Source organism: Gordonia sp. DT30, assembly GCF_049844915.1.
GTDB lineage: Bacteria > Actinomycetota > Actinomycetes > Mycobacteriales > Mycobacteriaceae > Gordonia.
This window is the reverse complement of record NZ_JBNCLY010000010.1, coordinates 32,831-90,501: the sequence shown is the minus strand read 5'-3', so window position 1 is coordinate 90,501 and position 57,671 is coordinate 32,831. Positions and strand designations below refer to the sequence as shown.

Genomic DNA, 57,671 nt, shown 5'->3' with positions numbered 1-57,671 from the left:
AGCGATGCGATGGCAGACCTGCGCACACGGCTGCGTGCCGTCGCCCGGGATCAGGTGCTCGTCGGTGGCGGCGCCGGAGCCGTCGGCGAGATGCAGGTGGGTCAGGTTCTCGCCCATCCGCTCATAGAGCGCGACGGCGTCGGTGCCCGCGGTGGCGGTGTGCGAGAGGTCGAGGGTGTAGTGGCCGTAGCCGTTGTCGGTGGGATCGATCGACTTGCCGAACGCCGAGACCGCCCGTCCCGGTGTTCCGCCGCGCCGGGTCAGACGCCGCGCGGACCGCTCGCCGGTACCGAACACGCGGTCGGCGCGCATCGGGAACATGTTCTCCACCGCGACGGCGACGTCGGATTCGGAGAGTTCGCCGACCAGGTCGTCGAATCCCTCGACGTAGAGCCGCTGCCAGCGGAACGGCGGATGTACGACGACGGTGCCCGCCCCGAGGTTCTCGGCGGCCTCGGCGGCCCGTGCCAGTTTGCGCAGCGGGTCGCGGCCCCAGACGCGCTGGGTGATGAGCAGGCACGGCGCGTGGATCGACAACACCGGCACCTGATAGCGCTCGGACAGCCGCTCGACCTGCCCGATGTCCTGGCTGACCGGATCGCCCCACACCATCAGCTCCACCCCGTCGAAGCCGAGGTCGGCGGCGTAGGCGAAGGCGGCTTCGGTGTTCTGCGGGTAGACCGACGCAGTGGACAGGCCGATCGGGATCTCCGCGGCCACCGGCATCGGGCCGAACGAGCGGGACAGGTCCGTCACGTCGACAGCAACACCAGCGGCCCGATCGTGACGATCAGCCCGACCGCGAGCGCGAGCAACGTGGTGATCAGGTCGGAGGTACGCCGCACCAGGTGGGTGAAGGTGACGATGCCGAAGACGACCAGCACGGCGAGTACCAGCGCGAAGTACGGATTCCACTTCCACAGTTCGGTGAAGCCCCAGAAGAGGCCGACGCCGATCGCCAGCCCGGCCAGCACCTCGAGGATCACCGCGGCCCAGGCCAGCACCGGTGACCGGTCGGCCCAGGACCCGCGCCCCTTGTCCTTTGCCGGCTTGTCCGTTGCCGGCTCGTCCTCCGACTTCTTGGCCTTCGACGGCTTGCCCTTTGCCGGCTTCGCGGCCTCGGCTTGGGTCTTCTTGTCGGGCCCGGAGCGCTTGTCGCGCTTGGTTTTTGCGGTCTCCGCGATCGCGGCGGTACCGGCGGCGCCCGACTGCCCGGCGTCCCCGTCATACCGCGAGTCCTCGTCATACCGCGAATCCGCGCCGAGCGCGTCATCGTCGAGGTCGTCGTCGTCGAGCATGGGGGCCGCGACGGTCTCGGCGGGCTCGTCGTATCCGTATCGGGGGCCGTGTGTGTTCGCGTAGGTATCGAGGTCGTCCGCCGGATCGAGGACGTTCGCCGCGACGGTGTCGGCCGGTTCGTCGGTGCCGGTGCTACGGAAGGAGCCGCTCGGGGCGGCCAGGTCGGCGCCCTCGACGTCGTCGGGATCGAGCACGTGGACGTCGTCGCCGACCTCGTCGTAGTCGACGATGGGAATGATCCCGGTGATCGCGTCGGCGGCCACGTCGTCGGGCTGATCGACCTCGGTGGCCGCGGGCGCAGTGCGGGCTCCGGTGGCACCGGTGGTGGCGGTGAATTCGCCGCGGGCGTCGTCATCGGCGGTGCGGGCTCCGCGCGCCTTCGTCGCGCCCGCGGCCACAGCTCCGGCGGCTGCCGCGCCGGCAGCTGCCTTCTTGCCGCGGCCGAACCAGCGCCGTTTCTTCTTCGGCTCGTCGCCCTCGTGCTCGACGTCGGCAAAAGATCGGTAGGCGGCAAAGTCGTCGTCGACGGCCTTTCCGGACCGGTTGCTGCCCGACGGGATGGCGGTCGTCGGGGCGGGCTCTGACGCGGTGGGCGCTGACACCTGCGCGTCGGAGTCGTCGGGGCCGTCGTCGACGAGGGGAATGATCCCGGTCACCGCGTCGGAGGACTCGGGTTGCGTTGTGTCCGGGCCGGACTGCTCCGACAGCCGCCGGGACACGTCGCCTGCGGTGAAGTCGCGGGTCGGCGGGGGCGTGAAGCCGGGCATTCCGCTTGCGGTCCGCGAGAGCGGTGCGGCGGTACGCGGCGCCGTGTCGGCGATGGGCGCCCGGTCTGCGCCACGCGGCGCAATCGGATTCTGCGAACGCGGGAACGGGCCCGAAGCCGGTTCGGGCGCCCACCGTTCGGTCTGGGGCGCCGGGGCGGTGGTGTCGTGACTCGCGGTGTCGCGGTCGGCGGTGTCGTCACTCGCGGTGCCGCGGTCGGCGGAATCGTCAGGTCCGAAGCCGTGGCCTGCGGTGTCCCGGCCTGCGGTGTCCCGGCCTGCGGTGTCCGGGCCACTCGGCCCGTCGACCCGAGGGATCTCACCGGTCAGCTCCGACACCGAGACGGCGCCGGTGCGTCCGGCCCGCCGACGGCCGTGCCCGTCACGTCGCCGGGCGGGCGCATCGTCGGCACCGCCGGCCGCCTGACTGCGGGCCAGCAGCTCCGAGACCGAGATCGGCCGGGAGTCGGTCGCCTCGTCACGCCGTGACGAGTCGTCGGACCCGGGTTCATTCGTCCCGATGTGATCCACCATCGAAGTGCGCTCTCCGTCCTTGAAGATCCATCGCCGAGGCCGCGTGGCCCTCGGCGACTCGCGTCGCTCGCGTGTCAGTGGACGTCGCGCACACCGATCCCTGATGCGGAGATATCCGACGCATCGGCCGGCTCCGCATCGAGGCGGCGAAGGATGACCCCCTCCCGCAACGCCCACGGGCAGATCTCCAGTGTATCGACACCGAGGCTGCGCATTGCCGCCTCGGCCACCAGAGCACCGGCGACGAGCTGACCTGCGCGGTCTGCGCTGACACCCTCGAGTTCGGCACGGTCGTCGCGTGTCATGCGGGAGATGAACGCGATGAGCTGGCGCAGACCGCTGGAGGTGAGGGTGCGTTTGACGCGCGGTCCGGCGCCCGAGGGCGCCGCGCCGGTCAGCCGGGCGAGGCTGCGGAAGGTCTTCGAGGTGCCGGCCGCGACGTCGGGTGTACCCGGGGCGAGGAGCTCTTTGGCGGCCGGCCGCATCTCGGCGTCGAGCCAGTCGCGCAGTACCCCGATCCGGCGCCGGTCGGGCGGATCGTCGGGCAGCCACTCGCGGGTGACCCGCCCGGCACCCAGCGGCAGCGACAGGGCGACGTCGGGTTCCTCGTCGACGCCGTTGGACATCTCCAGCGAGCCGCCGCCGATGTCGAGCGCCAGGATTCGCCCGGCGCTCCAGCCGTACCAGCGGCGTACGGCCAGCGACGTCAGCCGGGCCTCGTCACGCCCGGCGAGCACCTCGACCTCCACCCCGGTCCGGGCCGCGACGCGGGCGAGCACGGCGTCGGAGTTGGTGGCGTCGCGCACGGCCGACGTCGCGAATGCCATCATCTGCTCGCAGCCCGAGCTCTGCGCGATGAGGGTGAATTCGGCAATGGCATCGACGAGGCGGCCGGCCGCACGGTCGGTGAGGTTTCCGTCGTTGTCGATGTGTTCGGCGAGCCGCAGTACCGCCTTCGTCGAACTCATCGGTGTCGGGTGCCCTCCCCGATGGGCGTCGACCACCAGCAGATGAACGGTGTTGCTGCCCACGTCGAGGACTCCTAAACGCACGCACACACGGTAGTGCGTGCCGTATTCGGCTGTCTGCGGCGGGTATACCTCGCGCGCGGCGTTCGGGCGGCCCGGTGCGATCGCCACCGCTGCGATGACCGATTTGCCGACCGCGGTTACCGTTGTGGAGTGCCCGAATCCAGCTCCACCGCGCCGCCCGGTTCCACCGCGCCGATGACCCCCACACCCGAGGTCGATCTCGACTTTCCGCGCGAATGGTACGAATTCGCCGATCCCGACGACCCCGAACATCTCATCAGCGCCGATCTCACGTGGTTGTGCTCGCACTGGACATGCGTTTTCGGCACCCCGGCCTGTCAGGGCATCGTCGACGGCCGCGAGTCCGACGGATGCTGCACGCACGGGGCCTATCTGTCGGACAAGGCCGACCGCAAACGGCTGGCCCGGGGGGTGTCGATGCTGACCGCCGACGACTGGCAGTTCCACAAGAAGGGCTCCGGCACCGATCCGCTGGGTCCGCGGGGCTACCTCGTCGAGGACGAGATCGACGGCGAGCCGGCACTGAAGACCCGCCGGCACAAGGGGGCGTGCATCTTCTTGAACCGGCCCGGCTTCGAGCGCGGCCCGGGCTGCGCGCTGCATGCGATGGCGCTACGGCGTGGCCTGGAGCCGTTGACGGTGAAACCCGATGTGTGCTGGCAACTTCCGGTGCGCCGCGAGCAGGACTGGGTGGAGCGCCCGGACGGCACGCAGATCCTCAAGACCACCATCACCGAATACGACCGGCGCGGATGGGGCGAGGGCGGCCACGACCTGAAGTGGTACTGCTCGGGCTCCCCCGACGCACATGTCGGCGCGACCGCGGTCTGGCAGTCCTACGAGCCCGAACTCGTCGAGCTGATCGGCCGGGCCGCCTACGACGTGCTCGCCGACACGTGCCGGCGTCGAAGCATGCTGGGGCTGGTGGCAATTCATCCGGCGACCGCCGCCGCGACCTCCCGTCGCGAGACCGACATCAAATACGAGCGCCTCGACGCCGACGCCCCCGATTCACCTCACGACTCGAACTTGTAACCCAATCCACGCACCGTCACCAGGTGTTTCGGCACCGCCGGATCGGGTTCGATCTTCGAACGCAACCGCTTCACGTGTACGTCAAGGGTTTTGGTGTCGCCGACGTAGTCGGCACCCCAGACGCGGTCGATGAGCTGACCGCGCGTCAGCACCCGGCCGGAGTTGCGAAGCAGATACTCCAGAAGGTCGAACTCCTTGAGCGGCAAGGTGATCGGCGCTCCGCTCACCGACACGGTATGCCGTTCGATGTCCATCCGAACCGGCCCGGACTCGAGAACCGCCAACACGAGGTCATCGTCGCCGACGTCGCCGCCGCGCCGCAGCACCGCCCGGATCCGCGCGATCAGTTCCCGCGCCGAATACGGTTTGGTGACATAGTCATCGGCCCCGAGTTCGAGACCGACGACCTTGTCGATCTCACTGTCGCGTGCGGTCACCATGATCACCGGCACGCTCGACCGCGCGCGCAGCGACTTGCAGATCTCGGTTCCCGACACCCCGGGCAACATGAGGTCGAGCAGGACGATGTCGGGGCTGACGCGCTCGAACACCGAGAGCGCCTGGGCGCCATCGTTGACGATGCTGGCCTCGAAGCCCTCTTTGCGGAGCAGAAAGGCCAACGGATCGGCCAACGACTCCTCGTCCTCCACGATCAGTACATGCGTCACCTGCGAAACTCCTTGCTGGTCATACGTTCTGGCCGGTTTGTGATCATGCGATCTGAGTTGCGGTCCGTCGTCGCCGCGTCGATTCGCCGGAGTCGCCCGTCTGCTGCGCGTCGAGGTCCTGCGGGAGCGACAGCGTGAAGGTCGAGCCGGTGCCGGGCTGGCTCCACAGATTGATGGTGCCGTCGTGGGTGGCGGCGACGTGCTTGACGATCGCCAGGCCCAGGCCGGTGCCGCCGGTCAGCCGCGAACGCGCCTTGTCGACGCGGAAGAACCGTTCGAAGACGCGTTGCTGATCGGCGGGCTGGATCCCGATGCCACGGTCGGTGACCGCGATCGACACCATGCGCACGCCGTCGGAGGTGATCACCCGCCGGCTCACCGACACGGTCGTGTTCTCCGGCGAGTAGACGATGGCGTTGACGATCAGGTTGCTCAGCGCCGTCAACAGCAGCATTCGGTCCCCGCGCACCCAGGTGTGGATGGGCCGGTCGGCACGCAGCGAGATGCCGGCCGCCTCGGCGCTGACGGCGGCACCGTCGATGGCGTTGTCGATGAGTTCGTCCACGTCGACCGCGGTGAATTCCGGCTTCTCCCCACCCTCGAGCCGCGACAGTGCGATGAGTTCGGAGACCATGTTGCCCATCCGGGTCGACTCGGCCGCCACCCGGCGACCGAAGTGCTCGACGGACTCGGCGTCGTCCGATGATTCCAGCAGCGCCTCGGCCAGCAGGCCGATCGCCCCGACCGGCGTCTTCAGTTCATGGGAGACATTGGCGACGAAGTCGCGGCGGGTGGCCTCCACCCGCAGGTTCTCGGTGTCGTCGGTGCCGTAGATCATGGCGTACCGCTCGTCGCCGTGAAAACCCAGCCGGGCCAGGCAACGCACCGATTCGGCGGTGCGTTTGGTGGTGCGTCCGGTCGAGAGGAAGCCCAGGGTCGAGGTCGGCGGCGCGAAATCGAACCGCGTCTGTTCCCCCGTCTCGAGGACCTTCAGTGAGGCCGCCCAGACCGTTTCGGCGAGCAGGTGCTCGGAGACCAGTCCGAGCTCGACGGCCCGGTGGTTGTAGAGGACGACGTCGCGGAACTCGTCGACGACGGCGACGGCCACCTCGGAGTTGCGCACGATGAGACTGAGCAGGCCGGCCTTGGTCAACTGACCGGACGGGGTGACCACGGGGTGATCGGATTCGCGCAGCGCCGCCGACTCGGGCACCTCACGGGGGCGGTCGGCGACGACGGGTGCGCCGCTGGGAACGGCGTCGGCGTCCGAGTGCTCGGCGGAGTGGGTCGCGGCGTCGGCTGAACCTGCTCGCGCATCGGTCTGGGCCGCTGCGCGGATCCGCCGACCCCAGCGCCCGAGCCCGTAGCCGAGGAACAACGCGAGCACAATCGCCACGATGGCCCCGGCAATCAATGCAGCGGTCACACTCGCAGCTTACGGTCCCGGAAACTCCACGAACATTCCCGGCGACACAATTCGGCTGCCGTTCACGCGGTGTTCCACCGGAACGTGACCTGCGGCACCGAAATCTCGTTTCCGGAGTCTCGGCCGGCCGAGACCGATGCGCGTCGGCCGACCGATGTCCCGCCGCGGTCCGGTGGGAGATCATTGCGGAACCGGCACCGCCATGTCGGCGTATTCCGGATTCTGTTCGATGAAGTGCTGCACGTACGAACAGACGGGAACAATCCGTTTGCCGGTTCCCCGGATGTCGTCGAGTACGGCCCGTACGAGCCGGCCCGCATACCCGCGGCCCGAATATGCCTCCGGGATCACGGTGTGGGTGAGTACGACCTGATACGGCTCGGACACGTAGTCGACGTAGCCGACCACGATCTCGTCGGCGTCGACGACATCGGTGCTGTCGGTGGTCAGTATTGCTTCGTACCGCTCGAGCGCAGCGGAATGAACGATGCGCAGGTGCCCCGGATCTGCCATGTACCCAATGTAGCGCCGATCACACAACCGCCGCCACGACGATTGTGTTACAGATCATGCTACCGAATCACTTCTGTCCCTGGGCCGCGACGGCCGCCGCGCCGGCGGCAGCGGCCTCCGGGTCGAGGTAGGTGCCGCCGGGGTTGCGCGGTTTGAGGTTGTCGTCGAGGTCATACCGCAGCGGGTTGCCGGTCGGGATGTTGAGTCCGGCGATGTCGGCGTCGGAGATGCCGTCGAGATATTTGACCAGCGCGCGCAGCGAGTTGCCATGCGCGGCGACCAGCACGGTCTTGCCCGCGGCGAGGTCGGCGGCGATCGTCTCGGTGAAGTAAGGGATGAGCCGCTCGACGACGTCCTTGAGGCACTCGGTCAGCGGGACCTCGGCCAGATCGGCGTACCGCGGATCGTGCGTCTGGCTGTAGGGCGCGTCGGGGTCGATCGCCGGCGGCGGGGTGTCGTAGCTACGGCGCCACAACATGAACTGCTCGTTGCCGTACTTCTCGAGGGTGTCGGCCTTGTTGAGGCCTTGCAGCGCGCCGTAATGACGCTCGTTGAGCCGCCAGTCGCGGACCACTGGAATCCACAACCGGTCCGCCTTGTCGAGGGCGATGTGCGCGGTCGAGATGGCCCGGCGCAGCACCGAGGTGTAGACCACGTCGGGCAGCACATCATGCTCGACGAGGAGCTCGCCGCCGCGACGCGCCTCGGTCTCGCCCTTGTCCGTGAGTGCGACGTCGACCCAGCCGGTGAACTGGTTGGACGCGTTCCACTCGCTCTCGCCGTGCCGCATCAGGATGAGGGTGCCGTTGCTCATGGACGATAGTTTGTCACATGCACTGCGCCCGCTCAGCGCACGCTCATTGCGTCGATCGGGCTCGCGCGGTCCGAATGTGCTCACGCGGGCCGCCGACGAACCGCGCGAGCACACTGGGCCCGCGTAAATGCTACTTGCGCAAGTCTTTTCGCAGGATCTTGCCCGACGCCGACTTCGGGATCGCGTCGATGAACTCGACGGCGCGCACCTTCTTGTGCGGGGCGACGCGGGCGGCGACGAACTCCATCACCTCGGCCTCGTCGAGGTCGGCGTCGGCCTGTTTGACGACGAACGCCTTCGGGATCTCCTCGCCGTCGGCGTCGTTGACGCCGATGACCGCGGTGTCGGCGATCTTCGGGTGCGTCAGCAGCAGTGCCTCGAGCTCGGCCGGCGGCACCTGATAGCCCTTGTACTTGATGAGTTCCTTGAGCCGGTCGACGATGTAGACACAGCCGTTCGGGTCGACCTGCGCCATGTCGCCGGTGTGCAGGTAACCGTCGGCGTCGAGGGTGTCGGCGGTGGCCTGCTCGTTGTTCAGGTAACCGAGCATCACGTTGGGGCCCTTGACCCACAGCTCGCCGGGCGCGGAGAGACCCTCCGACGGCAGCTTGATCTCTTCCCCGGTGCCCGGGTCGACGATCTTGTTCTCGGTGTTGGGGATCGCCCATCCGGTCGACGACAGCGGTGGCTCGTCGAAGCCGAGCACCGCCTTGGTGTCGAGCGGGATGAGATGGCTGACCGGGGACAGTTCGCTCATCCCGTAGCCCTGCAGCATGTGCAGGTCGAGGCGTTTGGCGACGGCCTTGCCCAGCTCGTCGTCGAGCGGCGCCGCACCCGACATCATCACCTTCAGCGACGAGAGGTCGTAGTTGTCGACGACGGGGTGCTTGGCCAGCGCCACCGCGACCGGTGGCGCGATGTAGGCGCTGGTCACCTGGTAGTTCTGGATGTTCTCCAGGAATTCGACGAGGTCGAAGCGCGGCATGATGACGAGGCGGCCGCGGTTGTAGAGCGCCGCGTTGAGCAGCACCGTCATGCCGTAGATGTGGAAAAACGGCAGCACCGCGATGACCACGTCGTCGGGCGTCATGCCCTGCAGCGGCTTGATCTGCGCGACGTTGGCGACGAGGTTGCGGTGACTCAGCGCCACGCCCTTGGGGTTGCCGGTGGTGCCCGAGCTGTACGGCAGCGCCGCCACGTGCGTCGCCGGGTCGAAGCTCACTTCGGGTGCGGGCAGACCGGCCGAGAGCAGATCGACCGCATTGGGATGCCCGGAGCGTTCCTGCCCCTCACCGTCGAGGACGATCAGGTTCTCGTCGGCGATGCCCACCTCCTTGGCCGCCTCGGCGGCCTGGGTGAACATCGGCGAGATGGTGATGAGCATCTTGGCGCCGGCGTCCTTGAGTTGCTTGGCGATCTCGGGCGCGGTGAACAGCGCGTTGATCGTCGTCGCGGTGCCGCCGGCACGCAGGATGCCGTGGAAGACGGTGGCGAAGGCGGGGATGTTCGGCGAGAGCACGCCGACCACGTCGCCGACCCCGATTCCGCGCGCCGCGAGCGATCCGGCCGCCGCGTCGATCTGCCCGATCAGCTGCCGGTAGGTGGTCTCGGCACCCGATTTCGGGTCGACGAGGGCCACCCGGTCGAGATCGGCGTCGGCGACCGAGCCGAACAGGAACTCGTAGAGGCTCACGTCGGGGATCTCGACGGCGGGGAAAGGACTGGCGAAGCTCATGGCACCTCCGTTGGCGACAGGATGGTCGGGGCAAGCGTATCAACAGCGATTGCCACGATGTGACGCAAGCCTCTGTCCGTTATGGCCGGTCTCCGGGCTCACCCGCGTCGTCGGCGACCGACGGTTCCGCGCCGGTGACCCCGGGTTCGTATCGGCCCGCCAGGGGCTCCCCCGGCTCGGGCAACGAGTCCTTGTCGATGAGGTGCTCGAAGGCCAGCAGATTGCGCAGGGACTCGCCGCGCGAGACGCGCCACGCCCATTCGCGCCGGATCGAGGTGATGAACCCGATCTCGAGCAACGTGTTGAAGTCACCGTCGGCAGCCTCGAGGACCTGGCCGAGGACGCGATCCACCTCGTCGGCGGTCAGTGCGTCGCCGGAGAGCCGGCCGACGAGGTAGATGTCGCCGATGTTGTCGATGGTGTAGGCCACCCCGTAGAGCCGGCGGTTACGTTTGAGCAGGTACCGGAAGACCTCTTCGTGGTTCTCGTCGGGATGACGGCAGACGAAGGCCTCCAGCCGCACCCCGTAGGTGCCCGCGGTCAGCAGGACCGTCGTCTTGAGTTTGCGTTCGCCGGGCAGCTCGAGCACGATGTGCTCGGCCTGCGCACCGCCGGAACTCTTGCGGCTGAACGTGATATCCCGCTCGGTGAGGACCTTTTCGAGCAGTTCGATGTGGTCGGTGTGACTCATCGTCTTCCCTTCCGATTCGCCGTCGGTGACGAACACGATCGATCAGATGGTCATGCGGGTCCGGCGCCGGCGCCACCGGCGGGTCGCCCGCACCAGCGGCGCCACCCCGACTGCCGGAATGCGCTCGCGCGCAAAGGATTCCATCGCACGCGTATAGCTCGCCAGCAGGGCGTCTGTGGTGTGCTCCCAGGAGAACCGCTCGGCGTGTTCGCGGGCGGCGCGGCCCATCACGGTGAGTTGTTCGGGGCTGCTGAGCATCTTCTCCAGCGCGGTGGTCCAGTCCCCGATGTGGTGCCCGTCGACGAGCATCCCGGTTCGGCCGTCGGCGACAGCGACCCCGAGCCCACCGACATCGGCGGCCAGCACCGGCACGCCGCATGCCTGCGCCTCGATCGCGACGAGCCCGAAACTCTCCGAATAGCTCGGCACCGCAACGAGATCCGACGCCCGATATACCTGCGCCAGCCGCGGCGCGGGCTGGGGCGGCAAGAACGTGACGTCGTCGCCGATACCCAGTTCGGCGGCGAGATCGATGAGCGCGGTAGGGCGGTCGAGTCCGCTGCCGGACGGTCCGCCGACGATCAGCACATGCACCGGGCGGCGCCCGGTGGCGCGGCAGCGTTCGATCAACGGCGCCGCCGCCGCGAGCAGCACGTCGGGGGCCTTGAGGGGCTGGATGCGTCCGACGAAGGTGACGATGTTCGCGTCGTCCGGCAGTCCCAGCTCCGCGCGCGCATCCGCTTGGCGGCCCGGGGTGTAGCAGTCGAGGTCGGCGCCGGGCAGGACGACATCGACGCGGGCGGGGTCGGCGTCGTACATGGTGATCAGTTCGTGGCGTTCGGTCTCGGTGTTGGCGACGAGCCGGTCGGCCTCGGCGATCACCTGCTGCTCGCCGATCACGCGCAGCCGCGGCTCGGCGGCGTCGCCGGCGGCCAGCGCGGCGTTCTTCACCGCGGCCAGGGTGTGCGCGGTGTGCACCAGCGGCACCCCCCAGCGCTCGCGGGCGAGCCAGCCCACCTGTCCGGACAGCCAGTAATGCGAGTGGATCAGGTCGTAATAGCCGGGCCGCTGCATCGCCTCGGCACGCAACACCCCGGCGGTGAACGCGCACAGCTGGGCCGGCAGGTCGCGTTTGTCCAGTCCCTCGAACGGTCCGGCGACGATGTGCCGCACGATGATCCCGTCGGCGGCGTGTACGACGGGCGCATCGGCCGACGACGTCGCGCGGGTGAATATCTCCACCTTGATCCCGCGCCGGGCCAGCCGCCGTGCGGTCTGCCAGACGTAGACGTTCATGCCGCCGGCGTCACCGGTGCCGGGCTGCGCCAGCGGCGAGGTGTGCACCGAGATCAGTGCGATGCGCCGCGGCCGGGACGAGGTCATTGTTTCAGCTTAGAGAAGCCGCGGCAGGCGGTTCGGTTCAGCGCCCCTGGGCGGTCGTCGCCGCACGGACGCAATTGGCGCCCATTGACACTTTGACAAATGTGTCTCACTATCAGAACATGATCGATGTGGCGTCTCATAGTCCGCTTTTCCGGCTTCGTTCGGGGGCGCAGTGGCGTGACCCGTTCGGGATGTATGCCCGATTGCGCACCGAATCGCCGGTGCATCACGTCGTCGACGACGAGTCCGGCTCCGACTTCTGGGTGTTGAGTCGGCACGCGGACGTGATGGCCGCGGCGACCGATCCGGCGACCTTTTCCTCGGCGGCCGGGCTCACCGTCGTCGACGGTGAGATCGAGGCCATCGGGATGGCCGACAATCCGCCGATGGTGATGCAGGATCCGCCCGGCCACACCACTTTTCGGGCCCTGGTGGCCCGCGGCTTCACACCGCGGCAGGTGCGTGCCGTGGAGCCGCGCGTGCGCGAGTTCGTCACCGCCCGGCTCGACGAGATCGCCCACGATGCCGCCGATGATCCGGTCGACATCGCCGAGCGGCTCCTCAAACCGCTGCCGAGCATGCTCGTCGCCCATTATCTCGGTGTGCCCGAACCAGATTGGCCGCGTTTCGACGAGTGGACCGACGCGATCGTCGGCGCGGTGGCCGGCGCCGGTGGCACGGACTCGCCACCCGCCGCAACCGCCGGCGCGGCCACCACAGAGTTGCTGGGCTACTTCGCCGATCTCATCGCCACCCGCCGCCGCGAGGGTGCGCCGGGCCCCGACACCGTCTCGGCGCTCGTCGCCGCCGGGACGGCCGACGACGACGCCGGTCTGGTCTCGATCCTCGCGTTCGTGTTCACGATGATCGCCGGCGGCAACGACACCACGACGGGTCTGCTCGGCGGGTCGCTGGCGTTGCTGGCCCAGCATCCCGAGCAGCGCGCCCGGCTCGTCGCCGACCCCGATCTCATCCCCGACGCCGTCGAGGAACTGTTGCGCCTGACCTCACCGGTACAGGGCCTGTGCCGGCGCACCACCCGCCCGGTCCGTTATGACGACACCCCGGCGGGCCCGGTCGAGATCCCGGCGGGCCGCAAGGTGCTGCTCTGTTATGCCGCGGCCAACCGGGACCCGGCGGTCTTCGGCTCCGACGCCGACACGCTCGACATCTTCCGGGCGCCGCGCGGGATTCTCACGTTCAGCCACGGCGATCACCACTGCCTCGGCGCCGCGGCGGCCCGCATGGCCGCGCACGTCACCATCGCCGAACTCCTCGCCCGCTTCCCCGAGTTCGAAGTCGACGTCGACGGAATCGAATGGGCCGCAGGCAATTACGTGCGACGCCCGACGCATGTCCCGTTCCGGCCCGGACACCTTCCCGTCGACGCGGCCGGCCGATGACCGCGCCCTCGGACTGGCTGGCCGCCGACCGCACCGATCTGGCCACCGGGCGCATCCTCGACACCGCCGAGGCGCTGTTCGTCGCACACGGGGTGTCCGCGGTGACCATGCGTGACGTCGCCGCCGCGGTCGGCTGCTCGCGCGCCACGCTCTACCGCTATTTCCCCGGCCGCGACCGGCTGCTCGCGGCGTATGTCGAGCGCACCGCGCGCAACATCGGGGTCGCCGTCGCCGCGACGCTCACCGACGCCGGCTCGCCCGCCGATCGGTTGGTGCGCGCCGTCGAGACGGCCCTGTCGGGGGTGCGTGGCAGTCCGGCGCTCTCGCAGTGGTTCGACGCCGACATGGCCGGCACGGCGAGCAACCTCGCCCTGCTGTCGCCGGCGATCGATGCGCTGGCCACCGACATCCTGACCCGGCTCGCACCGGCCGGGGACGCCGGGACCGACCCGGCCGGGCCGATCGCCGCGCGCGCGGGCTGGCTGGTGCGGGTGCTGGTGTCGCTGTTGGCCGCGCCGGCGCCCGACACCGCGACCGAACACGATTTGCTGCTGCGCTTCGTCGTGCCGGTGGTACTCCCCGAGCCGATCCGATAACCGGCCGAACGCAGCCGGATCGGCGGCCGCGGCGCCTGCGTCCGGGCCCGATTCGCCGCCGCGCGGCGCCTCCCCTACACTTCAGTCGGTAACGGTTGTCATTTGCGTAAGGGGTTCGAAAAGATGAAGCGTGTGCGTATGAGAAGCGCTGTGGTCGCCACCACCGGTCTGCTGAGCGCGGCGGCCCTGGTGCTGTCCGGTTGCTCGGGTGACACTGGCCCGAACGCCGACGGCAGGCCGACCGTGGTCACCTCGACCAACGTCTGGGGATCGGTGGCGTCGGCGGTCGCAGGCGATGACGCCCAGGTCACCGCACTGTTCACCAACTCCGCGGAGGATCCACACGAATACAATCCGTCGGCCTCCGATACCGCCAAGGTCGCCGACGCCTCGGTCATCGTGATGAACGGCGGCCACTACGACGAGTACATGGAGCGGGCGGCGGGCCAGAGCGCAGGCACCGTCGTCAACGCCTTCGACACCATGACCGGCGGTCACTCCGACTCCGAGCTCAACGAGCACGTCTTCTACAACCTGGCCGTCGTGGGGCAGGTCGCCACCAAGATCGGTGACGCGCTCGCCAAAAAGGATGCCGCACACGCCGACACCTACCGGGCCAATGCGCAGCGCTTCAACACCGAACTCGGTGGCGTGCGCGAGCAGGTCGGTCAGATCAAGACCGCTCACAACGGAACCAAGGTCGCCCAGACCGAACCGCTGGCCGCCTACCTGCTCTCCGACGCCGGACTCGTCGACGTCGCTCCGGCCGGATTCACCGCCGCCGTCGAGGAGGGTCAGTCACCCTCGGCCGCCGACCGCGCCACGCTGCAGGATCTGCTCACCTCCCACACCGCGAAGACCCTGATCTACAACGTCCAGGCGGTCGACCCGGTCACCGAGGCGTTGCTCACCGTTGCCCAACGTGCGAATGTTCCGGTCGTGCGGTTCACCGAAACCCTGCCCGATGGCGTCAGCGACTACGTCGTCTGGCAGCGTGATCAGGTCGCGGCTCTCGCCAAGGCGTTGAACGCAGCCCCGGCCTGAGGCGAATATCCTGATCGTCCGAGACCCCTGACCGCCCGAGACCATGACCGCCCGAGATCACTGAACCGGTGTATCGCCCGACACCGGCACGCCCTGCTGACGAACGAGACTCATCGATGACCCCTACGCCCGTCGCGTCGTTCGACCACGCCACCCTCGCCTTCGGCGAGCGGGTGCTCTGGAATGACCTGGACCTGGCGATCGACTCCGGCGAGTTCGTCGCCGTCCTCGGTCCCAACGGTTCGGGCAAGACCTCGTTCCTGCGGACGCTGCTCGGGCAGTATCGCCTCACCGCGGGCCGGCTGACGGTCACCGACGCCGTCGGCTACATCCCGCAGCAGCACGCCGACGACGCCGACACCATGGCGCTGCGCGGACGCGATCTGGTGGGTTTCGGTGTCGACGGCGCGCGGTGGGGTATCGGACTGCGTGGATATCGCGAACGCCGTCGCAAGGTCGACGCGGCGCTGGCCGAGGTCGGTGCCCGCGCCTATGCCGACGCACCGGTCGGGGTGCTCTCCGGCGGCGAGCAACAGCGGCTGCGGGTGGCCCAAGCACTGACCACCGACCCCGAGTTGTTGCTCTGCGACGAACCGCTGGCCAGCCTCGACCCGGCCAGCCAGGAGCGCGTCGTCGAGCTCATCGATCAGCGGCGCCGCACCGCGGGCACCGCGGTCGTGCTGGTGACGCATGAGATCAACCCGGTGATGCCCTACGTCGACCGCGTGCTGTACCTGGCGGGCGGAAGGTTCCTGGCCGGTCCGCCCGATGAGGTGATGACGACGGCGACACTCTCCGAGCTGTACGGCAGCCACGTGGAGGTGGTGCACGTCAACGGCCGCATCCTGGTTGTCGGCGGCGAAGAGGGCACCGCGCACTGCGATGTGCACCCGGAGATCGAGCGCCGGTGAGCACCACATCGACCGTCCTGGCCGCCAACGTCGACTTACGCGACTTCTGGAACTTCGGCGAGACCGCGCGCCTGCTGCACTACGACTTCGTCTGGCAGGCGCTCATCGCACTAGCCCTGCTCGGCGTGCTGGGCGGAATCCTCGCCCCGCTGATCGTCTCCCGGCAGATGTCGTTCGCGGTGCACGGCGCCAGCGAGCTCTCGGTGACCGGCGCGGCGGCCGCCCTGCTCGCCGGCGTGAGCGTGAACGTGGGTGGTGTGATCGGCGCGGTCATCGCCGCCGCCGTCTTCGGGATCATGGGAAGCCGCGCGCGCGAACGTGATTCGGTCATCGGCGTGGTGATGGCGTTCGGCCTGGGGCTCGGCGTGTTGTTCCTCGCCCTCTATGGCCGGATCGGGGCCGGTTTCGCGTTGCTGACCGGGCAGGTGGTCAGCGTCGGCATCCACGGCCTGACGGCCATCGCGATCACCACCGCGGTCGTCGTGGTGGTGCTCGCCGTGATCTACCGGCCGGTGCTGTTCGCCTCACTCGATCCGCGCGTCGCCCAGGCGCGCGGGGTGCCGATGCGGACGTTGTCGGTGGTGTTCGCGATCCTGGTCGGCCTCGCAGCCGCGCAGGGCGTGCAGATCATCGGGGCGTTGCTGGTGATGTCGCTGATGATCACGCCCGGTGCGGCGGCGGCCCGCCTGAGCTCCAATCCCACTGTCGTCCTTGGACTGTCGGTGCTGTTCGCCGAGATCGCCGCGGTCGGCGGGCTGCTGCTGTCGTTGGCGCCGGAGCTGCCGGTGTCGGTGTTCGTCACCACGATCTCGTTCGTGATCTACGTGGTCTGCCGCATCGTCGGATCACGGCGCAGGCACTCGACCCGAAGCTGACGACGGCAGCAACCGAGCGACTTCGTGATGGCATAGTTCAGTTCTGACTCCGCGAAAATGGTCTTCGGAGTAGCCTGCGAAGTGTGGTGAATGCCCGCACACGCGTACGAACCACGGTGATCAGCATGGTGCTGGCCCTGGTCGTCTGCGGACTCGGCGCTTGCACCCATCTGAACTCGGTTCCCGAATCCGCGCCCGGGAACACCCATTTCGCCGCAAGAGTCGAGACCACGAGCACGGGTCTGAGTCTCAACGGAAACCCTTGGTGGCCTTCCGGATTCAACGCTTATCAGCTCGGCACCGACTGGGCGGTGAACACCGGCTGCGGGGCGGAGGTGGATCTCGACGACTATTTCGCCAAGCTGCCTCCGCGCGCACTCACCCGTTTCAACCTGTATGCGTCATTCGCGGTCAACAAGCACACCGGCGGACTGGATTTCGGGCCCCTCGATGCCGTGTTCGCCGCGGCCAAACGCCACGGCCAGATGGTACTGCCGGTCTTGACCGGCTCATCAGGCGATTGTGAGAACGGCGTGTTCAAGGATCGTTCGTGGTATGCCGGTGGCTGGCTCACCACGCGCGCGATCGGCGGGATGACCTATGCGGACTGGATGTCGATCGCGGTGCGGCGCTGGGCTGCCGAAACCTCGGTCGCCGGTTGGGAACTCGTCGGCGAACCGGAGACCAGCACGTGCAGCGCGAGCGGTTGCGACCTGTCTGGACGCACCTGCGGATCCGGTGCCGCCCAGGTATTGCGCGACTTTCTCGACTCCGCGGGTCGCCGATTGCGCGACATCGATCGGGGCCACCCTGTGTTCGCCGGTTTCACCGGTGGCGACCAATGTGGCACAGCCGGTACCGACATGGATCTCGTCGCGCAGTCCCCACAGATCGACGTGCTCGATTACCACGACTATCGCAACGACGAGGGCGTCCCACCCGCGGGCAGCGACTTGAGTGCGCGAATCGCACTGGCGCACAGACTAGGTAAGCCGATCGTCGTCAACGAACTCGGCATCAGGGCCGGAGCGTGCCGGTCGACGGCGGCCCGTGCCACCGAACTCCGAATCCGGTTCTCCGACATCCGCCGAGCGGGTGTCGCGGGGGCATTGTTATGGGCCTTCGTCCCCGATCCCCGAAATGACCAATGCACCTACGACATCGGGTACGACGATCCCGCGTGGCGGGTCGTCGCCGGAGCGATCGTCTGAGCGCAGGCCCCCCGAGCTGTCGCCTCTCAGCCCGCGCTGCTGCCGGTCACCCGGTATACCCGCCAATCCGGGAGATCAGCACCTTGGTTGCGGACGTCGAGCACCCGAACTGCGACCTGTGCGCCGTTGTCATACAGCGTCGGATACCGCTGGTTGAGTGCGTCGGAGACTCCACGCCCCTCGTCGGGGACTGCCAGCATGTACTGCACTCCCGCCGATTTGGGGCTGTTGAGGATCTCGGTGAAGTCGGGATCCGATGGGATCACGAACTGTTTGGGCCGTACCGATTGCACGACGACCGCGAATCCATAGACGGTGTCGGTGAGCACGCTGCCATCGGGCAGATCGAGCGAGTCCAGGTAGTGCGCGAGGGCGGCTTCGGTGGAGAAGCTACGCACGATCCGCCGCTCGTCGAGGTATCGCTGCGACACCGAGTCCGGGCGCGGCCACACGACCGACGCCAGCGCGTACTCCTGCGGTGCGTACTTCTGCGAGCTCATACCGAAGACCGTGGTGGGCAACGACACCAGCATCACGAGGACGGCGACGGCACCGGACAACACGTATCGTCGGGTCGGCCCGCCGGTCCAGTCGGGCCGAAGGGCCGAGCGCGGCCCCAGCCGCCGAAAGGGCGCCTGCTGTCGCGCCGGGACCGCAAGCAGCGCGACCAGCGCCGCCAGCAGGATCACGGTGATGTAGAACCGCAGGAATCCGAACGTCGAACCCTGTGTGTAGGTGTAGATCTGGAACAGCAGCACGGCGCCGATCACGGCCAGCGGAACCAGCACGGCGTACAGGCGGTGATGTCTGGCACGCAGGACGAGGACGATGACGGCCAGCAGCGGAAGCAACGGTGCGAGGATCGCGAGCTCGGTCATCGAGAACCGCAGCGCCTCGGCCACACCATCGGACCCGCTGCCACCGGACTCTTCGATGATCGAGGCGTTGCCGTACTCGGAGGAGAACTGCGCGAACGCATTTCCGGTGATGAGCCACCCGGCGAATGCCCAGCCGATGAACGCCAGGGCCGACGGCGACTCGACGAGCACCACATCGAGCACGGTACGGCTGAAGCGTTTTTCTCGGTCTGCCCGGCGGAAACTGACCCAGGCCACCACGAGTGCGGCCACCGACGCCGCCGCTCCGCCGTCGTAGCGCGTGAGGTAGCCGAGAGCCAATGCGATTCCGGCAACGGCCAATTCGTGGACGTCGTCGGTGTCGACCCAGCGCATGAGCCGACGCGCCGCCCACGCCAGGAAGAACAGGTACGGTGCCTCACTCATACCGTTGGCGCCGTACAGGATGATCATGGGGTTCAGCGCATAACACGCGGTGACCAACGTGGCGACCACCGGATCGATGCCCCGGTCGCGTGCCACCCCGGACACCTGGACCACCGATCCGGCCATGAACGCCGCCGACATGATCACCGCCGACACCGCGTCGGTGGTCATCTGCGGAATCCACGGGGTCACCGCGGTCAGCGGTAGCTGTGCGATCGCCGTCAACGGCGTGAACACGAATCCGATGGCCGCCAGATGCGGACTGCGACTGAACAACACGGCCTGCGCGGACTGCACCCGCGACAGCGCATCACCGAAGTACAGGTGCACACCGACTGCCAGATACAGCCCCACACCGAGATACGTCGCGAAGACCGCGACGAAAAGCCAGACCACCCGGCTGCGCGTCACGTATCGGGATCTTTGCGCTCGGTGCCGGACCCGACCGAACCGGCGTCGCGGGCGCCACCGGTGTCCGGCGGTCCCCCACCGCCGGTGAGACCGTGCGCGGTCTTCTCCCAGTACGACGGATTGACCAAGATCTGCCACATGCCCTTGATCGCAGCAATGCTCATCAGCATCCAATACATCGGAACCAGCAGCGCGGAGACCACCAGTTCGCTGCGGTCGTCCTCGCGGATCGCCATCAGGTTCATGTACAGCGCCGCGCCGTTGCCGAAGATCAACGACAGCAACGACAGGTAGTAGATCGGCCCCCAGAACAGGTCGGCGACCACGGGCGGTTTGCCGGCGATCCACAGGACCAGGATCAGCCAGAAGACCATGTTCATACACGCGATCAGCGGGGTTCCCGCGATGAGGAACGTGAATCGGACCCACGCGACCGGACCGAGGATGCGCCACAACGCGATCGGGTGCCGCATGTGCACCAGCCACGTCTGCATGTAGCCCTTGTACCACCGTGACCTCTGCCGAACCCAGTTGATGGCATCGACATTGGCCTCTTCGAGGGTGACCGAGTCCAGGACAGCGGTACGGTATCCGCTGTCGGCGATGCGCACCCCGAGGTCGGCGTCCTCGGTGACGTTGAACGGGTCCCACGCCCCGATGTCGTCGAGTACGTCGCGCAGGAAGTGATTGGACGTGCCGCCCAACGGAATCGGGGCACGGCTGACCATCATTCCCGGCAGCAGGAACCCGAACCAGACGCCGTAGTCGGCGGTGAACCAGCGGGTCAACAGGTTGTCGGTGGCGTTGTGAAAGCTGAGTTTGCCCTGCACGCACACCACCGACTCGTCCCCGATGTTCTGGAAAACCCATACCGCCCTGCGCAATTGGAGCTTGTCAGGTTTGTCCTCGGCGTCGAAGATGGTGACGATGTCGCCGGTGGCGAAGTGCAGGCCGTAGTTGCACGCCTTGGGTTTGGTGCGCGGCTGCGCCGGCGGGGTGAGCACCACCGTGACCACCCCGCCTTCGTCCTCCATCGCGCGTGCCGCCCGGATGGTCGGTTCGTCGTCCTCCTCGAGCAACAGCAGCACCTGCAGCTTGTCGGGTGGGTACTCGATCGATTCGACCGCCTTGATCAGGTCGCCGACCACCTCCGGTTCTCCGTAGGCCGGCACCAGGACCGTATAGGGAGGGAGGTCGTCGTCGGCGAGGGCGCGGGCCATCTCGTCGGAGACGGCGATCGCACCGTTGACCAGTCCACGCCGGAAGATGATCAACCGGTCGATCAGGGTGACCACGTAGGCGATCGTCGCAATGCCGACCAGCGTCGCGACGGTGGTCACCGGAAAGAAGGCCAGCGACACGATCACGACGAGGAGCAGGGCGAGCCCACCAAATTTCTGTGGCCGCGAGAACGCGGTCGACGCCGACGCGTCGGCGTCGGCCTCGCGTAGACGTTCCACCGCGTCGTAGAGGGCCTGTTGTCGATAGTCCTCGTCGACGAGCAGGTCGGCAACAGCGCGGGTCGGCCTGGTGCACCGGCTCCGCGGGTCGCGGTCGGCGTCGTCACGCCCGGGCGTGCTGCGCGGCCCGACGTCGTCGATGCTCATCGGCCACCCTCCCGGCCGGCGAGGGCCACTTGGGCGTCGACGAGCCCACCGGCCAAGCCCACCAACAGATCTCGGTCCTTGTAGGTGTGCGTGCTGTCCTGGATCGCCGCATTGCCGCGAAAGAGAACGGTGAACATGGTGTTGAGATTCTGGGTCACCGTGAACGCCGGTTGCGGGAAGTAGGCGTCGGTCTCATGGTTGTCGACCGCCCAGAGCATCACCTGTTGGGTCTTGCTCCCGTTGTCCCACCACCACGACACCACCGTGTAGGTGAGGTAACGCGCGTCGTCGACAACCGTCGTCATCCGCGCGCGCACGCCGTGCGGCATGGGGACCTCCACCGTCGTGGCGAAACGGTAACCGACCATGTTGTAGCGGAAAATATAGAAGTACGTCTGCAGCGAGAGCGGGTGCGCGGAGTCGACGGAGTCGACGGCCACTCGCCGCGGATGCGACTGCTTGTCGAATTGCGGACTGCCCTGCTTCTGCACCACCATCTGCCGGTTCATCACCGATCCGGAGCCGTACAACCGGTCCGCCCAGTCGTAGCTGCTGACCGATTCCTGCCGCCAGTCGTCGGGCAGGACGAGCGGAACCCCGACCGGCATGCCGCCGATGGTGGTACTCGGCTCGTTCGTCCCGGTCACCGGCACCGGGACGAATGCGATGCCGATCGCCGCCAGGACCAGCAACAGTCCGGGCCGACGTACCCGGGCCGATGTGGGTGGTGCCACGTTGCGGCCCAACGGGGACCACCCGAGACGATGTCTCCTGCGATAGTCGAAGTACATCGCACACGACGCCACCAGTGCGGCGGCGATGGCGGGCACGACGACGATCAGGATCTCGTGGTTGCCGCCGCCGACGGCGTCGAACGCGATCAATATCGCAAGGCCGGTGACCGCCGACAGCGTCGCACCGATGATTCCGCGACGTCGGGTGCGACCGACGGCGATCAGCGTCGCACCGGCACCGACGACGACCATCACCGCACCGGCCGCGACCGGGCTGCCCCCGGCCGCGAGGATCGCCACCTGCATCGGAACCGGCCAGATCAGCAACGCCAGCAGCCAGATCCAGCGATATCGCGCCACCGGCCGCAGGCCGAACAGGATGATCGCGCCGCCGAGTACGAACAACCAGAGCGCCAGCAGGTCCACGTGGATCGCGAGGTAGGCCCGCGCATAGCGTGGATCGACCATGGCCTGCATCGACACCGCGAGCAGAAGGATGATCGAGCCCACGATCACATCGGTCTGCCGGTCGTAGATCGGCGGTTCGGAGCTGGGCCGCCACGATTTTCCGATGGCCGCGATGAGGACCAGCACCAGCAGGACCGGGAGGTAGACGATGACCGTCAACGCCTTGATCTCCAGGATCACCGAGTCGATGGTCCGCCGGAAGGCGATCACGGTGAGCGCCGCGAGCACCAGCCACCGCAGTGTGATCACCATCGACGGTGACCGCACCATCTGCACCCAACCGCTGGGTCGTCCCGGCGGTCGGGCCCGCGCGATCGTGGCGTCTCCGGGCGCGAGTGTCATCGACCGTCCCGGTCGTTCTCACCCGGCCTGCGGCGCCGGCGGATCACGAAGATCACCCCACCGGCCACAATCGCCACGGCGGCGACCACGCCGACGATGATCCCGACCGTCGCAGCCGTTCCGGAGTCCGACGACGATGCCTCGGGCTGCGGGGCGTCCGCGGCAGCGTCGACGTAGATCGGCTGCTGGTCACGAACCTTGACCAGGGCATCACCGGTGAGCGACGTCCAGCGGTTGTCGTCGCCGAGCCACCGGAGCAGGTCGTCGAGATCAGACGCGTCGCCGGTGGAGGACGCCACCAAGACGGTGCGGCCACCGGCTTGGGTGGTCTGCAGGGAGCCGTACCGCAGCGCCGGGTTCAGCGTCACCTGAGCCGACGATCCGGATGCCGCACGAACGGTGACAGTGCCGCCCGCGGAGCCCACCGGCAACGACAGAGCCGGCAGGCCCTTTCCGTCAGCGGAGATCAACACGGCGGGCTGATCGGACGACGCAGCGTCGGCCATCGACACCACGTCGAACCCCAGCGGGATCACCGAGAGCCGCTGTAGGCCGGCCGCGATGCCGACGGCGCGAGTGACATCGCCGACATCGCCCTTGGTCCACGCCAGCTTCGTCCACGGCATCAGCGATTCGGGCACCGACCCCAGCCCGGCGGGTTGCGGCGGGTCGGCGACATCGCTGGTGATCTCTCCGGCCGAACTCAGGGACAGACTCGAGCGGTTACCGCTGCCGCAGCCCCCGCTCACCCCGCCACGCTCGAGGGTCAGCGTCAGCTCGGTGTTGCGGGTCACCGCGTCGTCGGGCAGATCGACCCAACTGTTGAAGCTGCCCGAGGAGTCGGTCGGCAGGGTGGCGATCACGCGTTGGCCGATGCGCACAGATATCACCGCGTTGTCGCCCCCGGCGGGAGCATACGACCCGATGAGCTGGACCCGGATGTTCTTGGACGGGCGGCCCAGCCGGGTGTGGTCGATGCCGATCGAGATCGACGGCCAGTCGTTGGAGGTGACCTCCTGATCCCCGATCCCCAGGTCGGCGAGCGTCGTCACGTCCGGGGCGAGTTGGGGTGCGTCGTAGAGCGGGCCGGCGACCGCCGACGAGCTCAAGGCGATCGACGCGAGGTTGCTCGTCAGGAATCGCGCCTGCGCGACAAGCTGATCGGCGGGACCACCGAGAGCGAGGTACGCCGATCCCTGTGACCCGGTCCGCAGGCTGAGGCCGGGCGGCGCCGACGAATCGATCACGATCTGACGTTCGAGAGGACCGGGTGCGCTCGGTGGTGACATGTCCGAACGGGGTCGCCCCAGCGTCGTCACCCCGACCGAGGCTGAACCGTAGTGCGCGGTGACAGCAGCCGCGAGATCGACAGCCGCAGCGCCCTCGGCCTGTTGTACATCGTCCGGGATGACCAGGGTGAGTTGCCGAAGAATCGGTGGCAAGAACTGCGCGACGGTCTGCGGAATCGATTCGCGGCCGGTGAATGTCACCGTCGCATCCCCGATGGTGAATGCGTTGTCGGGATCGAATTGGCAGGTGCCCTGGACGGTCAGGTAGTCACGCAACGTGATGTCCGCGGCATTGCCGTTCGTGGTCACGCCCCGCAGCGGCAGTGCGATAGGGGCATTCGGAATGTTCGGGATCTGCGTTCGCGAAATGAGTCGCGTGCCCTGCAATACGTCGACCGTGCCGCCAGTGACGAAGGACGGCAGCGTCACCACACCGCGCAGGACATCTGGGGACAGGTTGTCGGGCACCGGAATCGACAGCGGCACCTCACCCTGCTGGCCGGGAAACGTGATCGTCGGCGACGCACCGATCTGTTTCAGGGACAACGGGGCCGGCGGATCGCCCGGCGCCGCGTCGGCGATACTCCCGGGCCCGGCCCCGAGCCCGAGGACGAGCAGGCTCACCGCAATGGTGCGGATGGTCACGGCGATACATGTACGCGCGGTCATGAATTCCTTCACGGTCGGCGTTCGTCCCGATGGGCGCGATCGCTCGTCGTTCTCACGATGGTCGATTCTTACGAGAGCCGACACTATCGGCAAATCGTCGGTTGCACGGATTGGGCCCGCGCCTATGCGCACTCACCATCTCGCTCGGTTCCCCGATTACCCTGCGCAACGTCCTGCCGCCAGCGCTTGCGCTATTTCGCCGACAGCGACAGATCTCGCCGCGAGGCGAAACGATTTACCGCCGGCGCGGCTACTCCTCCGGGCCGCCCGGATTGCAGCGCGTGGCCACCATCTCCTGCTGGGACACGACCGGCCGATCGGGCTCGATGTTCCAGCTCGGCTTGTCCGGATCGACGAGGCGTGCGTAGGTCCAATGACAGTCGAATTGCGCTCGCATGCCGGGAGTATCGGCGTTGCGCGCGAACGCCAGCACCTCCGACCATGCGACGTCGGCACCGTCGGTGGAGGTGGTCTTGCGGCCCGAGGGGGTCGGGTAGATCTGCAGACTCGGCCCCACCTGCGTCTGCACCCACTCGACGTGATCGACATACGGCGGCCGGTACACCGGATCGGTCGTGGGGCTGGCCGCACCCGATTCGTCCCCGGACGACGTCGGTGTCGTGTCCACAGATGTGGTGGCGGGGGCCGACGTCGGCGCAGGCGCCGAATCGTCCCCGCAGGCCGACAGTCCCGCGGCCAAGGTGGCCGCCACGGCGACACCGACGACAGCGACGGGCACCCTGTTCCAGGGACGACGATTCATTCTGACGAGCATAGGCGCGGATGCGCGATGCTCGTCTACCAGGAACCTCACGTTCACGCTGGCCCCGCAGCCTTGATCGCAACGATCTGATCAGCCACTTCGGCGCCATTTGCGAGAATGCGATAGTAAGAATCTCAGTCCGACAGCCACCCGCGCGCGACAAAGTTAACCAAACCTCCCGACACCAGAAGCCAGATCTCCTGCCATTCTTGCCGGCGATTGATAGCCAGGCAATCCTGGCTGGCGCCGCCAGTGGAGAGCTCGGCAGTCAGTGTCCATTCACGCTGAAGTGCCACCATCGACGGCACTTCCTCCTCGCAAGCTTTTGCGATTCGCCGACTCGACCAGGTTACGGCCAGACGACACTGATCAGACCATGCCAAGGCCAAACGCACCTGAACCGTCGACATAGCTGCCTGCTATGTTGGATGTCTTGACAGATATGGGGGATTATTTTGCTGGTAGATCCAGACGTCCTGAGGTTGTTCGCGTCTCAAACAGTCAACGCTGCCGCGACGATCAAGTCCAATAGTCCGCGCGGGTCCATCGCTGGTGCGTGCGCTGGCATGCCGGGGTCCTCAGCACTGTGGGCTGCGCGGATGGTCGACCCATTCGCGGGTGACGTGAGTGACCGAATGGCGGGGGATTACAGCACGTTAGCCGACAAAGCACGGGTTCTGCAAACTCGTATCAAGTTGCCGACGACGAGTTCGCCGACGTGCTCAGGAAGACGTTCCCCTCATGATCCCTTCCCGTCCCCGCCTCATGTCATGGAATTTCGACGCGCTCATCACCACGCCAATCGCTCTGCGGATACAGGGTGTGGCAAGTGAGCAGGCTGCGGTCGATATCTCGAAGAATTGCGATGCCCTACCGACTCTGCGGGCGTGGGAGGGCACCGCGCATACGGCCGCCGTCGAAGCATTCGGGCGAGCGAGACGTGAAGGGGCCGAGGTCTGCGACCTCGCAGACGGCCTCGCCGGCGCGTTGGAGACAGGCTATCACGCTCTCACCACCGCTAAACGGAACCTTCTCGACAAAGTCGCCGACATCGAGGCTGGCCAGTTCCACGTAACTGACGGTTGGGTCGTTCTGCTGAATCCGGTGGAGATGTCGTCGGACGAACTCCGCGAAAATATGGAGCTACGCAACGACTTCCAGATTCAACTCAACTCTGACGTCATTACCATGGGCGCGGCGGACCACAGTTTAGCCACCGGCTTGCAGACTGCAGCGAAGAAGGCCGGGTATGTTCAACATGATCCGAACTTGATGGAGCTTGTAACCGGTTCAGCAACACCAGAACCCCAGTCCGACGTCCCGAATCCATTGAGTCTTCCAGGCCAGATGTATCAACAGCATATTCGTGATGAAGATGCGGCAATAACAATCACTGGCACCGAAACGGGCACCAATGCCGAGGGTGAACCTACCAAGACGTTGCACATGCAGGACGGCAGCAAAAAGGTATTCACAGAAACCATAACATATGCCGGCTCAAGCACTAAACGACCGATGTACGTCGAGGAAGATTTCGACCCAAGTGGCAAACTTGTTGCCACAACCAGGGTATACAAAACCGACTTCAATGCCGACGTCACTTCGATTACATACGCGGACGGAACCCTGGTTCAAACAATGAAGTATCCAGATGGAACCCAGTCGGGCATGGTATTCCCGTCGGAAAGGATCCCAAACCCATTCCGGCGGACAGCAATTTCTTCTCGCACCCTGCGTTGACAACTGCGGGCGGAGTAATATCTGGCGTCGAAACAGGAACCGGCGATGCTCTGAAAAAGGGCTTACCTACGCTGACGAAGGCGACCGTCGAAGACCTCCACTATGGCGCGAAGTTCGGTGGTCCCGCTCTTGCGGTCGGGACAGCCCTGTACGACGTGACTGTTGCCGAAACACCCGAAGCAAAATGCCAGGCAGGCATATCCGGGGCCGCTAGCGTCGCGGGCGGCTGGGGGCTCGGCGCACTGGGGGCGATGGTTCCGGTCCCCTATTTGGATGTCGCCACCGCGGCCGGCGGTGCAGCGGTCGGTTCATGGGGCTTCGGCTGGCTAGGATCCGAACTCGGAAAGGCGGTCTGTTACTGATGCAAGAACTCGAACCGATCCCTGAGGGCTGGAATGCGCTCCGGGGTCAGTCGAGAGCCATCGCGGCCTTGGTCGCAGTTTTTGGGACCATTGCTCTGTATTGGACTTATCACGGAATTCGGGCGGTAACAGAAGGGCGATTCCTATACTGTACGTTCTACCTTTGCGCCGCAGCAGCATTCGCATCAGTATCCGCGCTGTCGTTGCTGGTCGTTTTGCAACGTCATCGCACCGATATTCGCGCCGGATCGTTGACTCAGGGACCCACCGGAGCACTCACGATCGGCACGTCGACGAGTTTTCGATCGGGATACATGGCGATAGTCGTTTTCGGTGCATCCAGCTGCGGGGTGTTCGCCTATGGTGTTCCATCGCATGCGCTGTCTTTTCCCATGACCAAGGGTCAAGGTTTGGTGTTCCCCTTTGTGGTCGGCGCGATCGGCCTCTTTCTCCTAGTACTAGGTGCCCTATTTGCGAACCGCAGATTACAATTCCCCCGTATTATCTGCACCCCCAAGCAAATCGGCGTCGTCAGTTTCAAGAACTCTGCTATCGCCTCCTGGGACGACATCGCCTCAATCGAGGCGGTAGCCGGACAGAAGAACGCGGATCTCTCGATCACGTCAACTGGCGCCGCGGAACCACTCCGTGTGAATGCGGACCTGCTGGCTGTCGGCGCTGTTCCCCTGTACTCCATCCTCAGGCACTACCTGCGACATCCGGAAGAGCGGGGTGAACTCGGCGATGGCCGTGCACGGGATCGATTCACCGGCGCGTCCGCCATAGCGGAGTAGTGCGAGAGTCCGGCCTCACGCATCCACGGTCTTCTTGAGAGGCTCCATATCGTTCGGCAACTCGCGCGCCGGACAGTGGTCGGGGGGACGACGCCGGCGAGCGCCATCGGCGCCCATCCGGGCACCGATGCCGTTTTGAATCCCGAACGTTCTCCCTCGGCCGTGGCGATTCTGGAAGCATGGGGCCCATGTCCCCCACGTCCCACCCGCACCACGCCGCGGCATGCCGTCTCCGACCGGTCCGATGACCGCCGCGACGATCCACGCCGGAGATCAGGTCGGGGCCGGGACGTACGTCGACATCGGCGGCGACCTGATCTGGCATTTCGTGGGTGGGGACCCGGCAGGCACACCGACGGTGCTGCTGCACGGCGCATTCGCGTCGGCATCGACGTGGGGTCCGCAGATCGCCGGGTTCATCGACGCCGGGCTGCACGTGTTCGTCCCCGAACGCAGCGGTCACGGCCACAGCCCGGATGTGGCGGGCCCCTGGGCCATCGACGCGATGGCCGCGCAGATCGTCGGCTACCTCGAGACCGTGGTGGGCCAACCCGCCAATCTCGTCGGCTGGGCCGACGGTTCGGTGCTGGCGCTGCTCATCGCGCGCGATCGCCCCGATCTGGTGTCCCGAGTGGTCATGACCTGCAACTACCTCAACGCCGAGGGTCGCGACGCGCCGGAGTTCTTCGCCGCGCTGACCGGACGGGAGGCGGGCCTCGTCGAGTTCCTGCGCGGGGCCTACGACACGGAGAGTCCGGACGGTCCCGAACATTTCGACGCGATCTACGCCAAGACCGAACAGTTCCTGCTGAACGGCCCGGATTTCGCGGTCGCCGAGTTCGCATCGGTGCAGGCGCCGGTTCTCGTCGTCGCCGCCGACCGCGGCGTCGTCCGCCTGGAACAGAGCCTGGCCCTTGCGCGCACCCTGCCGCGGGGCCGGCTGGCGGTGCTGCCGGGCACGCACATCCTGCCGGTCGAGTCGCCGGAGTTGTTCAATCCGCTCGTGTTGTCGTTCCTGATGTCGGACCCGCCGACCCAGTGGGTGCTGTGAGGGGTTGCGAGGCCACTACCCCGCACTGGTGACGAGGATCTGACGGCCGCGGTCCCACGCCTGCCGCCGGTGAGTGTCCGGGTCTTCCTCGACATGGCTGACGCGGTCGAGGACGAGCACCGGGCGGCGATCACCGTCGTAGCGCGGCCAATCGGCCCCGGGTGGCCGACCGCGGGCGAAATCGCCCCAGCGCGACTGCATTTCGTCGACCATCGCGCTCGCGGCACGCCAGTCACCGGCGGCCAGCGCGGCGAACAGCGGCATCCGGTAGGCACCGAACACCGCGAACAGTTCGGTGGCGTGGGTGGCGCCGAGGCCGACGCCGGCCAGCAGCCGGGTGTGGAAGTCGTAGCGGTAGACGTAGGTGGGTGCGACAGCGCGGTGCGCGTCGGCGAAGCCGGTGACCGGTGCCCAGAAGACCCCGTCGGCGGCCAGGCGAACCGTGTCGGCGGCGCCCCCGCTGTACTGGTTCACGATCTCGTCGCGGGCGGCCTCGTCCTCCACGCGCAGCAGCGTGCGTTGCGGGTCGGGTAGGACGTTCCAGAACTTGCGGAAGAGTTCGCCCTCGTCGCGGTTGGTGCCGATGATCAGCGGCACCGGCACCGTGTTGCCGCCGCGGGCCGCGTCCTGCGGGGCCTGCGGCAACAGCTCGCCGCCGTAGACGGGACCGAACGGGATGGGATCAGGGGTGTCGGCGTGGCGGGCGAAGCCCATCAGCCGTTGTCCGGCCCGGTGGATGTCGTCGGGTGAGGCGGCGTCGAGCAGACGGGCCGCCTCGTGCGGGTCGATCGGTTCGCGCGGGCTCGTCGCGTCGGTGTTGCGGCGGGTCGGGTCGGCGAGGATGCGCAGGAACTCGTCGGCGAACAGGGCCGCGCTCTGTTTGCCGACCACGAGGTCGGCGGCCGGGCTCTCGGCGATGGCCCGCACGAACAGATCGCGTGCGGCGGGCGCGGCGAGCAGCAACAGCACCGACGAGCCGCCGGCACTCTCCCCGAAGATCGTGACGTTGGCCGGGTCGCCACCGAAGGCCGCGATGTTGCGCTGCACCCATTGCAGCGCCGCGATGTGGTCCTTGGCGCCCGGGTTCTCGTCGAAGCGCCGCTCGGGGGTGGAGTACGCGCTGAAGTCGAGCATCCCGAACGGCCCGAACCGGTACTGGATGGTGACGACGACGACGTCCTGCGAACGCGCCAGGTGCGCGGCGTCGTAGAGCGGGGTGGCGGCGGTACCGAGGATGTAGGCACCGCCATGGATGAAGACCATGACCGGGCGGGGTGCAGTCGATTCGGTGTCGGGGGCGAAGACGTTGAGGGTGAGGCAGTCCTCGCTCATCGTCTGGAACCGGCCGAGGCCGACGGCGGTGAGCAACTTGTCCTGGACCGCGGCGTGCCCGTAGGCCTCGCAGCGCCGCACCCCCGGCCACGGATGCACCGGTTGCGGGGCGTCGAAGCGTCCGCCGCCGACCGGGGGCGCGGCATACGGGATGCCCAGCCAGCTGACGGTGCCGCGGCGGGCGCGCCGCCCCCGGACTCCCGACACGATCCCCTCGGCGGTCCTCACCCTGGTGTCCATGCGTGTGCCCCGTGATCCCATGACTGACGAATCTACCGCGCGGTCGCGACGTCGCCACCTCCGCGGGATCGGTCAGACTTCACTCACGGTTTCCGGGGAAGATGTCTACCGATCCGGGAAGCGTCGCCGGTCTGCGACTACCCGACGCGGCGCTGGCGGGAGAACTCGGCGAGCACGACGCCCGCCGCCACCGAGGCGTTGAGACTCTCGACGTCGCCGGCCATCGGGATGGACAGGATCGAGTCGCAGTTCTCGCGGACCAGCCGCGAGAGTCCCTTGCCCTCGGAGCCGACGACGATGACGGTGGGCCCGCTGCCGTCATAGTCGTCGAGGGTGACGTCGCCCTCGGCGTCCAGTCCGACCAGCTGCGCGCCGGTGGCGGCCCAATCCTTGAGGGTGCGAGTGAGATTCGGGGCCTGCGCGACCGGCAGCCGGGCCGCCGCACCGGCCGAGGTGCGCCACGCGACGGCGGTGACCGATGCGCTGCGGCGCGCCGGGATGAGCACCCCGTGGCCACCGAAGGCCGCCACCGAGCGGATGACCGCACCGAGGTTGCGCGGGTCGGTGATGTTGTCGAGGGCGACGAGCAACGGTGGGGTGCCGCTGTCGAGGGCATCGCGCATCAGGTCGTCGGGGTGCGCATACCGGTATTCGGGCACCTGCAACGCGATTCCCTGGTGCATGCCGTTCGATGACAACCGGTCCAGCTCGCCCTTGCCCACCTCGAGGATCGAGATGCCGTGGTCGCCGGCCAGCTTGACCGCCTCGGCGACCCGTTCGTCGGGGTCGCTGCCGGTGACGACGTACAACGCGGTCGCCGGGACGTCGGCGCGCAGGCATTCGACGACCGGGTTGCGGCCCAGCACATATTCGGGTCCGTCGTCCTTGGCCCGCGACTTGCCGCGTCCGGTCGACGTCGTCGCGGCCTTGGCCCGCTTGTGGGCGGGATGATACGAACGGTCGACGGCCTTGGGGGTGGCGCCGCGCGCTTCGAGTCCGCGGCGACGCTGCCCACCCGAACCTACGGTCTGCCCCTTCTTGCTGCCGGACTTACGTACGGCGCCTTTGCGTTTCGAGTTTCCGGCCATTATTCCCGACCTTTCAAGCTCCATTGTGCCCCGTCCGGGGTGTCGGTGACCTCGACGCCTGCCTCGGCCAGCCGGTCGCGCACGGCATCGGCGGTCGCCCAGTCCTTCTCGGTGCGGGCCCGGGCCCGGCGGGCCAGTTCGGCACGCACCAGTACATCGAGTGCCGAGGTCACGGCCGAGTCGTCCACCGCATCGGAACGCCAATGCGGGTCAAGGGGATCGACGCCGAGGATCGCAAGCATCGCCCGCACCGACGACGCCGCTTTCAGCGCAGCCGGCCCGTCGCCACCCTCGAGTGCGGTATTGCCGTGACGCACCGTGTTGTGCACGACCGCAAGCGCCGCGGGCACCCCCAGGTCGTCGTCGAGTGCGGCGGCGAATTCCGCAGGCAGCTCCCCGACACCGACCTCGGCGACTCGCGAATGCACCCGCTCCACAAAGGATTCGACGCGGCGATAGCCGGCAGCGGCCTCGGTCAGGGCGCCCTCGGAGTACTCCAGCATCGACCGGTAGTGGGCGCTGCCGAGGTAGTAGCGCAGCTCCACCGGCCGCATCCGGGCGAGCATCGCGGGAATGGACACCACGTTACCCAGCGACTTGCTCATCTTCTCCCCACCCATGGTCACCCAGCCGTTGTGCAGCCAGTACCGGGCGAACCGGTCGCCGGCGCCATGGGCCTGCGCGATCTCGTTCTCATGGTGCGGGAAGATGAGATCCATACCGCCGCAATGGATGTCGAACTCGGCACCGAGTAGCGACGTCGCCATCGCCGAGCATTCCAGGTGCCAGCCGGGGCGGCCGGCGCCCCACGGCGTCGGCCACGACGGTTCGCCGGGTTTGGCCGCCTTCCACAGGGTGAAGTCGCGCGGATCGCGTTTACCGGTGCCCGCACTCTCACCCTGGTGGACGTCGTCGAGCTTGTGCCCGGAGAGCGCACCGTAGTCGGGCTGACTGGCCACGTCGAAGTAGACGTTCCCGTCGGAAGCGTAGGCGTGTCCGCGCTCGACGAGGCGCTCCATGTAGGTGACCATCTGGGTGATGAAGCCGGTGGCGCGCGGCTCCCCCGACGGCGCAAGCACCCCGAGTGCGTCGTAGGCCGCGGAGAACTCACGCTCGTGCGTCGCCGCCCACTCCCACCAGGGCCGGCCGGCCTCGGCGGCCTTGCGCAGGATCTTGTCCTCGATGTCGGTGATGTTGCGGACGAACAGGACGTCGTTGCCGCGGTGGAGCAGCCACCGGCGCAGGATGTCGAAGGCGATGCCGCTGCGCACGTGACCGATGTGCGGAACCCCCTGCACGGTGGCGCCGCAGAGGTAGATCGACACATGCCCATCACGAAGGGGCACGAAGTCGCGCACCTCCCGGGCGGCGGTGTCATATAGGCGCAGGGTCACGACGTGCGATTCTACCCGGCGCCACCGGGGGAATCGTCGCCGACCAACGCCGTCGCCACCGCCGCGATCCCCTCGCCCCGCCCGGTCATGCCCAGCCCGTCGGTCGTTGTCGCCGATACCGACACCGGCGCCCGCAGTGCCGCTGAGAGCACCCGTTGCGCTTCGTCACGCCGCGGCCCGATCTTGGGACGGTTACCGATCACCTGCACCGAGCCGTTGAGGACGCGCAGTCCGGCGTGGCCGACCAGATCGGCGACGTGCGCGAGCATCTGCACGCCGGACACACCCGCCCACTCGGGACGGCCGGTGCCGAACACCGACCCGACGTCGCCGAGCCCGGCCGCCGAGAGCACCGCGTCGCACAGCGCGTGCGCGCCGACGTCGCCGTCGGAATGACCTTCGCAGCCTGCGTCATCGGGAAAGTGCAGGCCGACCATCCAGCACGGCGCGCCGGGCGCGATGCGATGGGCGTCGGAGCCGATACCGACCCTCATGAACCGACCTCTCCGGAGTGCAGGACGCGGCGCAGGACCGAGAGGTCCCACGGGGTGGTGATCTTCATGGCCATCGGATGTCCGGACACCACGTGGACGGGGATACCGACCCGCTCGGCGAGTCCGGCGTCGTCGGTGGCCAGTCCGGCGTCGTCGGCGTGTGCGGCGACGAACGCCTCGCGCGTGAAGCCCTGAGGTGTCTGGATGGCACGGAGTGGTTCGCGGTCGACGGTGCGGGTCACGAGCGCGAGATTGTCACCGATCGGCTCGACGGCCTTGAGCGTGTCGGCCACGGGCAGACCGGGAACGACCGCCCGGTGGCCCGCTCTGATGGCGTCGATGACGCGGTGGAAGACGCTCGCCGGGGTGAGTGGCCGGGCGGCGTCGTGGACGAGGATGATCTGCGCGTCGCCGGCCGCGGCGAGTCCGGCGCGCACCGATTCGGAGCGATGGGCACCGCCGGCCACGACGCGGATCTGCGGTGGCAGCAGCGAGCGTGCCTCGCCGACGAGATCGGCGGGTGCGACGACGACGACGGCCGCGTCGAGTCCGGAGATCTGATCGACGCAGCGTTCGAGAATGGTTCGTCCGTGGAGTTCGACGAACGCCTTGGGCGACTGCTCACCGAGCCGTACTCCCGAGCCTGCGGCCGGAATGATGACACAGACATCCGGCCGCGGCCCGGGAGCAGCGGATTCAGGTGGTTCCGTCACAGGGTGGCGGTGACGTCTCAGGACGCCGCGGCGAGCACCTCGTCGAGAATGATGGAAGCCTTCTCGTCGTCGGTGTTCTGCGCGAGCGAGAGCTCGTCGACGAGGACGCGACGGGCGCGGGTCAGCATGCGCTTCTCACCCGCCGACAGGCCACGGTCCTGCTCGCGACGCCAGAGGTCGCGAACGATTTCGGCGACCTTGATGATGTCGCCGGAGATCAGCTTTTCCTGGTTGGCCTTGAACCGGCGGGCCCAGTTCGTGGGCTCCTCGGTGTGTGGGGCGCGGAGAACCTGGAAAACCTGGTCGAGACCCTCTTGACCCACGACGTCACGAACCCCGACGTACTCGAGCTTGGATGAGGGAATCTGGACGGTCATGTCACCGTCGGCGACTTTGAGAACCAGGTATTCGATCTGTTCGCCCTTGATGGTACGAATCACGATGTCTTCGACCAGAGCAGCACCGTGATGGGGATAGACAACGGTGTCGCCAACTTTGAAATTCAATGTTCCGTGCCCCTTTCGAGTATGGCCAGTCTAACACGGACGCCTCGGACCCCCCAGACAACGGCGCAGGTCAAGGCCATGATGGGCATCGGGGCATGCCGTTTGGGCAGGTGAGAGCGCACCGCCGTGCGGGGGTTAGGAGTCTGCGCAGCAGCGGCATTCGTGTGATGTCCGGGCGCGGCGGGAGGCCGTCACGACAGCCTCGCCGGCCACCCGTCGAGGCGGCCTGCGGGTGTGCGCGTCGACCGGCCGCGACCGGCCCGTGCGACCAATCCGGCACCCCGGCGGGATTTTGTGACCCGCGCCCACTACGCTGCGTAGTGCAGGGCTTGTCCAGTGCGTTCATGGTCCACCGGGTTCATGGTCGGCTGTGTTCATGGTCCGCTGTGTTCATGCGTTCGACTACCTGGGAGGAACGGGTGTCCGTGCCAACTCGACTTCGGCGACGACCTTCGACTGCACGACGGTTGGCGTCGGTGACCGCCATCGCGGCTGCGGGTGTCGCTATCGCCCTGGGCACCACCGGTTGTGGTGCGGGCCAGATCTCGCAGACAGCCAATCAGCTCCCGGCCGTCAACGGCGGCAGCGCGACCGCGACGTGGGACAACGTCGAGGTCCGTAATGTGCAGATCATCTACCCGGCCGATAAGGCCGCCGACGTGTTCAACAACGGCGGACCGTTCGACGTCTCCTTCACGGTCGTCAACAGCAGCGCCACGAAGACCTACAAGCTGACGAAGATCGCCGTCACCCAGCAGGGCGCACCGGCGTCGGCCGCGGTGACGATCGGCCGTCAACCGGTCCTCGCGCCCGGAACCGCGGTGCGCACCGCCAACATCCCCGCGGGCGCGAGCGGCACGAGTGAGACGACGTCGGCCGGTTCCGCCCAGAACGGTTCCACCCAGAACGGTTCCACCCAGAACGGTTCCACACAGAACGGTTCCACCCAGAGCAGCACTGCCGAGGCGAGTGCCGGCGAGACGACGGCCGAGTCGAGCGCCTCGCCGACGACCACCACCGGCGCGACGACGCCGGGCGCCCCGGTGGTCGACGAGTCGGTGATCACCGCCTCGGTCAGCGGTGCCGGCAAGTCGGTGGCCGCCGGACTGACGACCGAGCTCACGTTCTACTTCCAGGTTCAGGACGACAACGGGACGTGGGCCGACGCCGGCACGATCAAGACCGATGCCGCAGTGGCGGCGGGCATGCTCGACCGTCCCGTCGGCGGGGGCCAGGAAGCCGAGGGCCAGGGCGGACACTGAGTCCGTAACCCGAAGAACCACAACAACAGCCGCGGGGCCGTGTCCGATATGGACGCGGCCCCGCGGGCGTTGTGCGGTCGACGGTTCCGGAAGGGTGCGGCCGAGTTTCAGCCGCGCAGGACGCGGCAGTCGTCGTGGACCGGTCGGGGGACGCCTTGACGCTGCCGATGGGCTCGAAGGCCATGTCGGGGAGGTGTTGCTGCACAGCTCAGACGATAGTGCGATGGCCGCCCGTCCGCGGGTGCGAGCGGCTAGACTCGGCCTCGTGCCCTTGCGCCCATTGGAGTGGCCGGTGTTCCGGCAGTTGCGCTCCGGCGACAGATTCGGCCGGGGTCCGGCCGTCGCGTCGCCGCGCACCCGCGGCATCGAAGCCCGGACCACAAGCGCCGACAAAGTGGTGCAGAGCGTGTGCCCGTTCTGTGCGGTCGGGTGCGGGCAGCAGGTCTACGTCAAGGACGATCGGGTCATCGCGATCGAGGGCGATCCCGACTCCCCGATCTCCCGAGGCCGGTTGTGCCCGAAGGGCGCCTCGAGCGCTCAGCTGGTCAACAATCCGGCACGGCAGACCGCCATTCGCTACCGGGCGCCCTACGCCACCGAGTGGACCGATCTCGATCTGGACACCGCGATCGACATGATCGCCGACCGCTTCCTCGAGTCGCGCCGACGCACCTGGCAAGACGTCGACTCGCAGGGCCGGACGTTGCGGCGCACGATGGGCATCGCGTCGCTGGGCGGGGCGACCCTGGACAACGAAGAGAACTATCTGATCAAGAAGCTCTTCACCGCCGCCGGCGCGATCCAGATCGAGAACCAAGCGCGTATATGACACTCCTCCACGGTTCCCAGTCTGGGAACCTCGTTCGGACGCGGCGGCGCGACGCAATCACTTCAGGACATGGCCAACGCCGATTGCATTGTGCTCATGGGCGGCAATATGGCCGAAGCACACCCGGTGGGCTTCCAATGGGTCCTCGAGGCGCGCGCCCGTGGTGCGCGGGTCATCCACGTCGATCCGCGTTTCACCCGGACCTCGGCGAATGCGGACAGGCACATCGCGATCCGCGCCGGCTCCGACGTCGTCCTGCTCGGTGCGCTGATCAATTACGTGCTCACCCATGAGCGGTACTTCCGTGAGTACGTCGTCGCCTACACCAACGCCGCGACGCTGGTCAACGACGACTACCGCGACACCGAGGATCTCGGCGGGCTGTTCTCCGGATTCGATCCGGAGTCCGGGCAGTACGACCCGGCGACGTGGGCCTATGACGACACGACCGGCGGCACGATCGCCGCACCGGCCGGCCACGAACACGGTGCGTCGGCCTCGGCGCGCGCCGCCGGAGACGAACTCGGTTCGGGCGGACCACCACTGGAGCACGCGAAGGTCGTGCGCGACGAGACACTGACCCATCCGCGGTCGGTGTTCCAGATCCTCAAACGCCATTTCGCCCGCTACACACCGGAGATGGTGCGCGACATGTGCGGTATCACCGTCGAGGACTTCACGTATCTGGCCGAGGCGATCGCCGAGAACTCCGGGCGCGAACGCACCACCTGTTTCGGGTATGCGACCGGGTGGACCCAGCACACCCTCGGGGTGCAGTTCATCCGCACCGCGGCGATCCTGCAGCTGTTGACCGGCAACGTCGGCCGGCCCGGCAGCGGAATCATGGCGTTGCGCGGGCACGCCAGCATCCAGGGCTCCACCGACATCCCGACCTTGTTCAACCTGCTGCCCGGTTATCTGCCGATGCCGTCGGTCGGTCGGCATGACACGCTCGCCGATTACCTTGCGGCAGTGGGTTCCCCGAAGCAGAAGGGTTTCTGGGCCTACTCCGACGCGTACACGGTCAGTTTACTCAAGGCGTGGTTCGGCGACGCCGCGACCGCCGAGAACGACTGGGCCTACGACTATCTGCCGCGACTGTCCGGGCCGGCGGGCACCTATCAGACGACCGTCGACATGCTCGCCGACAAGGTCGAGGGCTACTTCGTGCTCGGCCAGAATCCAGCGGTCGGCTCGGCCAACGGCCGTCAGCAGCGGATGGCGATGTCGCACCTGAAGTGGATGGTGGTCCGCGACCTCAACATGATCGAGTCGGCGACGTGGTGGAAGGACGGGCCCGAGATCACCTCGGGTGAACTGCGCACCACCGACATCGCCACCGAGGTGTTCTTCATGCCGGCGGCCACCCATGTCGAGAAGGCCGGATCGTTCACGCAGACACAGCGAATGGTGCAGTGGCGCCATCAGGCGGTACAGCCGCCGGGGCAGGCGCAGAGCGAACTGGACTTCTTCTACGAACTCGGCCGACGCATCCGTGAGCGCCTCGCCGACTCCACCGACGAACGCGACCGGCCGCTGCTCGACCTGACGTGGGACTACCCGCTCGACGAGCACGGCAACCCCGAACCGGAGTCGGTGCTCTCGGAGATCAACGGGTACTTCACCTCCGGTCCCGACGCTGGCACCAACCTGACGTCGTACACGCAGATGAAGGCCGATGGGTCGACCGCAAGCGGATGCTGGATCTACACCGGGGTGTACGCGCACGCGACCAATCAGGCCGCCCGGCGCGTCCCGCAGGGCGGCGACTCGGTGAGTCAGCACGAGTGGGGTTGGGTATGGCCGGCCGACCGGCGCATCCTCTACAACCGGGCCTCCGCCGACCCCGACGGCAAACCGTGGAGCGAGCGCAAACGCTACATCTGGTGGGATGCACAGGCGCGCAAGTGGATCGGCGACGACGTACCCGACTTCCCCGTCGACAAAGCGCCCGACGCACGGCCTGATCCCGATCGCGGCGGTGCCGAGGGATTGGCCGGTGACGACCCGTTCATCATGCAATCCGACGGCAAGGGCTGGCTCTTCGCACCCACGGGACTCGTCGACGGTCCACTGCCCGCGCATTACGAGCCGCATGAGTCGCCGGTGGCCAACGCGCTGTACCCACAGCAGCAGGCGCCGGCGCGGATAACCTTCCCGCGCACCGACAATCTGGGCGCACCGAGCGCCGGCGCCCACGGCGCCGACGTATATCCGTACGTGTTCACCACCTATCGGCTGACCGAACACCACACGGCCGGCGGCATGAGCCGATGGTCATCGGTCCTTGCGGAATTGCAGCCGGAGCTGTTCTGCGAGGTGTCACCGGAATTGGCCACCGCCCGCGGCCTCGTCAACGAGGGCTGGGCGACGATCATCTCGCCGCGCGCCGCGATCGAGACGCGAGTACTGGTGACCGAGCGGATGACTCCGCTGCGCATCAACGGCCGCGAGGTACACCAGGTCGGGCTGCCCTACCACTGGGGCCAGGGCAACGATGCCATCGTCACCGGTGACGCGGTGAACGACCTGCTCGGCGTCGCACTCGATCCCAATGTGCAGATCCAGGAATCCAAGGTGGCCTCCTGTGACGTGGTCGCCGGCCGCCGGCCGCACGGTCAGGAACTGCTCGATCTGGTGGAGCGGTATCGGCAACGCGCCGGAATCACCGTCGAGACCGACAACCGCCACCTCACCGACACCGAGCGCGAGACCATCTATCCCGCACCTGCACAAGAGGATTCCGACGGCGGCCACCACCGTCAGGAAGACCACCACATGGGCGACGACAACCGGGGCGAACAGACAAGGAGATCCGAATAATGGGACAACTGTCCGGCCCGACCGACCCGAGGGCCGACGCGCATTGGGGCCGGCACGAACGGCCACGCAAGGGATTCTTCACCGACACGTCGATCTGCATCGGCTGCAAGGCATGTGAGGTCGCCTGCAAGGAGTGGAACGACAACCCGCGCGACGGCGACCTCGAGCTCACCGGCATGTCCTACGACAACACCGTCGCGCTCGGCGCGAGCACCTGGCGCCACGTCGCCTTCATCGAGCAGAACCGCGAACAGATCGCGGCCGCACGCGAATCCGGGCGCGCGCTGACCGATCTGGGCATGCCGTCGTTGCCGTCGGCGGATGTGGCGGCGGGGCCGGTCGACGTCACGCCGCCCGACACCCCGGAGTTCCGCTGGCTGATGTCCTCGGACGTCTGCAAACACTGCACGCATGCCGGATGTCTGGACGTATGCCCGACGGGGGCCTTGTTCCGCACCGAGTTCGGCACCGTGGTGGTGCAGCACGACGTGTGCAACGGTTGCGGAACATGTGTTGCCGGTTGCCCGTTCGGCGTCGTCGAGCGCCGCTCCGACGGCACCGTCGAACCCACCACCAGGCAGGGCCAGCGCAAGGGTGAACAACCTCCGGTGCCCAAACGCGGTGTGGCACAGAAGTGCACGCTGTGTTATGACCGCCTTCTCGACGACGAGACCCCCGCCTGCGCCAAGACCTGCCCGACGACGTCGATCAAGTTCGGCGACCACGACGACCTCGTCGAGACCGCGCACGAGCGGATCGCGCAACTGCATGCGCAGGGCATGACCGAGGTGCGGCTCTACGGCGCCAACACCGAGGACGGGGTCGGCGGAACCGGGTCGATGTTCCTGCTGCTCGACGAGCCCGAGGTCTACGGACTGCCACCCGACCCGCGGGTGTGTACCGCCGACCTGCCGAGCATGTATCGCCGCGCCGGCGTGGCCGCAGTGGGAATGCTTGCCGCCGCTGCCGTTTCGTTTCTCTCCGGCCGCGGGCGGTGAGCACGCGATGACCTCGGAATACGATTCGCTGCGGCCACCGGAGCCGCGACGGCGTGGCCGTCTCCGCGAACGGGTGGCCCGACGCCGCCACGGGGCCGGCGCCACCGACGGCGACCGCGAAATGTCGATGGTGCCCGACGTCGAGTTCGAAAAGCTCACCGGCGACGGCTATTACGGGCATCCGGTGGTCAAGCCGCCACCGTGGGGTGACGAGATCGCGCTGTATCTGTTTCTCGGCGGCGTCGGCGGCGGGTCGGGCGTACTGGCCGCCGGAGCTCAGCTCACCGGCCGGGAGACATTGCGCCGCAACGCCCGCCTCGGCGGACTGGCCGCGGTCGGGGCGGGCGCGGTGGCACTGGTCGCCGACCTGGGCCGGCCGGACCGGTTCTACAACATGCTGCGCACGTTCAAGGTGACCTCGCCGATGAGTGTCGGGTCGTGGATTCTCACCGTCTTCTCCGGTGGGATCGGCGTGGCCGCGGCCGCCGAGGTGGACCGGATGACGCGGCACCGGCTGCCGCTGGGTCCGCTCCGGCTGGTGCTTCGGTACGGCGAAGCACCCGCCGGACTGGTCGGCGGTGTCTTCGGTCCCCTGCTGGCCGTGTACACCGCGGCCCTGCTCGGCGACACCGCCACCCCGACCTGGAATGCGATGCACCGCGACCTGCCGTTCGTCTTCGTCAGCTCGGCGAGCCTGGCCGCGAGCGGGCTGGCGATGGTGACGACACCGGTGGATCAGGCCGGCCCCGCCCGGGTATTCGCTGCCGTCGGCGTCGTCGGCGATGTCGCGGCGACCCGCATCATGGAGCGCGGGATGGATTCGGTTGTCGCCGAACCGCTTCACCAGGGTGCGCCCGGGAAGGCGATGCGCTGGGCCGAGCGGCTCGCAGTTGCCGGCGGCATCGGCACACTGCTCTCCGGACGGTCACGTGCGGTGTCGGTGGCGTCCGGACTGACGCTGCTCGCGGCGTCGGCGTGCACCCGCTACGGGATCTTGCATGCCGGGATCGAGTCGGCGAAGGACCCGCGCTACACGATCGTCCCGCAGAAGCGCCGCCTCGCCGCCCGTCGCGCGGCGGGGATCACCGACGACTCGATCACCACCGGATACTGATCGGCGCCAACCTGCGCGCACCGGGTCAGCGGATGTGAATGCCTGCACCGCTGACGGTTTCGCCGATCACCGGATAGCCGGGCACCTCCCCGATCAGCAGTAGTCCGCCCGAGGTCTGCGCGTCGGCGAGGAACAACAGGTCGTCGTCGGTGATGGTGGCGGCGGTGTCGAGATGCGGGCGCACCCAGTCGAGGTTGCGGCGGGTGCCCCCGGAGACGTACCCGGCATGCAGCGCGTCGAGTGCGCCGTCGACCGCGGGTACCGCCGACCGGTCGATCACTGCGCCCACCCCGGAGGCGCGGACGAGTTTGTGCAGGTGCCCGAGCAGCCCGAATCCGGTGACGTCGGTGCCGGAGCGGATGCCGGCGGCCAGCGCTGCCTGCGCCGCCTCGCGATTGAGGGTCGTCATCACCTCGACGGCGGCGTCGAAGACCTCGCCGGTCTGCTTGTGCCGGTTGTTGAGGAGACCGACACCGATGGGTTTGGTGAGGGTGATCGGCAGTCCGGCCACGGCGGCATCGTTGCGGATCAGCCGTGCGGGGTCGGCGATCCCGGTGACCGCCATGCCATATTTGGGTTCCGGGTCGTCGATGCTGTGGCCGCCGATGACCGGACAGCCGGCGCGGGCCGCGACGTCGAGCCCACCCCGCAGCACCTCGGTCATCAATTCCATCGGCAGTCTCTCCCGCGGCCAACCGACGAGATTGATCGCGACCACCGGCGTTCCGCCCATCGCGTAGATGTCGGACAACGCGTTCGCCGCGGCGATCGCGCCCCAGGTGAATGCGTCGTCGACGACCGGGGTGAAGAAATCGGCCGTGGCGAGCACCGCCAGGTCGTCGCGGACGCGCACCGCGGCGGCATCGTCCCCGTCGTCGAGGCCGACCAGGATGTCGTCGCCGACCTGCCCGGTCAGCCCGGCCACCGCGGCCTCGAGCTCGCCCGGCGGAATCTTGCAGGCACACCCACCGCCATGTGCGAATCCGGTCAGTCGCACGGCCCCGATGTCGTCCACAGTGCTCATGGCCGGATCGTACTCCCGGCGGATCGGCCGGCGAAGGATCGGGCAGCCGCGCGGATGGCGTCAGCGGAAGGCGAGGATCTCCTCGCCCCAGGTGGTGTGCAGGTGATCGTCGAGCCCGGTGACCACGCGCTCACGTGCACCGATCACCAGTGATCGGCGCTCGGAGCGGGTGAAGGCAGGCCAAGACGGCATCGCCAGCTCGGGGTCGGAAGCGGCATCGGGACCGCAGTCTGCGTCGGGAACACCTTCTCGCACAAAGGCTCCCCACCGTCCGAGCATCCGTCGAGCAACCTTTTCCCCGGTCTTGCGGCCGCCCAGTTTGTAGGTGATGTCCTTGCGGCCGGTGGTGAGATTGCCCCACGTGTAGGCGAGTTCGGTGCCGTGGGTGGCGCCGAGCCGCAGCGCCCGGAACATCGGTGGCGCCCAATCGAATCGGTACAGATGCACCGGAGCAAGGGCGGCGTGGGCGTCGGCCAGCCACAGAGTGGGCATTCGGAAGACCAGGTCGCGGGCGATCCCGAGGCCGGCGGCCTTGGCATTGCGCGGATAGGCAGCGAGGACGGTGCGCTCGTCGGGCAGGCCGAGATCGGGCTGTTCGGCGCGCAACCGCCCGAACATCTCCCGAATCCGTTCGACGTCGATCGGCATCAGTGGCGACTTCATGTATTTGAACAGCGCCGACTCGTCACGATTGCTGCCGATGAGCAGCGGCACCGGATGCGAGTCCCCGGACCGGTAGACGTCGAGCGGGTGACGCGCCACGAGGTCACCGTCCACGGTCACGGTGAATGCCAGTACTCCCGGGTTGTCTTGCGGGACATCGGCAAAGACTGCCATCCCGGCGTCGACGAACTGTTGGGACGCCGCCGCACGCAGATCGCCGGGGATGGCCGCGTCGAGCCGCTCGGCGACCATGGTCAGCCGCTCGGTGGCCACCACCGCGGTCGCCGGTGAACTCTGGGCAATGGCCTGATGGAACAGCCCACGCGCGGCGGGCGTGGTGAGCAGGGTGGTGACGATGCCCCCTCCGGCCGACTCACCGGCCAGGGTCACCCGTGCCGGATCGCCCCCGAACCCGGAGATGTTGTCGCGCACCCACGTCAGGGCGGCGAGCACATCCGAGAGTGCGGCGTTGGTCTCGGCGCCGTCGATCACCGACCCCAGGTCGGCGAACCCGAAGGCGCCGATCCGGTAGTTGATCGTCACCACCACGACACCACTCTCGAGCGCCATCCGCCGCCCGTCGTAGAGCGGCTGACTCCCCGACCCGAACACGTAGGCACCCCCGTGCACCCACACGATCACCGGGCGCGGCCCGTCGGTACGCGCGGACGGAGCCCACACGTTGAGGAACAGGCAGTCCTCGTCCATGACCACCTGCGAGCCGAGCCCGATCGCGGGATTGCGTGCCTGCGGGCACACCGCACCGAAGTGGTCGGCGTCGACGATCCCGGTATGTGCGGTAACCGGACGCGCACGGCGCCAACGGTTCTCACCTATCGGCGGTGCCGCGTACCGCATCCCCTTCCAGACGCCGAGGGACCCGTCGTGCACGCCGCGGTAGGGGCCGGAGGTGGTCTCGACGACCGGCGACGAGCCGGTGACCGATCCGGGACGGCCCGGTGAGCTGCTCATCAGGACTCCCGTTCGATCGGGCAGGACATACAGCGTGGGCCGCCGCGACCCCGCCCGAGTTCCGAACCCGACAGGCCGATGACCTGGATACCGTTGTCGCCCAGGTATTTGTTGGTGGTGACGTTGCGTTCGTACCCGATCACGACGCCCGGCGAGACGGTCAGGAAGTTGTTTCCGTCGTCCCACTGCGCGCGCGCCGCCTCGAGGCGGTCGATGGGCGCCTTGAGCACCCGCAGCCGTTCGATCCCGAGCACCTGCGCGACCACGGCGAACAGATCGGCGTTCTCGTGCACCGTGAAATGACCGTCGGATCCGCGCGGGGTGAGCGTGTAGGACCGCAGGGTATCGGGCAGGTAGGGGTAGACGCTGAAGGCGTCGCGGTCGATCTGGGTCATCGCGGTGTCGAGATGCATGAACGCCCGCTCCCTCGGCAGTTCGACGACGATGACGGCATCGATGGCCCCCGCCGCGAACAGCCTTTCGGCGAGCACCTCGATACCCTGCGGCGCGGTGCGTTCACCCATCCCGATCATCACCGTCCGGTTGCCGATGACAAGGATGTCGCCGCCCTCGATGGTGGCCGGGGTGTGTTGCATCGGGTCGTTGCCGTTGTAGAACGCGAACTGCTCACCGGCGAACATCGGGTGAAAGTTGTAGATCAGGCGCGAGTTGATGGTCTCGCGCCGCCGCGCCGGTCTGGCCATCGGATTGAGGTTGACCCCGGCATAGATCCATGCCGAATTGTCGCGCTGGAACAGGTGATTGGGCAGCGGCGCGAGCAAGAAGTCATCGTCGCCGAGACTGTCGAGCACCAGGCTCGAGACTCCCCTCAGATACGGCGCGGCCTCACGTTTGAGAACTCCGCCGATGAGCAGCTCGGCGAGCTGGGCGGGCGCGCGCTCGTCGAGCAGCGCCCGCAGCGGGCCGTCGAGTTCGGTGCCGAATTGGGTTTCGGTGATCAGCTCGGCCTTCAGCTCGTCACGGGCCCCGTCCGCGGCGAGCGCCGTCGCGAGCAGGTCCTGATAGAGGTGCACCGTCACCCCGAGATCACGCAAGATCTGCTGGAACTGCTCGTGCTCCTCCTGCGCCTTCTCCGCCCACATCACGTCGTCGAAGAGCAGGCTCTCGACGTTGGCCGGCGTGAGGCGCAGCAACTCGATGCCGGGGCGATGCACGATGACCTGCGCGAGCCGGCCCACCTCGGAGTCGACATGAAACGGCATAGGGAAAACTCTAATCGCGCGCACAGACCGGCGCGGCACGATAGACATCAGACGACGATCGACATCACCCGAGCCCCATGTCAGGCGCGCCGGACGGGCTCGTTCCCGGAGCCCCCTGTCAGGATTGAACTGACGACCGCTCGCTTACAAGGCGAGTGCTCTACCACTGAGCTAAGGAGGCATTGCTTGCGCGAGTATATCCGCCGCGCCGCCCGTCGCCTCATCGGCACCAGCCAGGCCACCATCGACACGATCGAACCCGGGAGCATCATGGTGGCGCCCCGGCGCCCGATCGACCGATTCGACGTCGGGGCCATCACCGAGGTGCTCGACCTGGCCACGAAGATCGGTGCGGTGCTGCTCGATTCGGGCACCGGCGCCATCGACACCAGTAGCCAGATCCAGTTCGTCGCAGGCATCTACGGCCTCGAGGACGTCGATGTCGACGTCACCTACAACACCATCGTCGTCAGCGCGCGGCGCGGCGCGACCCTACCGCCGATCACCACGATGGAGACGGTCCACTACCGGTCGATGGACTTCACGCGGCTCGCGGACGTCGACAAGCTCATCCGCCGCATCCGCGACTCGGCGATCACCCCGGCCACCGCACACCGCATGGTCGACGCGATCATCGCGGCCCCACACCCCTACCCGTACAAGGTCGCCACCCTGGCGTGGGCACTGATGGCCGCCGGGATCAGCGTGCTGCTCGGCGGCGGCCCGCTGGTGGCCTTGCTCGCGTTCGTGACCACCGGCGTCACCGTCACGATCAACCGGCTGCTCAACCGCATCGGCACCCCCGGCTTCTTCCAGCAGGTGAGCGGCGGCTTCATCGCGGTGGTGCCGGCCGCACTGGTCTTCGAGGCCGGTGAGAAGGTCGGCATCGAGATCATGCCCTCACAGGTCATCGCGGCCGGGATCGTGGTGCTGCTGTCTGGGCTGTCACTGGTCGGGTCGGTACAGGACGCGATCACCGGCGCCCCCATCACCGGCGTGGCCCGCTTCTTCGAGTTGCTGCTCATGACCGGCGGGATCATCGCCGGGGTCGGTATGGCACTGCGCATGCTCAGTTCCTTCGGTATCTACCTGCCTGCCATCACCACCTCGACGGAGTTCGCGGCGGTCGACGTGCCCGTGCGGGTGGCTGCGGGTGCGATCGCCGCACTGGCGTTCGCGCTGGCCAGTTACGCCGAACGCCGCGCGCTGCCGGTCGCCTTCGTCTCCGGCGTCATCGGTGTCGGGGTGGCCGCGGGCTCCTCGTTCATCCCGGTCGGCGACATCATCGGCTCCGGCCTGGCCGCGGTCTGCGTCGGCATGCTCGGCGGTCTGCTGGCCCGTCGCGCGCTCACCCCGCCGCTGGTGGTGGCCGTCGCAGGCATCACCCCGCTGCTGCCCGGTCTGGCCGTCTACCGCGGCCTGTACGGCATCCTCAACAACCAGACCCTCGACGGACTCACCTGGGCCGGTAGCGCCCTCGGTGTGGGCTGCGCGCTCGCCGCCGGCGTCACACTGGGCGAATTCATCGCCCGCACCCTGCGCCGCCCGCGAATCGTCCGCCCCGAGTGGGCCCAGCGCCGGCGACTGCTCCGACGACGCCACAACCAGTGGTGAGCACAGGCGCCACAGGGTTTGCGGCCCCACGAGACCGGGTACCATCGGAGTTCGCCCACACCACACAGTCGCTCAGGTCAGGCAACCGGTGTGGCACCCACGACATCCGACGACCGCGTCACCCCACACCCGGGGGCGCCGACCGAGGGGACATGATGGCAGCAACCAAGACCACCGACATCGCCGACGAAGAGTTGGAGCCGGTAGCCGACGAGACCGCCAGCTCTGCGCGCCGCGTCGTCGCCGCATACGCAACCGATGCCGACGAGTGCCGGATGCTGTTGGCCATGCTGGGGATCGCACCGGGCGAGAACGCCTGAGTCGTGACCTCGGACAGTCGAGCGGTACCTGAGTCCCAGTCCACTGAGCAGAAGGATCCCGCTCGCTCCGCTCCCGGCGCCGAATCTGAGCGGCCCGCTCGCTCCGCTCCCGGCGCCGAATCTGAGCGGCCCGCTCGCTCCGCTCCCGGCGCCGAGCCCAACCGGCCCGCTCGCTCCGCTCCCGGCGCCGAGCCCAACCGGCCCGCTCGCTCCGCTCCCGGCGCCGAATTCGTCGTGGTGGCCAACCGCCTCCCCGTCGACAAAACCGTCGGCCCCGACGGCGAGACCACCTGGAAACGCAGCCCCGGCGGTCTGGTCACCGCACTCGAACCGATCCTGCGTTCACACACCGGCGCCTGGGTCGGCTGGTCGGGCATCGCCGACTCCGACGAGAATCCCGAGGTCGAAGGAATCGGCATCCAGGCGGTGCCGCTGTCGACCGAGGAGATCGCCGAGTACTACGAGGGATTCTCCAACGCCACCCTGTGGCCGCTCTACCACGACGTCATCGTCAAGCCCGAATACAACCGCGACTGGTGGGACACCTACGTCGAGGTGAACCGGCGCTTCGCCGAGGCCGCGTCGAAGGCCGCCGCACCGGGTGCGGTCGTCTGGGTGCAGGACTACCAGCTGCAGCTCGTCCCCAAGATGCTTCGAATGCTGCGCCCCGACCTGAAAATCGGCTTCTTCCTGCACATCCCGTTCCCGCCGATCGAACTGTTCATGCAGTTGCCGTGGCGCACCGAGATCGTCGAAGGACTACTGGGCGCCGACCTCATCGGCTTCCACCTCCCCGGCGGCGCCCAGAACTTCCTGTACCTGGCGCGCCGGCTGGCCGGGCAGGCAATCAGCAAGGGCACCATCGGCATACGCTCCCGATTCGGGGTGGTGCAGGTCGGATTCCGCACCGTGCGCGTCGGCGCGTTCCCCATCTCGATCGATTCCGGTGACCTCGACACCAAGGCCCGCTCCAAGGAGATCCGCAAACGCGCCACCGAGATCCGCAAAGAACTCGGCAACCCGAAGAAGATCATCCTCGGCGTCGACCGCCTCGACTACACCAAAGGCATCGACGTGCGGCTCCGCGCACTTCTGGAACTGTTGGACGAGAAGCGAATCGACGCCGAGGACACCGTCATGGTGCAGCTGGCGACACCGAGCCGCGAACGCGTCGACAGTTACATCCGGATGCGGGCGGGCATCGAGCAGTTGGTGGGCAACATCAACGGCACCTATGCCCGCGTCGGCCAGCCGATGGTGCAGTACCTGCACCGGCCGGTCCCGCGCGATGACCTGATCGCGTTCTTCGTCGCCGCCGACGTCATGCTCGTCACCCCGCTGCGAGACGGGATGAATCTGGTCGCCAAGGAATATGTGGCCTGCCGCAGCGACCTCGGCGGCGCCTTGGTGCTCAGCGAATTCACTGGTGCCGCAGCCGAATTGCGGTCCGCCTACCAGGCCAACCCGTACGATCTGGACGGCGTCAAGGACGCCATCATGGCGGCCATCGATCAGTCCCCCGAGGACGGGCGCCGACGGATGCGCGCCCTGCGCAGGCAGGTCCTGACCCACGATGTCAGCAAGTGGGCGGCCAGCTTCCTCGGAACCCTGGCGGAGACCACGGAGACCGAAGCCGCAGGAAACCGCGGCGTGGAACTGACCAGTGGCGACGAGGCCACCCCCACCCGCTCACCCGACCCGTCGAGGTCATGAGCACCGAGGGTATCCCCGCCGGGCTGGCCCAGGCATTGCGGCGGGCGAGCGCCGTCGGGCGGCTACTGGTGGCGTCGGATTACGACGGATGCATCGCGCCGATCGTGTCCCGCCCACAGGACGCCGTTCCGCTGCCCGCATCCATCGAGGCGTTGCGCGCCGCGGCCCGACTCGAGAGCACCACGGTGGCGGTGGTGAGCGGCCGGGCGGTGTCGGACCTGGCGCAACGTTCGGGCCTCGGCGCGGATTCGATCACCCTCGTCGGCAGCCACGGCAGCGAGTTCGACACCGGCTTCGCGCAGCCGATCACCCCCGAACAGCAGCAGCTCCTCGCTCGGATCATCGACGAATTCGGCTCCATCGCAGCAGACTTCGACGGGGTGACGGTGGAGACCAAGCCGATCAGCACCACCTTGCACGTGCGCAACGCATCCCCCGCCGACGCCGCCGCCGCGCTGACCCGCGCCCGGGGCGGCCCGGCCACCTGGGACGGTGTGGAAGCCACCGAGGGCAAGGCGGTCATCGAGCTCGCCGTCATCAAGACCAGCAAAGGGCTCGCCCTGGATCTGCTGCGCGAACGCTCCGGTGCCGACGTGGTGATCTACCTCGGCGACGACGTCACCGACGAGAAGGCGTTCGCGCACCTGCGCCACGATCACGACATCAGCATCAAGGTCGGGGCAGGCGACACCGCCGCCCAGTACCGCATCGGCGACCCGGACGACGTCGCCGATGTACTCGAATTCGTTGCCGGAGAGCGCAAAGCGTCCGTCGACTGAACCGTCCTCGGCGGATGTGGGCCGGGCGCGGGGCCGGCAGCTCAGGACGCCGCCGGCGCGCCGGGCACCTCGACAACCATGGGATCGCATGCCGGACTGCGCTTGGCGGACTCGCGGACCACACGGTGGACGAAGCCCAGTTTGCGGACAACCGGTTGCGGGATGTCGAAGGGGTAGAGTCGCGCACTGCCCATCGCCTGGTTCACGCGATTGAACATGGTGGACAACCATTTCCAGTCGTAGAGCAGCTTCTCGACGGGCTGGTCGGCATAGGATTCGAGTGGCACGATGTCACGATCCATCGAGAAGCGCACCTGATCACTCTCGAGCATCAGACCGGATTCACGGGCGGTGTCGATGGTTCCGGTGATGTGCAGGTAGTGCGCGAAGCACTCGGCGAAGTCCTCCCATGGATGCATGGTGGCGTATTCGGAGATGTAGGACTCGCGCCAATTGTCCGGTGGCCCTTGCCGGTAGTGCCGATCGAGTGCGTCGCGGTAGCTCGCGCGTTCGTCGCCGAAGATCTCCCGGCACCTGTCGAGATAACGAGCCGCGCCGTCACCGGTCTCCACCAGAACGTGCTGATAGTAATGACCGGTCTCGTGACGGAAGTGGCCGACCATCGTGCGGTACGGCTCACCGAGTTGCACCCGCAGCCGCTCCCGGTGCGCGTCAAGGGTTTCGGCGAGATCGATGGTGATGACGCCACCCGCATGCCCGATGATGACCTGTTTGCCTGCCGACAGACTGGAGAGCAGATCGAAGGCCAGCCCACCTTCGGTACGCCAGTACGGTTCGATCGGCAGCCCCAGATCGGCGAGCTGATAGGAGCACCATGCGCAGGTCGAGGGTGGTGGGCGCCAGCTTCTCGAGGGCGATGGTGTCGGACATCTCCGGCCGACGGCGCACCAGCGAGTCGCCGAAGCACAGGCCGCGCATCCCGATCTCGTCGTCCCCGAGTTCCGCGGGGGTCATCCAATTGCAGCCCGTCGGTGACGAACTCGAACACCGGACCCACCGGCGTCCGTCGATCTCGACCCCTTCGTCGGAGGCGACGACCAGCGAACGGCTCGGCAGGTGCACCCCGACGGCGGTGCCACATCGTGGACAGTTCTGGTTCTCGAATCCCGACAATGCGTTGCAGATGGGACATGTCAAGGCGCGCACGCGACTCAGCCTATGCTGATGCGTCCGGTGCCGTCGTCGATGGGCAGAGCGCCACGGACGATCGCGGTCACCTGGTAGGCGTCGAGATTGATCGAGCCGCCGTGGTTGTCGAGGAAGGCGGTGTCGGCGGCATCGCGGCCGGTGGCGATCCGCACCAGACCCTGCCGCGGCGCGAGTCGAGTGGCGTCGACCGCGACCCACACCCCATCGACGAGCGCCTCGGCGACGGCATGGAAGTCCATCGGGGTGCAACCGGGCGCGTACACCGCGACCAGCCGCGCCGGGATGTTCAGCGCACGCAGCAACGCCACCACGAGATGGGCGTAGTCGCGGCAGACGCCTGCACCGGCGAGCAGCGTGTCGGCGGCGCCGTCGATGGGGTCGCTCGCACCGGGGATGTAGTCGAGCCGGTCCTCGACGTAGGCGGTCACCTCATCGAGCAGTTCACCGGCCGGACGGGACGCGTCGAATTGTCCGGCGGCAAACCCGTAGAACTTGTCGGCCTCGGCATATCGGCTGGGCCGCAAGTAGATCGACCGGTCGGTGACCGCAACGCGGACCGGATCGGCGGGCGTGGTCACCGACGCCCGATAGTCGACGTTGATCTGTCCGGACGCGACCGCGAGCCGGTGGATGCGGCCGCCGTGGTCGTCGACGATCTCCTCGACGGCCACCGGGGCCCCGTCGACGGTGACCTCGAGCGTCTCCTCGAGCCAGAGCCCGGGTATGCGGGCCACGGCGATCTGCATCTCGAGCTCGGTGGGGGCGGTGACCGCGATGGACATGGTTGCGGCCACATCGCGAGGGGGGATCGTCATAGGTGCCACGGTAGGGCACCGGGCTCACCTATGCGTCGGGGCCCACAGAGGCATCGGGGCTCGCACCTGCTTCGACGGTCCCACGGCTCGGCCGCCCGATCCGGAGCGCCTACGCCCGGGCGCGGCAGTACGTCATCGCGATGACGGGTTCGGAGTAGATCACGCTGAGCGCCACCACTATTGCCGCACTCTCCTGAACCGAGACGCCGAAACGCGATGCCGTCAGTTCCAACGGCCAGCCCACCTTGGACGCGGCGTCGAAGGCCGCCTGCACCGGCGCGAGGCCTTGCGGGTGCGCGGCAAAGGCATCGCCGGCCACGACGACGGAGTCCGGGTTCACCGCATCACGGAACACCGCGACCACCTCACCGAGAATGCGGGCGCGTTCGTCGGCGATCACCGACGCGTCCGGCGATACTCCCAGCCGCTGCGCGGCGCGCCGTGCGACGTCGACACCGATCACGTCCTGCAGCGTCGCCCCGCCACCACACAGGATCGGCGCGTCGACCCGGGTATGGGCAATGGTGCCGGCCCCGCGGCCGGGCACCAGCACGCGGCCGTCGACCGTGACGGCCATGCCGGTGGTTTCGCGCGCGTAGAAGAAAAGTCCCGAGTCCTCGTCACTGCGAGGCGAACTCAGCAACAACTCGGCGGCCGCCATGGCCTGCACGTGCTCGCACACCGACACCGGTACGCCGAGCGCATCGGCGAGCTGCCGGCCCACCGGCACGTTGCGCCAGCCGAGCACCGGGTGATCGACGACCCCGGTGGCGGCGTCGACCCGACCACCGAGGGCGACCCCGCCCCACAGCAGCCTGCGCCCGGCGAAGCGGTCGGCGAGTTCGCGCAGTTGTCGGCACAGGGCCGCCGACGAGGTGTGCGGATCGTCGCGCGGGGTGCGCACGGCGTGACTGTAAAGTGTGCGTCCGCCCAGGTCGGCGATGACGAGCAGGGTGCGGCGCGCACCGATGTGCATGCCCGCCACGCACAGCTTGTCGCGGTCGAGGACGAGCGGGTGTTTGGGCCGCCCGATACCGCCGGCATGCCCGAGGTCGCGGCGTTCGACGACGAAGCCGAGCTCACCGAGCGCAGTGACCTGCCGATTGATCGTCGCCGGCGACAAGCCGGTCTCGCCGGCGAGGGTGTCGCGGGCGATGGGCGCGCCGAGCCGGATCGCCTGCAGGACCAGCGCTGCCGGGGTCGTCCCGACTCGGAGCGTCGCCGGGATGACCGTCTGCATGACTGCTGAATCTAGCATCGCCGGTATCGGCGGCTTCCGCCCGTGGCGCCTCGGCCGAGTCGCGAGCGGCGCCCGGGCCTGCGACACGTAAGCTGACGGCCATGAGTGAGTCCACCTCGTCCACCGAATCGCGCGTCGCCGTCGTCACCGGCGCCAGCTCCGGGATCGGTGCGGCCACTGCCCGCGCGCTGGCCGCGCAGGGGTACCACGTCATCCTCGGTGCCCGCCGGGTCGGCCGCGTCGAAGCCCTTGCCGCCGAGATCGGCGGCACCGGAAGGCAACTCGACGTCACCGACGACGAGTCGGTGGCCCGCTTCGTCGCCGGCCTCGATGCCGTGCACGTCCTGGTCAACAATGCCGGCGGCGCCAAGGGACTCGATCCGGTGGCCGACGCCGATCTCGACGACTGGCGCTGGATGTGGGAGACCAATGTGCTCGGCACGCTGCGCATGATCAAGTCGCTGCTGCCGGCTCTCGAGGCGTCCGGCGACGGGCTGATCGTCACCATCACCTCCACCGCCGCCCTCGAGCCGTATGACAACGGCGCCGGCTACACCTCGGCGAAACACGCTCAGGCAGTGCTACACCGGACGCTGCGTTTCGAGTTGCTGGGCAAGCCGATCCGGCTCACCGAGATCGCCCCGGGCATGGTCGAGACCGACTTCTCACTGGTGCGTTTCGACGGCGACCAGGACCGCGCCGATGCGGTCTATGCGGATCTGACGCCGCTGACCGCCGAGGACGTCGCCGAGGTGATCGGCTTCGTCGCATCCCGGCCGCCGCACGTGAACCTCGACCAGATCGTGCTCAAGCCACGGGATCAGGCGTCGGCGCGGCGCAACATCCGGACCGGATAGCCGGCAGAAGTCAGTTGGGGGCGCCGACCGAGGACGGTGCCCCTTGCGGGGTCGCCGGAACCGACGACGACTGCGGAGTGCCCTTGATCGCCGACATGGATTTCCAGCTGTCCCAGTCGTAGGCCCAGTCGTAGATGTCACCGTCGGCCTCCGACAGGTCGATCCGGGTGCCGCTCACCTCGACGGGGTCTCCGTAGACTGCGGTGGCGAAGTACTGCTGCGCGTTGTCCAGCGACAGGTTGATGCACCCGTTGGTCACATTCGACGATCCTTGTACGCCAACGGTTTCCGGGTTGGCGTGAATGAATTCGCCGTTGTTGGAGATACGTACGGCGAAGCGTTCGTGGACGTTGAAGTATCCCGCCGCCGGATTGGACATGTAGAAGTCCTCGTACTTTTCGCTCACCACGTGGATGCCCGAACGGGTGACGTTGCGGTCGACGTCGCCCTCGCCGTAGCTGCACGGCAGCGTCATCAGCGTCGCGCCATCGCGTTCCACGACGATCTGATGGCTCGGCGCAACGGCCTTGACGATCTGCGCGCGGCCGATGACGTAGTCGCTGGTGACGTCGGCAGCACCGTAGGCGCCGCCGCCGTGGTCGAGCCCGTAGAGCTTGGCACTCATGTGGATCTTGGTGCCCGGCCGGAAGTACTCCTTCGGGCGCCAATGCGCTCGCGACCCATTGTCCTCACCGAGCCAGGCCCAGCTGCCCTCGGTCGGCGGCGTGGTCGTCAGCGCGAGGGCACGCTCGACGGCCTCCTTGTTGTCGACGGTCCCGTCGAATTTCAGGATGAGCGGTGCGGCGATACCGACCTCTTGGCCGTCGGCGACGTTGACGACGACGTTGAGTTGCTGTTTGGGATTGAGCGTGGTGAACGAGCCCTTGACCGGCACCGACAAGCGGTCCTGGCCGACGGCGCTGCCCTGCCACGTATACGTCGAGTCGTACCCCAGCGCCTCGGAGATCGTGAACGTCGTGCGATCCTCCGACAGCGTCCCGGCCACCGCGCGACCACTCGGATTGACCAGTTTGACGTCCGGGTTGAGCGTGCCACCCGACGCCTTGACCTCGACCTTCGCGATCGGATTGGGGGCGGCGTCGTCGTCGAGCGCCGGCGTGTAGGTGACCTTGACGGTCGGCTGCTTCGACTTCTGGGCGGACGGGGTATCGGTCGACTGCCCGCAGGCTGCGGCGATGAGACCTGCGGTGGCGATACCGGCTGCCGCCAGGACGGTGCGGCGACTGGGGATGGGCTGCGTGTTCATGTCGGGACCAGGATACCGAGACGAACCGGCCCCGGACGCCGCGCCCTGCCTCGATTCGGTCACGCGAAGGACGCCGCCGACGCCGGTGAGCCGCGCAGATGTGCGCGTTCGCCGTCGTGGTCGAAGATCGACAGGACTTCGGCGGGACCGTCCTGTGGGGCGAGGACATGCGGCACCGTACATGCGAATTCGGCGGCGTGGCCTGCGGGAATGATGATCGTGCGCGCGCCGAGCTGCAGCCGGATGGTCCCCGACAGCACCGTGAACCACTCGTGCCCCGGATGCACACGCAACTCGTCGGCGGCGTCGCGCACCGACTCTTCGAGCCGCATCTTTGCCACGACCACTCCCGACGGCGTGCTGTCCCGTGACAAGGGCCACACGGTGAGGCCCTCGGTGGTGTGCGGTTCGGGACGGATCACGACGTCGGCGTCGCCGACGGGTTCGACGAGCACATCGAGCGAGGTTCCCAGCGCCCGCGCGATCGGCACCAGCTGATCGAGCGCGACCCGCCGGTGACCGGTCTCGATGCGGCTCAGTGTCGACGGACTCAGGTGGCACCGGTGGGCCAGTGAGTCGAGTGTCCAGCCCTTGGCGACTCGCAGCGCGCGGATGCGCTGACGGACGACGGCATCAAGTTCTTGCTCCATGGGCAAGATTGTATGCAGTCTGCGCATCGCGCCGTTACCGTGAAGATATGACCAGCTCACCACCCGGAAGCCACCGACACCAGGCGCACGGCGGCAGCCCGCGCGAACTGCTCGAGCTCGACGCCGCGGTGACCGGCGCCTACCTCGACGAGGCCATCACGCTGATCCGGGCCGCGGCGTCGGGCCCGCCGGCGACCATCGTCGATGTGGGCGCCGGCACCGGCGTCGGCACCCGCGCCCTGGCCGCGGCGTTTCCCGACGCGGAGATCATCGCGATCGACGGATCGGCGGACATGACCGCCGGCATCGCCGGTGCCGGCACCGGGCACCTGCGCGCCGTCACCGCCGATCTCGACGACGGGTGGCCGCAGGTCGGTGCTGCCGACGTGGTGTGGGCGTCGGGGTCGCTGCATCACCTCGCCGACCCGCTCGCCTTCCTGCACACCGCTCGCGCGCATCTGCGCGGCGGCGGGGTGCTCGCGATCATCGAGATGGCGCACCAGCCGCGGTTTTTGCAGAGCGGGCTCGACGACCGGATCGAGGCGATCATGCGGGCGAAGGGGGCCAATGCGTTCCCGGACTGGACCGACACCATCATTGCGGCCGGCTTCGAGATGCGCGGGCGGCACTCGGTGCCGATCGTCGTTGCCCACCCCACCCCGACCAGCCGCGCGTATGCGCAGGCGTGGCTGACCCGGGTGCGTTCCGGATTGGCCGACGATCTCGGCGCCGACGATCTCGCCACCATCGATGCGCTGCTCGGCGACTCCGCCGACTCGCTGCGCCACCGACCCGACCTGCAGGTGCAATCCACCCGCCTCATCTGGATCGCGACCGCGGAGCGATGACACACACCCGCCGGGTGGATCGGAGCGAATACAGAATGCAGCTATAGCGACAACCACGACAATAATCGGCTCGACCGTCGCCATAGCCGCACACCATATTCCCCCGACACCATCCGGGTCAGTTGAGAACCACCACCGCCCGCCTTCCACCCGCGGCTACCGCCGGATAGGCTGGACCGAATACAGAATGCAGCTATAGCGACAACCACGACAATAATCGGCTCGACCGTCGCCATAGCCGCACACCATATTCCCC

The 57,671-nt window shown here is 67.8% G+C and carries 49 protein-coding genes, 1 tRNA gene and 1 pseudogene (1 of these 51 cut by a window edge); 20 read left to right on the top strand and 31 right to left on the bottom strand.

Annotated features, from left to right (window positions below):
* From ACLQ3C_RS11755 to ACLQ3C_RS11745, 3 genes are all read right to left on the bottom strand, one after another.
* A protein-coding gene (locus ACLQ3C_RS11755; protein WP_425705303.1) for a sugar phosphate isomerase/epimerase family protein crosses the window boundary here: on the bottom strand, positions 1-726 show its 5' portion. It extends 156 nt beyond the left edge of the window; 726 of the gene's 882 nt are visible here — the first part of the coding sequence; the start codon lies at positions 724-726; the stop codon falls past the left edge of the window.
* Positions 727-752: 26 nt separating this feature from the next.
* Complete coding sequence (locus tag ACLQ3C_RS11750; RefSeq protein ID WP_425705242.1) at positions 753-2,597, bottom strand: DoxX family protein; 1,845 nt, start codon at positions 2,595-2,597, stop codon at positions 753-755.
* Positions 2,598-2,671: 74 nt separating this feature from the next.
* On the bottom strand, positions 2,672-3,649 hold the full coding sequence (locus ACLQ3C_RS11745; RefSeq protein ID WP_425705241.1) for a hypothetical protein: 978 nt from the start codon (positions 3,647-3,649) through the stop codon (positions 2,672-2,674).
* Between the two features lie 174 nt (positions 3,650-3,823).
* On the opposite strand from ACLQ3C_RS11745, the gene ACLQ3C_RS11740 reads away from it, so the two are divergent.
* Entirely contained in the window at positions 3,824-4,684 is an 861-nt protein-coding gene (locus ACLQ3C_RS11740) for a hypothetical protein (protein WP_425705302.1), read from the top strand.
* Here ACLQ3C_RS11740 and ACLQ3C_RS11735 read toward each other — a convergent pair.
* The 7 genes from ACLQ3C_RS11735 to mshA all read right to left on the bottom strand — a co-directional run bounded on the left by ACLQ3C_RS11735 (position 4,666) and on the right by mshA (position 11,914).
* Positions 4,666-5,352 (bottom strand): winged helix-turn-helix domain-containing protein, encoded by a 687-nt coding sequence (locus ACLQ3C_RS11735; RefSeq protein ID WP_425705240.1) that lies wholly within the window; start codon positions 5,350-5,352, stop codon positions 4,666-4,668. The two genes, ACLQ3C_RS11740 and ACLQ3C_RS11735, sit on opposite strands and share 19 nt — an antisense overlap.
* A gap of 43 nt (positions 5,353-5,395) precedes the next feature.
* Positions 5,396-6,778: a sensor histidine kinase gene (locus ACLQ3C_RS11730; protein ID WP_425705239.1), complete on the bottom strand. Its 1,383-nt coding sequence runs from the start codon at positions 6,776-6,778 to the stop codon at positions 5,396-5,398.
* A 180-nt stretch (positions 6,779-6,958) separates the two neighbouring features.
* Entirely contained in the window at positions 6,959-7,291 is a 333-nt protein-coding gene (locus ACLQ3C_RS11725; protein WP_425705238.1) for a GNAT family N-acetyltransferase, read from the bottom strand.
* 67 nt (positions 7,292-7,358) lie between these two features.
* Positions 7,359-8,105 carry a phosphoglyceromutase gene (locus tag ACLQ3C_RS11720; RefSeq protein WP_425705237.1) on the bottom strand — a complete coding sequence of 249 codons (747 nt, stop codon included), beginning with the start codon at positions 8,103-8,105 and terminating at the stop codon, positions 7,359-7,361.
* Between the two features lie 130 nt (positions 8,106-8,235).
* Positions 8,236-9,840, bottom strand: coding sequence for an AMP-binding protein (locus ACLQ3C_RS11715; protein WP_425705236.1), 1,605 nt, complete (start codon positions 9,838-9,840; stop codon positions 8,236-8,238).
* 79 nt (positions 9,841-9,919) lie between these two features.
* On the bottom strand, positions 9,920-10,531 hold the full coding sequence (locus tag ACLQ3C_RS11710; protein WP_425705235.1) for a YbjN domain-containing protein: 612 nt from the start codon (positions 10,529-10,531) through the stop codon (positions 9,920-9,922).
* 42 nt (positions 10,532-10,573) lie between these two features.
* On the bottom strand, positions 10,574-11,914 hold the full coding sequence (gene mshA / locus ACLQ3C_RS11705) for a D-inositol-3-phosphate glycosyltransferase (RefSeq protein WP_425705234.1): 1,341 nt from the start codon (positions 11,912-11,914) through the stop codon (positions 10,574-10,576).
* A 119-nt stretch (positions 11,915-12,033) separates the two neighbouring features.
* Between mshA and ACLQ3C_RS11700 the strand changes: the two genes are divergently transcribed.
* The 6 genes from ACLQ3C_RS11700 to ACLQ3C_RS11675 all read left to right on the top strand — a co-directional run bounded on the left by ACLQ3C_RS11700 (position 12,034) and on the right by ACLQ3C_RS11675 (position 17,954).
* Positions 12,034-13,317: a cytochrome P450 gene (locus ACLQ3C_RS11700; protein WP_425705233.1), complete on the top strand. Its 1,284-nt coding sequence runs from the start codon at positions 12,034-12,036 to the stop codon at positions 13,315-13,317.
* Positions 13,314-13,913 (top strand): TetR/AcrR family transcriptional regulator, encoded by a 600-nt coding sequence (locus tag ACLQ3C_RS11695; RefSeq protein ID WP_425705232.1) that lies wholly within the window; start codon positions 13,314-13,316, stop codon positions 13,911-13,913. Before ACLQ3C_RS11700 ends, ACLQ3C_RS11695 begins: the two co-directional genes overlap by 4 nt.
* Positions 13,914-14,051: 138 nt before the next feature.
* The gene (locus ACLQ3C_RS11690; RefSeq protein WP_425705231.1) at positions 14,052-14,957 is read left to right on the top strand and encodes a metal ABC transporter solute-binding protein, Zn/Mn family; all 906 of its coding nucleotides are present in this window, start codon (positions 14,052-14,054) and stop codon (positions 14,955-14,957) included.
* Between the two features lie 116 nt (positions 14,958-15,073).
* Entirely contained in the window at positions 15,074-15,868 is a 795-nt protein-coding gene (locus tag ACLQ3C_RS11685; protein ID WP_425705230.1) for a metal ABC transporter ATP-binding protein, read from the top strand.
* Entirely contained in the window at positions 15,865-16,743 is an 879-nt protein-coding gene (locus tag ACLQ3C_RS11680) for a metal ABC transporter permease (RefSeq protein WP_425705229.1), read from the top strand. The genes ACLQ3C_RS11685 and ACLQ3C_RS11680 overlap by 4 nt, the downstream gene beginning before the upstream one ends.
* Positions 16,744-16,868: 125 nt before the next feature.
* Positions 16,869-17,954 carry a beta-mannosidase gene (locus ACLQ3C_RS11675; protein ID WP_425705301.1) on the top strand — a complete coding sequence of 362 codons (1,086 nt, stop codon included), beginning with the start codon at positions 16,869-16,871 and terminating at the stop codon, positions 17,952-17,954.
* Between the two features lie 26 nt (positions 17,955-17,980).
* On the opposite strand, the gene ACLQ3C_RS11670 is transcribed toward ACLQ3C_RS11675, so the two are convergent.
* The 6 genes from ACLQ3C_RS11670 to ACLQ3C_RS11645 all read right to left on the bottom strand — a co-directional run bounded on the left by ACLQ3C_RS11670 (position 17,981) and on the right by ACLQ3C_RS11645 (position 25,819).
* Complete coding sequence (locus ACLQ3C_RS11670; RefSeq protein WP_425705228.1) at positions 17,981-19,648, bottom strand: ArnT family glycosyltransferase; 1,668 nt, start codon at positions 19,646-19,648, stop codon at positions 17,981-17,983.
* Positions 19,645-21,255 carry a glycosyltransferase gene (locus tag ACLQ3C_RS11665; protein WP_425705227.1) on the bottom strand — a complete coding sequence of 537 codons (1,611 nt, stop codon included), beginning with the start codon at positions 21,253-21,255 and terminating at the stop codon, positions 19,645-19,647. Before ACLQ3C_RS11665 ends, ACLQ3C_RS11670 begins: the two co-directional genes overlap by 4 nt.
* A complete protein-coding gene (locus ACLQ3C_RS11660) occupies positions 21,252-22,709 on the bottom strand; it encodes a hypothetical protein (protein WP_425705226.1) in 1,458 nt (485 codons plus the stop codon). Before ACLQ3C_RS11660 ends, ACLQ3C_RS11665 begins: the two co-directional genes overlap by 4 nt.
* An 86-nt stretch (positions 22,710-22,795) precedes the next feature.
* Entirely contained in the window at positions 22,796-24,757 is a 1,962-nt protein-coding gene (locus ACLQ3C_RS11655) for a hypothetical protein (RefSeq protein ID WP_425705225.1), read from the bottom strand.
* Between the two features lie 250 nt (positions 24,758-25,007).
* Positions 25,008-25,520 (bottom strand): DUF2599 domain-containing protein, encoded by a 513-nt coding sequence (locus ACLQ3C_RS11650; protein ID WP_425705224.1) that lies wholly within the window; start codon positions 25,518-25,520, stop codon positions 25,008-25,010.
* A 134-nt stretch (positions 25,521-25,654) separates the two neighbouring features.
* Positions 25,655-25,819, bottom strand: coding sequence for a hypothetical protein (locus tag ACLQ3C_RS11645; RefSeq protein WP_425705223.1), 165 nt, complete (start codon positions 25,817-25,819; stop codon positions 25,655-25,657).
* Between the two features lie 442 nt (positions 25,820-26,261).
* On the opposite strand from ACLQ3C_RS11645, the gene ACLQ3C_RS11640 reads away from it, so the two are divergent.
* The 3 genes from ACLQ3C_RS11640 (at position 26,262) to ACLQ3C_RS11630 (ending at position 29,467) form a co-directional block, all read left to right on the top strand.
* Complete coding sequence (locus ACLQ3C_RS11640; RefSeq protein ID WP_425705222.1) at positions 26,262-27,260, top strand: hypothetical protein; 999 nt, start codon at positions 26,262-26,264, stop codon at positions 27,258-27,260.
* A 361-nt stretch (positions 27,261-27,621) separates the two neighbouring features.
* The gene (locus tag ACLQ3C_RS11635) at positions 27,622-28,416 is read left to right on the top strand and encodes a hypothetical protein (RefSeq protein WP_425705221.1); all 795 of its coding nucleotides are present in this window, start codon (positions 27,622-27,624) and stop codon (positions 28,414-28,416) included.
* Positions 28,417-28,639: 223 nt separating this feature from the next.
* A complete protein-coding gene (locus ACLQ3C_RS11630; RefSeq protein ID WP_425705220.1) occupies positions 28,640-29,467 on the top strand; it encodes an alpha/beta fold hydrolase in 828 nt (275 codons plus the stop codon).
* Positions 29,468-29,482: 15 nt separating this feature from the next.
* Here ACLQ3C_RS11630 and ACLQ3C_RS11625 read toward each other — a convergent pair whose 3' ends face one another.
* From ACLQ3C_RS11625 to ACLQ3C_RS11600, 6 genes are all read right to left on the bottom strand, one after another.
* Positions 29,483-31,060 (bottom strand): carboxylesterase/lipase family protein, encoded by a 1,578-nt coding sequence (locus ACLQ3C_RS11625; protein WP_425705219.1) that lies wholly within the window; start codon positions 31,058-31,060, stop codon positions 29,483-29,485.
* A 116-nt stretch (positions 31,061-31,176) separates the two neighbouring features.
* Complete coding sequence (rlmB, locus tag ACLQ3C_RS11620) at positions 31,177-32,127, bottom strand: 23S rRNA (guanosine(2251)-2'-O)-methyltransferase RlmB (RefSeq protein ID WP_425705218.1); 951 nt, start codon at positions 32,125-32,127, stop codon at positions 31,177-31,179.
* The gene (gene cysS / locus ACLQ3C_RS11615) at positions 32,127-33,521 is read right to left on the bottom strand and encodes a cysteine--tRNA ligase (protein ID WP_425705217.1); all 1,395 of its coding nucleotides are present in this window, start codon (positions 33,519-33,521) and stop codon (positions 32,127-32,129) included. The genes rlmB and cysS overlap by 1 nt, the downstream gene beginning before the upstream one ends.
* A gap of 11 nt (positions 33,522-33,532) precedes the next feature.
* A complete protein-coding gene (ispF, locus tag ACLQ3C_RS11610; protein ID WP_425705216.1) occupies positions 33,533-34,015 on the bottom strand; it encodes a 2-C-methyl-D-erythritol 2,4-cyclodiphosphate synthase in 483 nt (160 codons plus the stop codon).
* Positions 34,012-34,728, bottom strand: coding sequence for a 2-C-methyl-D-erythritol 4-phosphate cytidylyltransferase (gene ispD, locus ACLQ3C_RS11605; protein ID WP_425705215.1), 717 nt, complete (start codon positions 34,726-34,728; stop codon positions 34,012-34,014). The genes ispF and ispD overlap by 4 nt, the downstream gene beginning before the upstream one ends.
* Before the next feature lie 17 nt (positions 34,729-34,745).
* Positions 34,746-35,234, bottom strand: coding sequence for a CarD family transcriptional regulator (locus tag ACLQ3C_RS11600; protein WP_425705214.1), 489 nt, complete (start codon positions 35,232-35,234; stop codon positions 34,746-34,748).
* 476 nt (positions 35,235-35,710) lie between these two features.
* On the opposite strand from ACLQ3C_RS11600, the gene ACLQ3C_RS11595 reads away from it, so the two are divergent.
* The 4 genes from ACLQ3C_RS11595 (at position 35,711) to nrfD (ending at position 42,260) form a co-directional block, all read left to right on the top strand.
* A complete protein-coding gene (locus ACLQ3C_RS11595) occupies positions 35,711-36,496 on the top strand; it encodes a hypothetical protein (RefSeq protein ID WP_425705213.1) in 786 nt (261 codons plus the stop codon).
* A 223-nt stretch (positions 36,497-36,719) separates the two neighbouring features.
* Entirely contained in the window at positions 36,720-40,148 is a 3,429-nt protein-coding gene (gene fdh, locus ACLQ3C_RS11590; RefSeq protein WP_425705212.1) for a formate dehydrogenase, read from the top strand.
* Positions 40,148-41,146, top strand: coding sequence for a 4Fe-4S dicluster domain-containing protein (locus tag ACLQ3C_RS11585; protein ID WP_425705211.1), 999 nt, complete (start codon positions 40,148-40,150; stop codon positions 41,144-41,146). The genes fdh and ACLQ3C_RS11585 overlap by 1 nt, the downstream gene beginning before the upstream one ends.
* A 7-nt stretch (positions 41,147-41,153) precedes the next feature.
* Positions 41,154-42,260 (top strand): NrfD/PsrC family molybdoenzyme membrane anchor subunit, encoded by a 1,107-nt coding sequence (gene nrfD, locus ACLQ3C_RS11580; RefSeq protein ID WP_425705210.1) that lies wholly within the window; start codon positions 41,154-41,156, stop codon positions 42,258-42,260.
* Positions 42,261-42,285: 25 nt separating this feature from the next.
* Here the strand turns inward: nrfD and selD are convergent, their stop codons facing one another.
* The 4 genes from selD to ACLQ3C_RS11560 form a co-directional block, all read right to left on the bottom strand.
* Positions 42,286-43,284: a selenide, water dikinase SelD gene (selD, locus tag ACLQ3C_RS11575; protein WP_425705209.1), complete on the bottom strand. Its 999-nt coding sequence runs from the start codon at positions 43,282-43,284 to the stop codon at positions 42,286-42,288.
* A 60-nt stretch (positions 43,285-43,344) separates the two neighbouring features.
* The gene (locus ACLQ3C_RS11570; RefSeq protein ID WP_425705208.1) at positions 43,345-44,919 is read right to left on the bottom strand and encodes a carboxylesterase/lipase family protein; all 1,575 of its coding nucleotides are present in this window, start codon (positions 44,917-44,919) and stop codon (positions 43,345-43,347) included.
* The gene (locus tag ACLQ3C_RS11565; RefSeq protein WP_425705207.1) at positions 44,919-46,142 is read right to left on the bottom strand and encodes an arginine deiminase; all 1,224 of its coding nucleotides are present in this window, start codon (positions 46,140-46,142) and stop codon (positions 44,919-44,921) included. Before ACLQ3C_RS11565 ends, ACLQ3C_RS11570 begins: the two co-directional genes overlap by 1 nt.
* 109 nt (positions 46,143-46,251) lie before the next feature.
* Positions 46,252-46,323, bottom strand: a tRNA-Thr gene (locus tag ACLQ3C_RS11560).
* A 5-nt stretch (positions 46,324-46,328) separates the two neighbouring features.
* Here ACLQ3C_RS11560 and ACLQ3C_RS11555 point away from each other — a divergent pair.
* The 4 genes from ACLQ3C_RS11555 to otsB all read left to right on the top strand — a co-directional run bounded on the left by ACLQ3C_RS11555 (position 46,329) and on the right by otsB (position 50,568).
* Positions 46,329-47,756: a threonine/serine ThrE exporter family protein gene (locus ACLQ3C_RS11555; protein WP_425705206.1), complete on the top strand. Its 1,428-nt coding sequence runs from the start codon at positions 46,329-46,331 to the stop codon at positions 47,754-47,756.
* A gap of 155 nt (positions 47,757-47,911) precedes the next feature.
* On the top strand, positions 47,912-48,076 hold the full coding sequence (locus ACLQ3C_RS11550) for a hypothetical protein (protein WP_425705205.1): 165 nt from the start codon (positions 47,912-47,914) through the stop codon (positions 48,074-48,076).
* A gap of 234 nt (positions 48,077-48,310) precedes the next feature.
* Positions 48,311-49,789, top strand: a complete 1,479-nt coding sequence (locus tag ACLQ3C_RS11545) for an alpha,alpha-trehalose-phosphate synthase (UDP-forming) (RefSeq protein WP_425705204.1) — start codon at positions 48,311-48,313, stop codon at positions 49,787-49,789.
* Entirely contained in the window at positions 49,786-50,568 is a 783-nt protein-coding gene (gene otsB / locus ACLQ3C_RS11540; RefSeq protein ID WP_425705203.1) for a trehalose-phosphatase, read from the top strand. Before ACLQ3C_RS11545 ends, otsB begins: the two co-directional genes overlap by 4 nt.
* A 41-nt stretch (positions 50,569-50,609) precedes the next feature.
* On the opposite strand, the pseudogene ACLQ3C_RS11535 reads toward otsB, so the two are convergent.
* The 3 genes and pseudogenes from ACLQ3C_RS11535 to ACLQ3C_RS11525 all read right to left on the bottom strand — a co-directional run bounded on the left by ACLQ3C_RS11535 (position 50,610) and on the right by ACLQ3C_RS11525 (position 53,793).
* A pseudogene (locus ACLQ3C_RS11535) lies at positions 50,610-51,735 on the bottom strand (zinc-binding metallopeptidase family protein).
* 5 nt (positions 51,736-51,740) lie between these two features.
* A complete protein-coding gene (locus ACLQ3C_RS11530; RefSeq protein WP_425705202.1) occupies positions 51,741-52,553 on the bottom strand; it encodes a transglutaminase-like domain-containing protein in 813 nt (270 codons plus the stop codon).
* A 109-nt stretch (positions 52,554-52,662) separates the two neighbouring features.
* Entirely contained in the window at positions 52,663-53,793 is a 1,131-nt protein-coding gene (locus ACLQ3C_RS11525) for an ROK family protein (RefSeq protein ID WP_425705201.1), read from the bottom strand.
* 101 nt (positions 53,794-53,894) lie between these two features.
* Between ACLQ3C_RS11525 and ACLQ3C_RS11520 the strand changes: the two genes are divergently transcribed.
* Positions 53,895-54,650 (top strand): SDR family NAD(P)-dependent oxidoreductase, encoded by a 756-nt coding sequence (locus tag ACLQ3C_RS11520; protein WP_425705200.1) that lies wholly within the window; start codon positions 53,895-53,897, stop codon positions 54,648-54,650.
* 10 nt (positions 54,651-54,660) lie between these two features.
* Here ACLQ3C_RS11520 and ACLQ3C_RS11515 read toward each other — a convergent pair whose 3' ends face one another.
* The gene (locus ACLQ3C_RS11515; RefSeq protein ID WP_425705199.1) at positions 54,661-55,917 is read right to left on the bottom strand and encodes an Ig-like domain-containing protein; all 1,257 of its coding nucleotides are present in this window, start codon (positions 55,915-55,917) and stop codon (positions 54,661-54,663) included.
* Positions 55,918-55,976: 59 nt separating this feature from the next.
* Positions 55,977-56,567 carry a helix-turn-helix domain-containing protein gene (locus tag ACLQ3C_RS11510; RefSeq protein WP_425705198.1) on the bottom strand — a complete coding sequence of 197 codons (591 nt, stop codon included), beginning with the start codon at positions 56,565-56,567 and terminating at the stop codon, positions 55,977-55,979.
* A 47-nt stretch (positions 56,568-56,614) separates the two neighbouring features.
* Between ACLQ3C_RS11510 and ACLQ3C_RS11505 the strand changes: the two genes are divergently transcribed.
* A complete protein-coding gene (locus ACLQ3C_RS11505) occupies positions 56,615-57,415 on the top strand; it encodes a class I SAM-dependent methyltransferase (RefSeq protein ID WP_425705197.1) in 801 nt (266 codons plus the stop codon).
* The last annotated feature ends 256 nt before the right edge of the window (positions 57,416-57,671 follow it).

Bases quoted from the DNA above. Each gene is read 5' to 3' on its own strand.
- ACLQ3C_RS11715 (WP_425705236.1), bottom strand. From the start codon at position 9,840: ATGAGCTTCGCCAGTCCTTTCCCCGCCGTCGAGATCCCCGACGTGAGC.
- ACLQ3C_RS11625 (WP_425705219.1), bottom strand. From the start codon at position 31,060: ATGGGATCACGGGGCACACGCATGGACACCAGGGTGAGGACCGCCGAG.
- ACLQ3C_RS11690 (WP_425705231.1), top strand. From the start codon at position 14,052: ATGAGAAGCGCTGTGGTCGCCACCACCGGTCTGCTGAGCGCGGCGGCC.
- rlmB (WP_425705218.1), bottom strand. From the start codon at position 32,127: ATGGCCGGAAACTCGAAACGCAAAGGCGCCGTACGTAAGTCCGGCAGC.
- ACLQ3C_RS11725 (WP_425705238.1), bottom strand. From the start codon at position 7,291: ATGGCAGATCCGGGGCACCTGCGCATCGTTCATTCCGCTGCGCTCGAG.
- ispF (WP_425705216.1), bottom strand. From the start codon at position 34,015: ATGAGGGTCGGTATCGGCTCCGACGCCCATCGCATCGCGCCCGGCGCG.
- ACLQ3C_RS11510 (WP_425705198.1), bottom strand. From the start codon at position 56,567: ATGGAGCAAGAACTTGATGCCGTCGTCCGTCAGCGCATCCGCGCGCTG.
- ACLQ3C_RS11550 (WP_425705205.1), top strand. From the start codon at position 47,912: ATGGCAGCAACCAAGACCACCGACATCGCCGACGAAGAGTTGGAGCCG.
- ACLQ3C_RS11665 (WP_425705227.1), bottom strand. From the start codon at position 21,255: ATGAGCATCGACGACGTCGGGCCGCGCAGCACGCCCGGGCGTGACGAC.
- ACLQ3C_RS11585 (WP_425705211.1), top strand. From the start codon at position 40,148: ATGGGACAACTGTCCGGCCCGACCGACCCGAGGGCCGACGCGCATTGG.
- ACLQ3C_RS11700 (WP_425705233.1), top strand. From the start codon at position 12,034: ATGATCGATGTGGCGTCTCATAGTCCGCTTTTCCGGCTTCGTTCGGGG.
- ACLQ3C_RS11635 (WP_425705221.1), top strand. From the start codon at position 27,622: ATGCAAGAACTCGAACCGATCCCTGAGGGCTGGAATGCGCTCCGGGGT.
- ACLQ3C_RS11660 (WP_425705226.1), bottom strand. From the start codon at position 22,709: ATGGTGATCACACTGCGGTGGCTGGTGCTCGCGGCGCTCACCGTGATC.
- ACLQ3C_RS11655 (WP_425705225.1), bottom strand. From the start codon at position 24,757: ATGACCGCGCGTACATGTATCGCCGTGACCATCCGCACCATTGCGGTG.
- ACLQ3C_RS11645 (WP_425705223.1), bottom strand. From the start codon at position 25,819: ATGGTGGCACTTCAGCGTGAATGGACACTGACTGCCGAGCTCTCCACT.
- ACLQ3C_RS11520 (WP_425705200.1), top strand. From the start codon at position 53,895: ATGAGTGAGTCCACCTCGTCCACCGAATCGCGCGTCGCCGTCGTCACC.
- otsB (WP_425705203.1), top strand. From the start codon at position 49,786: ATGAGCACCGAGGGTATCCCCGCCGGGCTGGCCCAGGCATTGCGGCGG.
- ACLQ3C_RS11710 (WP_425705235.1), bottom strand. From the start codon at position 10,531: ATGAGTCACACCGACCACATCGAACTGCTCGAAAAGGTCCTCACCGAG.
- ACLQ3C_RS11720 (WP_425705237.1), bottom strand. From the start codon at position 8,105: ATGAGCAACGGCACCCTCATCCTGATGCGGCACGGCGAGAGCGAGTGG.
- ACLQ3C_RS11515 (WP_425705199.1), bottom strand. From the start codon at position 55,917: ATGAACACGCAGCCCATCCCCAGTCGCCGCACCGTCCTGGCGGCAGCC.
- mshA (WP_425705234.1), bottom strand. From the start codon at position 11,914: ATGACCTCGTCCCGGCCGCGGCGCATCGCACTGATCTCGGTGCACACC.
- nrfD (WP_425705210.1), top strand. From the start codon at position 41,154: ATGACCTCGGAATACGATTCGCTGCGGCCACCGGAGCCGCGACGGCGT.
- ACLQ3C_RS11740 (WP_425705302.1), top strand. From the start codon at position 3,824: ATGACCCCCACACCCGAGGTCGATCTCGACTTTCCGCGCGAATGGTAC.
- ACLQ3C_RS11650 (WP_425705224.1), bottom strand. From the start codon at position 25,520: ATGAATCGTCGTCCCTGGAACAGGGTGCCCGTCGCTGTCGTCGGTGTC.
- ACLQ3C_RS11505 (WP_425705197.1), top strand. From the start codon at position 56,615: ATGACCAGCTCACCACCCGGAAGCCACCGACACCAGGCGCACGGCGGC.
- ACLQ3C_RS11695 (WP_425705232.1), top strand. From the start codon at position 13,314: ATGACCGCGCCCTCGGACTGGCTGGCCGCCGACCGCACCGATCTGGCC.
- ACLQ3C_RS11565 (WP_425705207.1), bottom strand. From the start codon at position 46,142: ATGCCGTTTCATGTCGACTCCGAGGTGGGCCGGCTCGCGCAGGTCATC.
- ACLQ3C_RS11750 (WP_425705242.1), bottom strand. From the start codon at position 2,597: ATGGTGGATCACATCGGGACGAATGAACCCGGGTCCGACGACTCGTCA.
- ACLQ3C_RS11630 (WP_425705220.1), top strand. From the start codon at position 28,640: ATGCCGTCTCCGACCGGTCCGATGACCGCCGCGACGATCCACGCCGGA.
- ACLQ3C_RS11570 (WP_425705208.1), bottom strand. From the start codon at position 44,919: ATGAGCAGCTCACCGGGCCGTCCCGGATCGGTCACCGGCTCGTCGCCG.
- ACLQ3C_RS11685 (WP_425705230.1), top strand. From the start codon at position 15,074: ATGACCCCTACGCCCGTCGCGTCGTTCGACCACGCCACCCTCGCCTTC.
- ACLQ3C_RS11640 (WP_425705222.1), top strand. From the start codon at position 26,262: ATGATCCCTTCCCGTCCCCGCCTCATGTCATGGAATTTCGACGCGCTC.
- selD (WP_425705209.1), bottom strand. From the start codon at position 43,284: ATGAGCACTGTGGACGACATCGGGGCCGTGCGACTGACCGGATTCGCA.
- ACLQ3C_RS11675 (WP_425705301.1), top strand. From the start codon at position 16,869: ATGGTGCTGGCCCTGGTCGTCTGCGGACTCGGCGCTTGCACCCATCTG.
- ACLQ3C_RS11525 (WP_425705201.1), bottom strand. From the start codon at position 53,793: ATGCAGACGGTCATCCCGGCGACGCTCCGAGTCGGGACGACCCCGGCA.
- ACLQ3C_RS11530 (WP_425705202.1), bottom strand. From the start codon at position 52,553: ATGACGATCCCCCCTCGCGATGTGGCCGCAACCATGTCCATCGCGGTC.